General features: G+C 41.3%; 40 protein-coding genes. 19 read left to right on the top strand and 21 right to left on the bottom strand.

Annotated elements, in window-relative coordinates:
* Window positions 1-56 precede the first annotated feature (56 nt).
* Window positions 57-239, bottom strand: coding sequence for a CsbD family protein (locus tag A4S05_RS02440; RefSeq protein ID WP_069068231.1), 183 nt, complete (start codon window positions 237-239; stop codon window positions 57-59).
* 1,083 nt (window positions 240-1,322) lie between these two features.
* Here A4S05_RS02440 and A4S05_RS02435 point away from each other — a divergent pair.
* From A4S05_RS02435 to A4S05_RS02385, 11 genes are all read left to right on the top strand, one after another.
* Window positions 1,323-2,957: a tetratricopeptide repeat protein gene (locus tag A4S05_RS02435; RefSeq protein WP_069068230.1), complete on the top strand. Its 1,635-nt coding sequence runs from the start codon at window positions 1,323-1,325 to the stop codon at window positions 2,955-2,957.
* Between the two features lie 460 nt (window positions 2,958-3,417).
* Window positions 3,418-3,543 carry a hypothetical protein gene (locus A4S05_RS42935; protein ID WP_256090790.1) on the top strand — a complete coding sequence of 42 codons (126 nt, stop codon included), beginning with the start codon at window positions 3,418-3,420 and terminating at the stop codon, window positions 3,541-3,543.
* 176 nt (window positions 3,544-3,719) lie between these two features.
* Window positions 3,720-4,040, top strand: a complete 321-nt coding sequence (locus A4S05_RS02430) for an RNA recognition motif domain-containing protein (RefSeq protein WP_069068229.1) — start codon at window positions 3,720-3,722, stop codon at window positions 4,038-4,040.
* A gap of 210 nt (window positions 4,041-4,250) precedes the next feature.
* Window positions 4,251-4,439, top strand: coding sequence for a 30S ribosomal protein S21 (gene rpsU / locus A4S05_RS02425; RefSeq protein WP_012407716.1), 189 nt, complete (start codon window positions 4,251-4,253; stop codon window positions 4,437-4,439).
* Window positions 4,440-4,676: 237 nt separating this feature from the next.
* Window positions 4,677-6,437: a serine/threonine-protein kinase gene (locus A4S05_RS02420; RefSeq protein ID WP_176726895.1), complete on the top strand. Its 1,761-nt coding sequence runs from the start codon at window positions 4,677-4,679 to the stop codon at window positions 6,435-6,437.
* A 111-nt stretch (window positions 6,438-6,548) separates the two neighbouring features.
* Window positions 6,549-7,618 (top strand): ISKra4 family transposase gene (locus tag A4S05_RS02410; protein WP_141699626.1). Its coding sequence is split into 2 segments (ribosomal slippage): window positions 6,549-6,705 and window positions 6,705-7,618, totalling 1,071 coding nucleotides; the frame shifts between segments, so codons are not numbered across the junction.
* Between the two features lie 179 nt (window positions 7,619-7,797).
* Window positions 7,798-8,187, top strand: a complete 390-nt coding sequence (locus A4S05_RS02405; protein WP_069068226.1) for a hypothetical protein — start codon at window positions 7,798-7,800, stop codon at window positions 8,185-8,187.
* A gap of 13 nt (window positions 8,188-8,200) precedes the next feature.
* A complete protein-coding gene (locus A4S05_RS02400) occupies window positions 8,201-11,878 on the top strand; it encodes a WD40 repeat domain-containing protein (RefSeq protein WP_069068225.1) in 3,678 nt (1,225 codons plus the stop codon).
* A 120-nt stretch (window positions 11,879-11,998) separates the two neighbouring features.
* The gene (locus A4S05_RS02395; RefSeq protein WP_069068224.1) at window positions 11,999-12,247 is read left to right on the top strand and encodes a prevent-host-death family protein; all 249 of its coding nucleotides are present in this window, start codon (window positions 11,999-12,001) and stop codon (window positions 12,245-12,247) included.
* A gap of 364 nt (window positions 12,248-12,611) precedes the next feature.
* Window positions 12,612-13,175 (top strand): pentapeptide repeat-containing protein, encoded by a 564-nt coding sequence (locus A4S05_RS02390; protein ID WP_069068234.1) that lies wholly within the window; start codon window positions 12,612-12,614, stop codon window positions 13,173-13,175.
* Between the two features lie 195 nt (window positions 13,176-13,370).
* Window positions 13,371-14,555 (top strand): M20 family metallopeptidase, encoded by a 1,185-nt coding sequence (locus A4S05_RS02385; protein WP_069068223.1) that lies wholly within the window; start codon window positions 13,371-13,373, stop codon window positions 14,553-14,555.
* Between the two features lie 81 nt (window positions 14,556-14,636).
* On the opposite strand, the gene A4S05_RS02380 is transcribed toward A4S05_RS02385, so the two are convergent.
* The 6 genes from A4S05_RS02380 to A4S05_RS02355 all read right to left on the bottom strand — a co-directional run bounded on the left by A4S05_RS02380 (window position 14,637) and on the right by A4S05_RS02355 (window position 24,660).
* Window positions 14,637-15,689 carry a hemerythrin domain-containing protein gene (locus tag A4S05_RS02380; protein ID WP_069068222.1) on the bottom strand — a complete coding sequence of 351 codons (1,053 nt, stop codon included), beginning with the start codon at window positions 15,687-15,689 and terminating at the stop codon, window positions 14,637-14,639.
* Window positions 15,690-15,949: 260 nt separating this feature from the next.
* Window positions 15,950-17,410, bottom strand: a complete 1,461-nt coding sequence (locus A4S05_RS02375) for an ABC transporter substrate-binding protein (protein WP_069068221.1) — start codon at window positions 17,408-17,410, stop codon at window positions 15,950-15,952.
* Between the two features lie 173 nt (window positions 17,411-17,583).
* Window positions 17,584-18,954 carry a serine/threonine-protein kinase gene (locus A4S05_RS02370; RefSeq protein ID WP_069068220.1) on the bottom strand — a complete coding sequence of 457 codons (1,371 nt, stop codon included), beginning with the start codon at window positions 18,952-18,954 and terminating at the stop codon, window positions 17,584-17,586.
* 1,033 nt (window positions 18,955-19,987) lie between these two features.
* Window positions 19,988-22,618, bottom strand: a complete 2,631-nt coding sequence (acnB, locus tag A4S05_RS02365) for a bifunctional aconitate hydratase 2/2-methylisocitrate dehydratase (protein WP_069068219.1) — start codon at window positions 22,616-22,618, stop codon at window positions 19,988-19,990.
* Between the two features lie 357 nt (window positions 22,619-22,975).
* The gene (locus tag A4S05_RS02360) at window positions 22,976-23,896 is read right to left on the bottom strand and encodes a DUF4351 domain-containing protein (RefSeq protein WP_069068218.1); all 921 of its coding nucleotides are present in this window, start codon (window positions 23,894-23,896) and stop codon (window positions 22,976-22,978) included.
* A 362-nt stretch (window positions 23,897-24,258) separates the two neighbouring features.
* Entirely contained in the window at window positions 24,259-24,660 is a 402-nt protein-coding gene (locus A4S05_RS02355) for a hypothetical protein (protein ID WP_069068217.1), read from the bottom strand.
* 948 nt (window positions 24,661-25,608) lie between these two features.
* Here A4S05_RS02355 and A4S05_RS02350 point away from each other — a divergent pair.
* The 5 genes from A4S05_RS02350 (at window position 25,609) to A4S05_RS02330 (ending at window position 29,117) form a co-directional block, all read left to right on the top strand.
* Window positions 25,609-25,929, top strand: a complete 321-nt coding sequence (locus tag A4S05_RS02350; protein ID WP_069068216.1) for a 2Fe-2S iron-sulfur cluster-binding protein — start codon at window positions 25,609-25,611, stop codon at window positions 25,927-25,929.
* A 284-nt stretch (window positions 25,930-26,213) separates the two neighbouring features.
* A complete protein-coding gene (locus A4S05_RS02345; RefSeq protein ID WP_069068215.1) occupies window positions 26,214-26,393 on the top strand; it encodes a hypothetical protein in 180 nt (59 codons plus the stop codon).
* A gap of 94 nt (window positions 26,394-26,487) precedes the next feature.
* Window positions 26,488-27,552: a DUF3326 domain-containing protein gene (locus tag A4S05_RS02340; protein ID WP_069068214.1), complete on the top strand. Its 1,065-nt coding sequence runs from the start codon at window positions 26,488-26,490 to the stop codon at window positions 27,550-27,552.
* Between the two features lie 101 nt (window positions 27,553-27,653).
* Window positions 27,654-28,250, top strand: coding sequence for a CPBP family intramembrane glutamic endopeptidase (locus A4S05_RS02335; protein WP_069068213.1), 597 nt, complete (start codon window positions 27,654-27,656; stop codon window positions 28,248-28,250).
* Between the two features lie 246 nt (window positions 28,251-28,496).
* The gene (locus A4S05_RS02330; protein ID WP_176726896.1) at window positions 28,497-29,117 is read left to right on the top strand and encodes a CP12 domain-containing protein; all 621 of its coding nucleotides are present in this window, start codon (window positions 28,497-28,499) and stop codon (window positions 29,115-29,117) included.
* A gap of 94 nt (window positions 29,118-29,211) precedes the next feature.
* On the opposite strand, the gene A4S05_RS02325 is transcribed toward A4S05_RS02330, so the two are convergent.
* The 5 genes from A4S05_RS02325 to A4S05_RS02305 all read right to left on the bottom strand — a co-directional run bounded on the left by A4S05_RS02325 (window position 29,212) and on the right by A4S05_RS02305 (window position 32,936).
* Entirely contained in the window at window positions 29,212-30,327 is a 1,116-nt protein-coding gene (locus A4S05_RS02325; RefSeq protein ID WP_069068212.1) for an LptF/LptG family permease, read from the bottom strand.
* Between the two features lie 226 nt (window positions 30,328-30,553).
* A complete protein-coding gene (gene lptB / locus A4S05_RS02320; RefSeq protein ID WP_069068211.1) occupies window positions 30,554-31,282 on the bottom strand; it encodes an LPS export ABC transporter ATP-binding protein in 729 nt (242 codons plus the stop codon).
* A 30-nt stretch (window positions 31,283-31,312) separates the two neighbouring features.
* The gene (locus A4S05_RS02315) at window positions 31,313-31,810 is read right to left on the bottom strand and encodes an LptA/OstA family protein (protein WP_069068210.1); all 498 of its coding nucleotides are present in this window, start codon (window positions 31,808-31,810) and stop codon (window positions 31,313-31,315) included.
* A 371-nt stretch (window positions 31,811-32,181) separates the two neighbouring features.
* Entirely contained in the window at window positions 32,182-32,574 is a 393-nt protein-coding gene (locus A4S05_RS02310; protein WP_069068209.1) for a DUF309 domain-containing protein, read from the bottom strand.
* Entirely contained in the window at window positions 32,571-32,936 is a 366-nt protein-coding gene (locus A4S05_RS02305) for a ferredoxin thioredoxin reductase catalytic beta subunit (protein ID WP_069068208.1), read from the bottom strand. Before A4S05_RS02305 ends, A4S05_RS02310 begins: the two co-directional genes overlap by 4 nt.
* 430 nt (window positions 32,937-33,366) lie before the next feature.
* Between A4S05_RS02305 and A4S05_RS02300 the strand changes: the two genes are divergently transcribed.
* The gene (locus tag A4S05_RS02300) at window positions 33,367-34,023 is read left to right on the top strand and encodes a PEP-CTERM sorting domain-containing protein (RefSeq protein ID WP_141699625.1); all 657 of its coding nucleotides are present in this window, start codon (window positions 33,367-33,369) and stop codon (window positions 34,021-34,023) included.
* Window positions 34,024-34,163: 140 nt separating this feature from the next.
* On the opposite strand, the gene A4S05_RS02295 is transcribed toward A4S05_RS02300, so the two are convergent.
* Window positions 34,164-35,327 (bottom strand): DUF58 domain-containing protein, encoded by a 1,164-nt coding sequence (locus A4S05_RS02295; protein ID WP_069068206.1) that lies wholly within the window; start codon window positions 35,325-35,327, stop codon window positions 34,164-34,166.
* Window positions 35,328-35,885: 558 nt separating this feature from the next.
* Here A4S05_RS02295 and A4S05_RS02290 point away from each other — a divergent pair.
* The gene (locus A4S05_RS02290) at window positions 35,886-36,395 is read left to right on the top strand and encodes a hypothetical protein (RefSeq protein ID WP_069068205.1); all 510 of its coding nucleotides are present in this window, start codon (window positions 35,886-35,888) and stop codon (window positions 36,393-36,395) included.
* A 537-nt stretch (window positions 36,396-36,932) separates the two neighbouring features.
* Entirely contained in the window at window positions 36,933-37,712 is a 780-nt protein-coding gene (locus A4S05_RS02280) for a photosystem II electron transport protein, Sll1252 family (RefSeq protein WP_069068203.1), read from the top strand.
* 53 nt (window positions 37,713-37,765) lie between these two features.
* Here A4S05_RS02280 and A4S05_RS02275 read toward each other — a convergent pair whose 3' ends face one another.
* The 8 genes from A4S05_RS02275 to A4S05_RS02240 form a co-directional block, all read right to left on the bottom strand.
* Complete coding sequence (locus tag A4S05_RS02275) at window positions 37,766-38,542, bottom strand: SDR family NAD(P)-dependent oxidoreductase (protein ID WP_069068202.1); 777 nt, start codon at window positions 38,540-38,542, stop codon at window positions 37,766-37,768.
* Between the two features lie 311 nt (window positions 38,543-38,853).
* Complete coding sequence (locus tag A4S05_RS02270) at window positions 38,854-39,795, bottom strand: class I SAM-dependent methyltransferase (RefSeq protein WP_069068201.1); 942 nt, start codon at window positions 39,793-39,795, stop codon at window positions 38,854-38,856.
* A gap of 378 nt (window positions 39,796-40,173) precedes the next feature.
* The gene (locus tag A4S05_RS02265) at window positions 40,174-40,731 is read right to left on the bottom strand and encodes a hypothetical protein (RefSeq protein WP_069068200.1); all 558 of its coding nucleotides are present in this window, start codon (window positions 40,729-40,731) and stop codon (window positions 40,174-40,176) included.
* Between the two features lie 1,061 nt (window positions 40,732-41,792).
* Entirely contained in the window at window positions 41,793-42,398 is a 606-nt protein-coding gene (locus A4S05_RS02260) for an exopolysaccharide biosynthesis protein (RefSeq protein WP_069068199.1), read from the bottom strand.
* Window positions 42,399-42,495: 97 nt separating this feature from the next.
* Complete coding sequence (locus A4S05_RS02255) at window positions 42,496-43,380, bottom strand: lipid kinase (protein ID WP_069068198.1); 885 nt, start codon at window positions 43,378-43,380, stop codon at window positions 42,496-42,498.
* 579 nt (window positions 43,381-43,959) lie between these two features.
* Window positions 43,960-44,142 carry a hypothetical protein gene (locus tag A4S05_RS02250; RefSeq protein WP_069068232.1) on the bottom strand — a complete coding sequence of 61 codons (183 nt, stop codon included), beginning with the start codon at window positions 44,140-44,142 and terminating at the stop codon, window positions 43,960-43,962.
* Window positions 44,143-44,191: 49 nt separating this feature from the next.
* Window positions 44,192-44,608 (bottom strand): alternative ribosome rescue aminoacyl-tRNA hydrolase ArfB, encoded by a 417-nt coding sequence (gene arfB, locus A4S05_RS02245; RefSeq protein WP_069068197.1) that lies wholly within the window; start codon window positions 44,606-44,608, stop codon window positions 44,192-44,194.
* Window positions 44,609-44,654: 46 nt separating this feature from the next.
* Entirely contained in the window at window positions 44,655-44,903 is a 249-nt protein-coding gene (locus A4S05_RS02240; RefSeq protein ID WP_069068196.1) for an RNA-binding S4 domain-containing protein, read from the bottom strand.
* Window positions 44,904-45,523: the final 620 nt, after the last annotated feature.

The raw sequence follows: 45,523 nt of genomic DNA, 5'->3' as shown, positions 1-45,523 counted from the left end.
TTCTTAACTTGACGCCAATGGCGAGACGCCCATCCTACAATAAATATTGTGATATTTTATTCTAAAGTCTTTTTAACTTCATCTTTGATATTCTCAGCCGTGTGACGGACTTGGGCTTCAGCTTGTTTAGCTTTACCTTCAGCTTTATCTTTAGGATCGCCAGTTACTTCGCCAATGACCTCTTGTACTTTACCTTCGACGTTTTTAGCAAAAGCTTTTGCTCTATCTTCGATACTCATATTCGTTGTTCCTAAAGTATTTTAAGTGTTGATTTTTATTGCTTGCTCGAAAAGCGCTGCAATGTTTATAGATTACTTTTAGACAACTTTTAATTCTTCTATCTGACGATGCTTTTATGAAGAATAGTTGTGTTCTTTGTACATAGTTATTTAACAGTTAAATTCATCTTGGAGAGTTAAAGTAAATTCTATTGTTCTACCTTGAGACAAAATAATTTACAACTTTAGGTAGATAGCGATGATGTTGAAGGAGCCAGAAGGCAGGAATAAGGGACTTCCAAATAACTAAATATTCCATCGCTATGTAGACAGGGGGCAGGGGGAAGTTATTCTCCTGCGGCTCGACTAAGCGATCGCTTCACTTCCTCCTTTTCTCTGCTTTTGTCACAAATATTGCGCGGAAAGAAGCATAATTTTTCAAGCTTTAAATGAAGAGTAGTTTAGCTGGTGCAAGAAAACACAGAAAAGTCTAATCAGTGGCTTTGAAGTGCCTACAGGGTGCTGAGGCTTCCAAGCATCAGAAATTTGGTGGTCTATAGCGCAATACAGTTCAGAATGAGCAACAAAACACTTGTAGAGACGGCGATTCATCGCATCTTCAAAGACAAATTATCTACACCACTCAATACTGCTTGGGTTTAAAAGCAGCAGTAACAAGTATCCACGTTTATCTCTAGCTTCTTACTGATTAATATTTATGAAAGTATTTATGCGATCGCATTCTACTACTCAATCAACTCCCAACTCCCAATATGTAGACTCTATAGGACTCATATTTGATTTGGTGAAAAAACTCAGTACAACTAAGAAGCCTTCTTGACTGTTGCCTGTAGCAAGATTGCCTATTGCCTGTCTACGCAAATTCGTTCAGAAATCAAAGCGGATTCCTATAGGATGCAAACTGATGCATCTGTTAACATTTTCATCGGATGTTCAATCTTGATTCTAATGATTGTGTTTGCAGGGTTTAATATTTATAAGAAACAGCGTGCTGCTGTTCTTTGCCAACAAGTTGCCTCTTTAGAGAAACTGTGGCATTTGAATATTAAGAAAAAAAGAGCTTGAATAAAAAGAATATAGACAATGAAGTACTTATTTATAGTTTGGGTACTTATACTCTCTTTAGTCGCTCCTAGTGCGGCGATCGCTGAAGTAAAACAGCCCTACACCTTAATATCTGGACTTGGCACAATCCACCATCCAGTTTCTACTACTAATCCCCAAGCGCAAGAGTTTTTCGATCAGGGATTAAATTTAATTTACGCTTTCAATCATGATGAGGCAATGCGTTCTTTTCAACACGCTGCCAAACTCGATCCGCATTTGGCGATCGCATATTGGGGTATTGCTTTAGCTCTGGGGCCTAATATTAACTCAGCAATAGACCCAAATCGAGAATTAGCTGCTTACCAAGCAGTACAGCAAGCCTTGGCACTTTCCACCCAAGCATCTACCCAAGAACAAGACTACATTACCGCCTTAGCCAAACGTTACTCCCAAGCCCCTGATGCAGACTTGTATCAACTAGCGGTAGATTACGCAAAAGCAATGGCAACCCTAGTCAAGCGCTATCCTGATGATTTGGATGCGGCAACGCTTTACGCTGAAAGCTTAATGGATCTGCATCCTTGGCAGCACTGGACTAAAGATGGTAAGCCACAGCCAGATACAGAAGAAATTGTAGCTGTTTTAGAATCAGTTCTCCAACGAAACCCGAATCATACGGGAGCTAATCATTACTATATCCATGCCGTAGAAGCCTCGCCTTCCCCAGAACGGGCCCTTATGAGTGCCAAACGACTAGGAACTTTAGCGCCAGCGGCGGGACACTTGGTACACATGCCTTCCCATATTTATTTTCGTGTGGGAGATTATGAAGGGGCAATGCAGGTAAACCAACAGGCGATCGCTCAAGATGATATTTACATCAACAAATATCAAGTCCAGGGCACTTACCCCATGATGTACTATAACCACAACGTACATTTTCTCATGGTAGCCAGCAGCATGGCAGGAAGGTATGAAGATGCTCTTAAATCCGCAGAGAAATTAGTCACCAACGTTACTGCTATTGGCCCACATATACCAATGCTTGAGGGATTCCTGGGCAGCAAAATGCTGATTCAGACACGCTTTCATGACTGGGATGCCATCTTAAAAACTCCTGCTCCCGATGCTAAACTACCTACTACAACAGCACTTTGGCATTTTGCTCGTGGTATGGCAACGGCAGCCACAGGCAAACTTGAAGATGCAGCAAATGAAAGCAGTGCATTACTGGCCGCTAAACAGGTAATTCCCGCCGAAGCAACCATTGGATTTAGTCCTGCCAGTCGCATTTTAGACATTGCCTCAAAAGTTTTAGACGCCAAAATTGCCAGAGAAAAGCATGATTATGAATCTGCCATTCAATTACTAGAACAAGCGGTAGTAGCAGAAGATGCTCTCGATTACGTGGAACCACCAGACTGGTACTTTCCCACGCGAGAGTCTTTGGGCGCTGTGCTTTTGGCTAAGGGTGACTATAGAGAGGCTGAAGAAGTCTTTCGTGCTGATCTCAAAAAGTATCCCCATAACGGACGTTCTCTATTTGGATTGCAGGCAAGTTTGCAGGCACTCGGCAAAGATCAGGCTGCTAAACTTGTCAAAACTGAATTGGAAACCGCTTGGAAAGGTGATGAAAAGCAACTTGACCTAGCAACTGGGGTTACTTATTAAACTTTGTCTCCCCTTTTCCCAAAAGGCTACAGTGTACACACAAGTCTAAATAAAGCTCAATTTCCCATTGTTGTCTCTTTCCTATGCTCTGCATAGGAATACCTGATTAGAGGTTGCTGCCTCCACTCAGATATTGAGTCAGAGACTCAATGAATCCATTCCCAGTCTTAGACTGGGAACGAGGAAAGTCTTATCAAGCTAGGTTTTTAGGACTTCTGTGTATACCGTAATTTTCCAAAAAGGAGAGACCCGCGCCAAGAGAGAAGACTCAGGACTGTCTCCTGCCCCCTGCCTCCTGCCTCCTGCCTCCTGCCTCCTGCCTCCTGCCTCCTGCCCCCTGCCCCCTGCCTCCTTCAAATTTGTTGCCTGACTTTAGCTTTCGTATTAAAATTTTGGAGTAATGCTTCATGGTTAATGCAGTCAAACGTTCAATGCGGATATTCTGAAGATGCGCCCCCGTATGTCTGATTTTTATATCACCCTACAAAATTTATCTTCTTCTATTTCCAACCCTTTTTTGCGGTGGGCAGTATTTAGAGTAGGTGGGGGCGGGCGATCGCTTAGGTGCGATCGCATCACTGGTTAACTATCTGTTAACTATCTACTGGATGCAGAGAGTTGTCTCCTATGTCATCCTATGATTAGGAGAGTTAATTCAGTGATGTCTTTGGTTTTAGTATTGAAAGGCTTTTTCCTTTTAGTATTTACAGACTTCTCAGAGAAATTAAAATCTCTACACAGTGATGATTTTGGAGAGAATCGATGTCAATTTATGTAGGTAACCTCTCTTATGACGTTACACAAGAAGATTTAAGTGGTATTTTTGCAGAATATGGTACTGTAAAACGAGTTCAAGTACCTACTGACCGTGAAACAGGTCGTCCGCGAGGCTTTGCTTTTGTGGAAATGGGAACTGAAGCTGAAGAAACAGCTGCTATTGAAGCTCTCGACGGTGCTGAATGGATGGGTCGTGACCTGAAAGTGAATAAGGCTAAACCCAAGGAAGACAGAGGTGATAGAGGTTCCTTTGGTGGAAACCGGGGAGGATACGGTGGTGGCGGCGGTGGACGCAACCGCTACTAGACCTTGGAAACAAAAAAATTTGCCTAAAGTCTTAAGGTCAGACAAGGAGTCTGTCTTTTTTTTGTAATCTTACCAAAGCAGTGCTGAGTGTCCAAGAACGATTACTCGTCCTTATTTCAATCCTCTAGATTTATCTATGGGATCACTCAGCACTCACCACCCCTGAATGCTTGCCTAGCCATTGATAAAGTCAACTTAGTAGGAGATGTAATGACCCAAGTAATTGTCGGTGACAATGAACATATTGAATCAGCCTTACGACGATTTAAGCGAGAAGTTTCCAAGGCTGGAATTTTTCCAGACATGAGAAAGCATCGTCATTTTGAAACACCCTTAGAAAAACGCAAGCGCAAAGAAGTTGCCAAACACAGACAGAGTAAGAGAAGTTTTCGTAACTAAGAACTGATATACAGCAGAATTCAGGAGTCAGAATTCAGGAGTCAGAATTCAGGAGTAAAACAGGCTTTATACCTTGCTTTGAGATGAATCCTTGTGTACTTCACCTTCCTTGAAATCCGCTGTAAATATAAATGAATTGCCCTCATACAATCTATGAGGGTTTTCCTTTTGCCGATTTTAAAATCAGGAAACCTCAAGAAACGCTAAAATCAAGTCAGCCTTTGTATTGTAGCGGTTGTGTCCCACATCACTCAGAGTGCGGTTCACTGCATAAATCCTGATTGTCAACGTCCTTATCCTCAGCCTTGGGGAAACAAATTTTGTAACAGCTGTGGCGCACCGCTAGAGTTGCTAGACCGCTATGTTCCACTTCAGCCTTTGGGATCGGGAGGATTTGCTCAAATCTACACGGTTTGGGATGAAAAAACTCAAACTGAGAAAGTGTTAAAAGTGTTGGTGGAAGATTCGCCAAAGGCACTGGAATTATTTACCCAAGAGGCGGCAGTTTTATCTAGCTTGCAGCATCCTGGTGTCCCTACAGTCGATGCCGATGGATATTTTCATGTAAATCTGTTTAATCCCAAATCGCACCAACTACCTTGTTTGGTAATGGAAAAAATCAATGGGCGCACTTTAGAGGAGATATTAAGAAAGTTTCCTCAAGGGTGTCCAGAGGATTTGGTTTTAAACTGGTTTGCCCAAGCTCTACAAATTTTACAGGAATTACACAAACGTCAGATTCTTCACCGAGATATTAAACCTTCTAATTTAATGCTGGGTACTTCTTCGCCATCTGTAACCCCGCCTCAAGGGCAAACAGAGGGCGATCGCCTGGTATTAATTGATTTTGGCGGGGCAAAACAATTTAGCGCCTCTAAGCTGCGTTCTCAGTCTAGTTCCACGCGATTATTTTCTTCTGGCTACAGTCCACCAGAACAAGTAAGTGGAGGTGTTGTCGGGACAGGAGCCGATTTTTATGCCCTTGGTAGAACGGTGATTGAACTATTAACAGGCAAATACCCGCTAGAGTTGGAAGATCAGCAAACGGGGAAATTGCGCTGGCGAACTGCTGTAAATGTCAACCCGCAACTAGCCGATTTGTTGGATGAAATGGTGCATGAGGATGTGCGATCGCGTCCAGCAAATGCAGCTATAATTCAAAAACGTTTGGCGAAGATTTGTCAACCATTACCGCCACCAGGATTATTTGCCCGATTGCGAGACAGCGTTAAGCAAGCCTCAATGCAAGTCTCCCAGAAATTGACACAGCTAACACAAGCTATTAAACAAGCGTTAGCTAACTTTGGCCAAGCTGTCAACAAAACCTTTGTTTTCATCACTCAGACAATCATCAAAATTTTACAAGCTTGTTTGGCGACGATTTGGGCGATGATCCTGGCTTATGTTGGCGCTTGTTTTGGTGCGATCGCTGGTTTTATTTTGGCCTATCGCACCAGCTTGGGGGGTGTGGTTGTGGAATTTCTTGGGAGTCAGCTAAACGAATTAGTGCCAAATACTCAACCTGTCTTCGGGGCAGATATTTTGGTATTCGTCGCCGCAGGTTGGGGAACCGCATGGGGATTGACAGTATCCGGGTGTTTTGGTCAACAGCGGCGGTTTTTAGTGGCGTCGCTGATGGGCATGATTAGCTATGGCTTTGGCTGGTTGATTTTGCAATTAATTACACCAAAAGACAGTGGCGAGGGCTTAGTGGCAGTGATTTTAGTAGCAGTTTGCCTACTCACCTTGAGCTTAGGACTTCGCAGCCACCATATAGTTTACGCTGTGTTCTCGGCCTTTGGTAGTGCGATCGCTTATGCAGTTTTGATTATTTTGAGGTTAGCGCCTTCAATCTTCCAATTTACTAGTCAACCAGCCTGGTCGGAATTACAGTTACCTCTGATTTTTTTTGGTTCTGTAGGCTTCTTTATCAGCTTTTGGTTAGGTGTGAGTTACTACCTAATTGTCCCTGGATTGCGCCTTTTGGGATGGCGATGAAAGAGGAAAGAGGGATTCCTATATTTAGGACTTGCCGGGAGCATCCATTTTTGGAAGATTTATCATTTATGGGAAAATATAAAGGGAAATAACCCTGTGCGATCGCTGATAATGAACCAAGAAAAACAAGAACGGATAAAAGCCTGCTTACAAGAATTGTCAACACTGCTGTATGAAGAAGCAGACAAAAGTAAGCTGGCAGACCTCGAAGGCATAGAAAAAACAGTTCGCAGTCAAGTATTAGAATTAGTCAGCCCAGAAATAGCCCTTTTTTTATCAAACAAACAACAAAAACAAACATCGGTAAAACGAGGAAAATCAAAAGCTTAGTTGGGGAACTGAAATTAAAAGCTAAACAGATACAGAGGCTAGGTTTGAAACCAAGGAGTCGATTAAGTCCATTACTTCAAAAGTGCTGTTTAAGGCTATCAGCAAATGAATCATATCAAAAAGCAGAAATCGAGATTGAGGCATTAACAGGAGTGAAAGTTGGCCACACGACACAACAAAAACTAGTTCTCGAACAGGATTTTCAGCTACCCGTAGCAAAACAAGCTGTGTCAGAAGTGAGTGTGGATGGGGGAAAAGTCCGACTTAGGGGACAACCTCAAGCAGGCTGTCACTGGCGAGACTATAAAACTGTTCGTCTACAAGGGATTTACTATGGTGCGTTTTTTGATGACAACCAATCATTAGTTGATTATGTCAATAGCCAGCGTCTTGTTAATCCGTTAGCCTGCTTGGGTGATGGTCATGATGGTGTGTGGAATCAAGTCATTGAGTTTGGTAAAAGTGAGAATTTTGGGCGTTGGGAAATTTTAGATTGGTATCACCTCAAAGAAAATCTCTATAAAGTTGGCGGTTCTTTAAAGCGGCTAAAAGCTGCTGAAACTCTGTTATGGCAAGGTCAGGTAGATAATACTCAAGCTTTATTTCTTCATTGCCGAGGTAAACAGGCGAAGAACTTCATTGCTTATCTAGAAAAACATCGCTCTCGTATTGTCAACTATGCCTATTACCAGGCTGAACAACTTTGTTCTATTGGTTCTGGAGCAGTTGAATCTGCTATTAAACAAATTGGTGCGAGGATTAAAATTTCTGGCGCACAGTGGAATGTTGATAGTGTTAATCACATCCTCTCTATTCGTTGTGCTTATCTCAATGGTTTATTAGCTATTTGAGTCTTTCTGCCAAAAGTGGATGCTCCCGACTTGCCTAAGTGTCATATTTTTTTGTAGAGGTTATCAAGACGTCAAAAAATCGAAATCTTGACCCTTGACCCCGAAACATGAAAATATACGTGCCAGTTGCGTAAATCCTGCTATTTTAGCTGTTAGATACAAATAATTGGGGATTAACTATGGAACCTATTTCTATGATTATTGCTGCTTTAAGTGCTGGTGCGATCGCAGCTACTAAGGATACCGCAGGAACAGCCGTTAAAGATGCCTATCAGGGTTTGAAAACCTTGATTAAGAAGAAGTTTGAGGGCGATGTTCTGGGACAAGCGATGGTAGATGCCAAACCAGAAGAAATCAAGCAAGCGGAAGGTTTGTTAAAAGATAAAATTACCAAAGCTGGTGCTGATCAAGACCAGGAAATTATTAAAGTGGCTCAGGATTTACTCGAAAAAGTGAAAGAACAACCTGGGGGACAGGAAATAATCAATCAAACTCAAACCAACACCATGAGTGGAAATACCGTTGGTGGAAATGTGAACTTTGCACCGACTGTGCAAAATCAAGGTTAAGGATACCAAGATCATGAGCGAGTCAGTCCCAAATCACTCATCTCAAGAACAAGAAAATCTCTTAAAGGATAATAGTGTTGGGCGTGATTTGACTTTCGCTCCTGTACAGATAATCAACTACTACTATCGAGAAGAAGCAAGATTAGTCCCGTCTGATTCTACCGACGCTGCTGATGAATATCTCCCTTGTCCTTATCGCGGGTTGTTTCATTTCGGCCCAAATGATGCGGATGTTTTCTTTGGGCGGGAAATATTTATCGAAGAACTTTATAGTGCAACTAAAACCAATAATTTTATTCCGGTGCTTGGTGCATCAGGAAGCGGTAAATCTTCGGTGGTATTAGCGGGATTAGTCCCTAAGTTACAAACAGCAGGTCATTGGCAGTTTACTCACTTTCGTCCTGGTTCTGACCCTTTCCATGCTCTAGCTTTAGCTCTTGTTCCTCTCTATACACCCAACTTAGATCAAACAGACCAAATTGCCCAAGCCCGAAAGATGGCTGGTTACTTGCAAGATGGTTCTGTTATTCTCTTAGATGTTTTTGCTAAAATTCAGCAAAATCATCCTAGCGATCGGGTGCTACTGATTGCTGACCAATTTGAAGAAATTTACACACTCTGTAACAATCAGGAAATTCGCCGTAAGTTTCTCGACTGCTTATTAGCCAGTCTCGAAACTCCTACTTCTCTGTCTTCATCGGCTACGGTGTTGGTGACAACGATGCGGGCAGATTTTTTGGAAAATGCTCTTTCCTATCGTCCCTTTGCTGATGTCTTGCAAAATGGTGACGTGAAACTGGGGCCGATGAATCGGGAGGAACTAATAGAAGTCATTGAAAAACCTGCCCAAAAATTCGGGGTGACATTTGCAGACGGACTGGTAGAACGCATTTTGAATGATGTGGAAAACCAACCGGGAAATTTACCTTTGCTAGAGTTTGCTTTAACAGAGTTGTGGAATAAGCGAACAGGTAAACAATTAACTCACAAAATCTATGAAGAAATTGGTCGAGTAGAAGGTGCGTTAGCTCGCCATGCTGATGAGAAATATGGCAACTTGACAGATGATGAAAAGGAGAAAGTCCGGCGGATTTTTATTCAATTGGTGCGTCCGGGTGAAGGAGCAGAGGATACCAGACGCATAGCGATGAAAGCGGAATTGGGGGAGCAAAGCTGGTCTTTGGTAAAAAAATTAGCTGATGCTCGGTTGGTGGTGACAAGTCGCAATCTCAGCAGTCAAGAAACGGTGGAGGTAGTCCATGAAGCTCTGATTCGCAATTGGGGAGAACTGCGAGAATGGATGAATACAAACCGCGTTTTTAGAGCTTGGCAAGAGCGACTGCGTTCAGCAAAGAGACAATGGGAAGCGACGAAGCAAGATCCGGGGTCATTGTTGCGTGGTGCAGTATTAGCAGAAGCAGAAGAAAGACTGAAGGAACGCCCAGAAGACTTAATTGATGAAAAAGAATTTATCAAGCAGAGTATCCAAGAAGAAAATCGCCTCAAACAAGTCGAAACAGACCGCAGTAACCGGGAAATCAGAACTGCCTGGGGCATTGCGACTGGTTCATTGGTGGCGGTGGTAATTAGCGGTATATTGGGTTTAATTGCATGGAATCAGACGAAACAATCAGAACTCAATCAAGCTAAATCTCTTGGTAGATATTCCTTGTCTCTATTTAATGAAGGAAAAGAGTTAGATGCTTTCGTTACAGCAATGAAAGCCGGAAAAATCCTGCAAAAGCAACATAAAACTATACCAGAGGTAATGAATGTCTTGCAGAGAGCTATTGCCGAGAGAAGGGAATACAATCGCTTAGAAAGACACAATAAATCTGTTAGAAGCGTGAGTTTTAGCCCTGACGGCAAGACTCTGGCTTCTGGTAGTAATGACAACACAATCAAATTCTGGAATCTAGAAACAGGCCAAGAAATTCGTACCCTCAATGGGCATAAACAATCTGTCAATAGCGCGAGTTTTAGTCCTGACAGCAAGATGTTGGCTTCTGGTAGTGAAGACAAGACAATCAAACTCTGGGATCTAGAGACAGGCAAGGAAATTTACACCCTCACAGGGCATAATAATGATGTCATTAGTGTGAGTTTTAGTCCTGACAGCAAGACTCTGGCTTCTAGTAGTGAAGACAAGACAATCAAACTCTGGAATTTAGAGAGAGGCAAAGAAATTCGCACCCTCTGGCATACTGGCTCTGTCAATAGCGTGAGTTTTAGTCCTGATGGCAAGACTCTGGCTTCTGGCAGCAGTGACAATACAATCAAAATATGGAATCTAGAGACAGGGAAGGAAATTCGCACCTTCTGGCATACTGACTCTGTCAGGAGCGTGAGTTTTAGCCCTGACGGCAAGACTTTGGCTTCTGGCAGCAGTGACAATACAATCAAAATATGGAATTTAGAGACAGGCCAAAAAATCCACACCCTTACCGGGCATACTGACTCTGTCAGAAGCGTGAGTTTTAGTCCTGACGGTAAGACGTTGGCTTCGGGTAGTTATGACAAGACTATCAAACTCTGGAATCTAGAAACAGGTAGGAAAATTAGCAACCTTAGTGGGCATGATAACTCTGTCAGGAGCGTGAGTTTTAGCCCTGACGGTAAGACTTTGGTTTCTGGCAGTTTTGACAAGACTATCAAACTCTGGAATTTAGAGATAGGGAATGTTCGCACCTTGACCGGTCATAATCACTATGTCAGGAGCGTAAGTTTTAGCCCCGATGGCAAAACTTTGGTGTCTGGTAGTGAAGACAAAACTATTAAACTCTGGAATCTAGGGACAGGTAATGTCCGCACCCTCAATAGTCATACTGACTATATTAGAAGCGTAAGTTTTAGCCCCGATGGCAAGACTTTGGCTTCTGGCAGTCGTGACAAGACTATCAAACTCTGGAATCCAGAGACAGGTAAGGAAATTCGCACCCTTACAGGGCATAATCACTATGTCAGAAGCGTAAGTTTTAGCCCCGATGGCAAGACTTTGGCTTCTGGCAGTTATGACAAGACTATCAAACTCTGGAATCTAGAGACAGGTAAGGAAATTCGCACCCTTACTGGACACACTGGCATTGTCTATAGCGTGAGTTTTAGTCCTGACGGCAAGATTTTGGCTTCTGGTAGTGAAGACAACACTATCAAACTCTGGAATCTAGAGACAGACAAGGAAATTCGCACTCTTACTGGGCATGATAGCACTGTCTATAGCGTGAGTTTTAGTCCTGACGGCAAGACTTTGGCTTCTGGTAGTGAAGACAACACTATCAAACTCTGGAATCTAGAAACAGAGAAGAAATTACTTACCCTCAAGGGGCATAATGGCGCTGTCCTGAGCGTGGGTTTGAACCCTGATGGCAAGACTTTGGCTTCTGGCAGTTATGACAATACAATCAAAATCTGGAATCTAGAAACAGGCAAGGAAATCCGTACCCTTACAGGGCATAATCACTATGTTAATAGTGTAAGTTTTAGCCTCAATGGCAAGACTTTGGCTTCTGGCAGTTTTGACAATACAATCAAAATCTGGAATCTTTCAGGCTTAGGTTTAGACTTAGACTTAGACTTAGACACTTTAATGACGCATAGTTGCAAGTGGATATGGGCTTATTTACATAACCCTAGTGCAAAAGTTAGCGATCGCGATCGCCTCTTGTGCGACGGCATTGGCACGCAAAATTAAAGTAGTGGCGGGACTGATGCGCGGAAGTCAAACGTCAAAAGTCAAAAATGCGATCGCGTTGATCGAGGAAAAGTGCGATTGATATACTGAGAACAACTTTTAGAAAGGGCGATCGCCATCATGACGACACGCGAACTCTTATTCCAAGAACTAGCAAACACGTCCGATGAACTCTTGCTACCAGTGCTGCAATTTTTGCAATTTCTCAAAGCGCATCCGATTCAATCTGCTGAACTTGAACTTGACACCCTGGAAATCATCATCAGTCTTCGGCAGGGATTAGCCGAGTTTGATCGCGGTGAAGGACTTCCCGCTACTCAAGCCTTAGAAGAACTGCGTCATCGACTCCAGATTCCCTCTCGCCCATGACTTATCAGGTTTTGATCCAGCCAACCGCGTTTCAAGACATAGAAAACACTTACCGTTGGATGTGTGACAACTTTGATGCTGAAACTAATCAAGTGCCCAAAAACAAGATCCCCCTAGTCGTATTTTTCATCGAGCTAGGGGGATCACATATATGGTAGTCTATAATTGGTTCGGTATAGTTCCTTACGAATCGATTCTATAGCCTACATTTCAATTTGAGTAGTCTTACCACTAGAATTTATAGTATTTTTACAGCTTCTTAATGAATGCTTCATCCCTGCTGTTTTTTAGGGAGGCGGTATATGTAACTATGACAGTACGCAATGTGCGTAACTTGTCATTTTTGTGGATATCTGTAAAAAATATGAAATTTAAGATTGTTGCTACTAGCGTCCTATTAGCTTGTTTCGGGTTTGCAGAGCAGAGCCTTGCATTAAATCAGCTAGATTTAGATCAGTTGAAGGCAACAAGTGCCTGTCCCCGGTGTAATTTAAGTGGTGCTGATCTAACTCAAGTAAATCTAACTGGAGCAAATTTGCGAGGGGCTGACTTGAGCGGCGCTACATTATCTGAAGTTAATCTCACGAATGCCGATCTCACCGGTGCAAATTTAGAAGGTGCGGTTCTAAATTCAGCAAATCTCAGTGGTGCTTCCTTAACAGGAGCAAATTTGAAATCAGCATCCCTGGAAAATGCCAATTTATCTTTTGCCGGTTTTATCAGCGCCAATTTAGAAGCAGCAAACTTAAAAGATGCGAAATTGGATTTTACCAATTTTCGGGGGGCTAACTTCCGACTAACAACTCTAGCTAATGGTGTAGTCACCTCCGATAAACCTTATGGCTGGTCGTTAGAGCGTCAAAATCTTAGAGAATGTAACGAGTTTCAACCCGAAGATACTCCAGGCACAACCTGTTATTCAAAATAAATTGGGCATGGGGCATTAGGCATGGGGCATTGGGCATTGCTTATTTCTCCCTCGTCTCCCTTATCTCCCCCATCCTCCCCTGCTCCCCTGCCCCCCTGCCCCCCTGCCCCTCTGCTTCATCCTTGTATAGCAAAAGCATTTTGTTTGTTAGCAGTTCTTTATCATGGGAAAAAAGCCTATAGATTAATTGAATCAATGCTTACCTCTATTAAAGACTTAGCAGCAAAACTAGCACCCCGGTTAATTGAAATTCGCCGCCACATCCACTCTCACCCAGAACTCAGCGGTCAAGAGTACCAAACAGCAGCCTTCGTAGCTGGTGTTTTGTCTTCTAGCGGTCTGCACGTAGAAGAAGGAGTTGGCAAAACAGGCGTTATTGGAGAACTCCAAGGCACTAAGCAAAATGACCGTTTGTTAGCAATTCGCACCGATATGGATGCCTTACCAATTCAAGAAGGCACTAATTTGGAATATGCCTCTCGTGCAGATGGGATTATGCACGCGTGCGGTCACGATGTCCACACCACAGTGGGGTTAGGAACGGCAATGGTGCTGTCCCAGCTAGCAGAGGAGTTGGGTGGGAAAGTGCGGTTTTTATTTCAGCCAGCGGAGGAAATTGCCCAAGGGGCAAGCTGGATGGTGAAAGATGGAGCGATGGAAAATGTCTCGGCTGTATTAGGGGTTCATGTTTTCCCTTCTATACCCGCAGGATCTATTGGCGTGCGTTACGGGGCATTGACAGCCGCCGCTGATGATTTAGAAATTCTGATTATGGGAGAATCTGGACATGGGGCGCGTCCCCATGAGGCCATTGATGCGATTTGGATTTCTTGCCAAGTCATTACTGCACTGCAACAAGCTATCAGCCGGACGCAGAATCCCTTACGTCCTGTAGTATTGAGTATTGGGAAGATTAATGGTGGCAGAGCGCCGAATATAATTGCGGATAAAGTGCAGTTATTGGGAACCGTGCGATCGCTCCATCCTGAAACTCGTGCCCATCTCCCGAAATGGATTGAAAATATTGTATCTAATGTTTGCCATACTTACGGAGCAAACTATCAAGTCAATTATCGCCAGGGTGTACCCAGCGTTCAAAATGATTATACTCTGACGCAATTGTTACAATCAGCCGCAGAAGAAGCTTGGAGTAGCGATCGCGTTCAAGTCTTACCCGAACCTTCCCTTGGTGCTGAAGATTTTTCTATGTATTTGGAACACGCCCCCGGTTCTATGTTTCGCTTGGGTGTAGGCTACCAAGAAAGAATCATCAACCACCCATTACACCATCCCCAATTTGAAGTTGATGAATCTGCTATTATCACCGGGGTTGTAACTATGGCATACGCTGCTTATAAATACCATCAGCAAAATTTGTAAACAAAAACTCCCAGCAGATCAACGCTGGGAGTTTTGATTTAACTAATCTTTGTTAGCAGTTATAGAAAGCCCGAAAGCATCCTATACATTTGATTCAGTAACAACACCTAGTTTTTGTTGAATTCGAGTCTTAGCAGCTTTGAATTCAGTCGCAAGTTGTTCACTTTGCTCAGTGCTTAAGTTGTTGCGAATAGCAGCAAACATTGTGGTTTCTTCTTGACGAATATGATCGCCAATAGCATCCATCAGCTGTTTGACTTTATCTTTGAATTGGGGTGAAGATGGGCTGAGAGCCTTGATTTCTTCTAATGCTTGCTTGGCATGAGCTTGTTCATCAAACAATTCTTGGGTGTTATCTTGACCGTAGAAAGGACGTACTCTTGGATAGACTGTCTCTTCTTCAGCTTCGGCGTGGGCACTTAGATCCTTGTAAATTTGACCGAAGTACTCTTGGATCTTTTGTGGATTGTTGCTTTGTAGTAGTTCGGTGAACAGGGTATTTACCTTGTTGTGATCCAGGCGAAGGACATCCTGGATATTCATATCCTTTTTGTCACTGGCTTGAGTAACAGCACTACCTACAACACCACTGACTGCGGCCATAGCGTCTTGAACACGTGCCCAGATTCCTTGATCTGCATCTTGTCCTGTGAGTTCGCGGACGCCCAGAATTTCTAGAATACCTTTGAGTTGCTCTTGGTGAGCGCGGTTTTCAAAGTTAATGGTGTTCAAAGGTGCGATCGCTAGCAAAACGTCAGCACCAGCTTTTTGAGCAGCTTTGTGAACTATTAAGCCACTCATTACTAGTTGATGTTTCAGCAATTCATGCTGAGATACTTTTTCATACAGGCTCAACTCAGAACCTTTGAACAATTCACGAGCTTTTGCAATGAATTCTGTAACAGTTTTTTTGGGTTCAGCCTGAATGCCATACTGACCGATTACAGTTTCCAGAACCCCAAGATTTTTTTCGTCATCATTCAGGAAATTACGGATGCGATCGGCAATTTCGGCATCAAGTCCTTGTGTCAAAAGCGATCGCTCATTTTCGATCACCAATTGTTGGAGTGCTTTAAGACTTGCTAATTTTAGAGCAATAGCATTGCGTTTCGTATCATCTAATGTAGCTACCATCCGTGTTCTCCTCGGCAAGTATTCGTAATTCTTACTGATATAACCTTGACATAGAGGTTAGGGATATTCCATCTTTCTTTTGAGTGATCGCGTTCACAACTCTGGGTAGAAAAAGACAAATTTAGGGTTCCGAAATAGAAATAAAAATTGAAGCGATCGTTGCAATTCTAATCAAGTATTTTAGTATGACATTCTAAAGATATAGATTACAAATTTGGCAGTAATCTATATCTTTAGAATGACAAGTAACGTCAAAAAAACTACTTCTTATTCAAGAGGGCAAAATCGTAACCAGTTCCAGTAGAGCAAGACTCGCAACGCTCGATTTTGACTAGGATTGCTTCTCCTTGACGCTCACCAGAGGGCGAAAACTGAATCATTCCTGTTGCTCCTGAAGTTGAGAAATTAGGATTAGACAGTACCTTTTGTAATCCTTCGCGGGTGTTATCTTGTTTCAAGCCAGTAATAATTGCTTGGACTGCATCATAAGCTCCTGCTGTTCTCTGATTTACCTGTGCATTCCAAAGCTGAAAGGCATTTTCTGCAAAGGGGTTATCTTTATTAGCATCACGATGCCAATACACAGGTAATACCATGCCTTCCAAATCCTTGCCATTTTGTAAAGTTGTTGCACTATACATACTTTCAGAAGCAAACAGTGGTTTTCTGCCTCTAACTTCTTGTGCTACTTTGGTGGCAAAATATATATTTCTGATTGAGGGCATTAGTAAAAAGCCACTTGCATTTTCTGTTTCTATGGCTTGATCTACAAAAGCCCTAGGGTCAAAATTCTTATCTGCCAAATTGCAAGGCGTACTAATAACGTTGCTGCCATATTTTTTGATAGCTTGAGTGTACTGTTCTACAAGTATCTGACTTGATGAGGAGCTTGAATTACTTCTTGAACTACGAGAATCACCACAAATAGCAACATTTCTTGCTTGTCGAGCAATGTAGCGAGAATGAGTATCTACTAAATTATCATATAGCGGATTTACATGAAACAAGTAATTATTTGTGGAACTATTAGGTTGATTATTTATTGAATTGCTTTCTAAATTTTCTTGATTTTCGGCTTGATTTGGTCGCTCAACAGGTAAAACTAACACCAAGCGATTCTCACTATAAATTGCGGCGTTACGTCTAACACCTACTGCTGCCACAATACTCTTGTCTTGAACTAATTCATTATCTAACCGTGTAGAATCTTCTCTATTCTCAGCACTTGCAATTACAATTTGCAGTTTCTTACCATTAATTCCTCCTTGATTATTAACTTCATTTTGAGCTTGAGCTACACCACGCAAAATTTCTTCTGATAAACTCGGATCAAAGTTAATTGGAGCGATGACAGCAACTTTCAGAGCGCTCGAATTATCTTGTGCAATTTTGGCATTGTTTAAATAAATTAAAGTTTCTGGATCATTGGGATTATTTTTTAGAGAAGCGGTGAACTTTTTCACAGCAGTTGTAAAATCTTTTTCAGCAAAAGCTTTAACTCCATCTGTTTTCTCAGGATAGGTTTGGACTTTCACCAAAATCCTTGTACCCAAATTCATTAGTGAAGGCTTATTTGTCAATGAAGATGAAGCTGATATGGGGTTTGATGGTGTTATAATGGTCGAAGAAACTTTGCTAATTAACCACAAAATAGCTGCTACCATTACTCCTGCCAGACCTAGAGATATAAGCAGCCTCAAGTTATCTTTTTTATTTGTCATGAATAATTCCCCAAATTCTACAAAAATTATCTGAAATCAAGAGATTTATGAAAATTTAGCCATACCTAGTACCGCAAGGCGGAATTAAAAATTAAAAATTAAACATGAATACAGCATAAGGGTTTCGTTGATTTGGAATGATTGGTTTATTTCTGCCGTGTTGTACTAGTAATTTAAAAATATTTAGAAAGAAGTTTATTTATTATTTCAGACACACTCACGATAATCAGTGTCAATAAACCTGCAAGAATAACGAGTAACCCTACAAGCAGCAGACCATTTACACCAGATTTTAGAAGGTTATTGGTTAGTAGATTTCTGAAAGTAAATACAATGAGTAGATTTGCTATTATAGCAATAATAATTAAATAAGTTTTTTCTAGAAGCGGGCGAGATTGAATCAAGACTAACCCTGCTAAAATTATCAACCACAATCCAGAGCTAATCCAAGTAGTTCCGAGAAAACTGATAAGTGCGATCGCTAAGAACGAACTACCTGATCCAGCAATTATTGCTCCAGACAATAATTTACTGTTAGAAAATTGGGGTAGATATCGAGTTAATTTGTGTTGTTTTTGTGATTGTGAACCTGATGGCAGAGTAGGTGGAATAACTGTAGGAGCTAATGTATATCTTAGCGGTGGAAGATTATTCAAGTCTTGTAAGACAGCCTGTGCAGATTGATAACGTTGTTCATGATTTTCTCGTAGGAACTTATCAAGAATCATCTCTAATTCCTGACTTATGGGTTGCGTTAAATGCTGTCGCCAACTAGAAGTCCAACCATAGCCTTGTTTCATCCACAAACTTGAAGGAGAAATATTAGTTAGCAGATGAAAGCAAGTTATTCCTAAACTATAGATATCACTAGATGGAAAAACTTTACCCACTTGCATTTGCTCAATCGGTGCATAACCTAATGAACCGATTATTGTTCCAATGGCAGTATTTGTCGGTTCTGTTTTTTGCTTTGCTACCCCAAAATCAATTAGTACTAACTTCCCATCATTTTGACGGCGAATAATATTTTCTGGTTTAATATCTCGGTGAATTACCTGCTGTTCATGTATGTCTACTAACACAGATAATAAATCATTTAAAAAATCTCGAATTTTGGCTTCATCAAAAACCCCCTGCTGTTTTAATTCTTGCAACAGATTTTGTCCTTCGATAAACTGCTGCACTAAATAAAGATATTCATCTTCCTTAAAATATGCATACAAATTGGGAATTTGGATATGTTCCCCTAGCTCTTTAAGACGTTTAGCCTCTTGTTCAAACAACTCAGTCGCTTTTTGATGTGCTTGACTACCCTGAATGCCATAAAATTGACTTAGAACTAGCTGCTTGACAACACATCGTTCATTGAGCTTATCTATATCTTCTGCGATATATGTGCGTGCAAACCCTCCTCTCCCTAATGGTGAGATGATCCGGTAACGATTTCTCAGTAGCGATACCAATGCTGTGCCGCAACTAAGGCAGAAATTTGCCCCGTCAGGATTTTGGGGATTCTCGCAATTAGGATTTAGGCAGCAGACCATATAATTATCGCTGTCATTTTATTAATTTTTAGAATATACCTTACATTTACTTTAGTTGTTTTTCGTAACTACTTTTAAAATATCGCTCAATAGCTACAACAGGATGGTCAAGAGATTACACTGCGATTTTAACTTGAATTGGACTGGAGACACAATGTTACGTATTTATTTTTGCATTTACCCTAAAATCTCCATTTATCGAATGAGCTAAATTTAATACTTTTTTATAATTGTATACTGATATTTTTATTTGAGCCGAAGTGGTGGTTGTGCGTAGCCTAACCACCACTTTGAAGTGTCTGTTCGCACTCAACAGTAAATCTATATTTGATAACCCGCAACTTGGGTTACTAGCTATCTGTCCGAGTTTTCACCGTCATAATTTAATTGATGAAAAATACAGTAAAGCAAATTTTAATTTATTTAATTTTTCCATTGTGTATAAAAATGATGAATTTTATTTTCATCCCTCTCACATTCCTAACAAATCAGAAACAAAACTTATAAAAATTAATTATCAATAAGTTAATCTCCAAAATCAAGAAAATGATAATATTCCTGAACCACCAAGAATATTATTAAATTGGTTAGGTTCTTTAAGAAACACATAAATAGAAAACTTCACGAAAATTAGACATCAGATATTAACTTTTGATCGTAGGTTAGAAGAAACAGTTGTGAATAAAGAATAGAAGTATTATATAGGACTCATATTTGATTTCTGAAAAAACTCAGTACAACTAAGAAGCGTTCTTCCCTGTTGCCTGTTGCCTATTGCCTATTGCCTATTGCCATTGCCTATTGCCTATTGCCTGTCTACGCAAATTCGTTCAGAAATCAAAGCGGATTCCTATATATGCAAGTAAATATGGCAAGGATAAGATAAGACCATGTGCAGAGTTATGTTTTGATAGAAAATTGAAAAATATACTCTTGTTTCTATGGCTAATTATTCCCAATCGCCAAAATAAAACGATAATATTCCTCTTGGAAATGCTAAAAATTAGGTGGGTGTTATACCCACCTAATTAAACTATACTAATAAAGCCTGCTCCTCCTGAGAAATCACACGCCCTTCATCCTCAAAACCGGCAATTTGATCAAAGTTCAAATACCGATACAAATCATCTGCAAAAGGCTCAATTCTACTCGCCACAATATCCAAATATTCCTGCACTGTCGGAAGCCGTCCTAACAGCGCACAAACTGCGGCTAATTCTGCTGAACCAAGATACACTCGCGCATCTTTACCCATACGATTATTAAAGTTGCGGGTTGAGGTAGAAAATACTGTTGTGCCATCAGCAACTCGCGCTTGATTACCCATACACAAACTGCATCCTGGCATTTCTGTACGCGCACCCGCAGCGCCAAAAACGCTGTATACACCTTCTTCTTTTAATTGGTGTTCATCCATGCGGGTTGGTGGTGCTATCCACAGGCGAGTTTTCACTTCACCTGCGCCTTCCAAAACTTTTGCTGTTGCCCGATAATGACCAATATTTGTCATACAAGAACCGACGAATACCTCTTGCACTGGATCGTTAGCAACTTCCGATAATAATTTAACATTATCGGGGTCATTGGGAGCAGCAACAATTGGTTCTTTGATTTCGTTCAAATCAATTTCAATTATTTCGGCATACTCGGCATCAGCATCCCCTTCTAATAACACGGGATTTGCTAACCATTCTTCCATTTTTGCCACACGGCGCAGCATGGTACGCGGATCGTGATAGCCCCGTGCTATCATATTTTTCAGCAACGCAACGTTAGAACGCAGATATTCCGAAATTGTCTCTACACTCAGCTTAATTGTGCATCCGGCACAAGAACGTTCGGCGCTAGCATCGGTGAGTTCAAAGGCTTGTTCAACTTTTAAATCTGGCAAACCTTCTATTTCCAAAATTCGCCCAGAAAAGATATTTTTCTTGTTCTGTTTTTCTGCTGTCAGCAAACCTTTTTGAATTGCTACGTAGGGAATAGCATTCACGACATCGCGCAGGGTGATACCTGGTTGCAATTCTCCTTTAAATCTTACCAAAACTGATTCTGGCATATCTAAAGGCATGACACCCAAGGCGGCTGCAAAGGCCACTAATCCAGAACCGGCGGGGAAGGAAATACCCAAGGGGAAGCGGGTGTGAGAGTCGCCGCCAGTTCCCACGGTGTCGGGTAGCAGCATCCGGTTTAACCAAGAGTGGATGATACCATCACCGGGACGGAGGGCGACACCGCCACGAGAAGCAAAGAAGTCGGGGAGTTCGTGATGGGTTTTGATGTCTACTGGTTTGGGATAAGCTGCTGTGTGGCAGAAGCTTTGGATAACTAAGTCTGCACTGAAACCAAGACAGGCGAGTTCTTTCAATTCGTCGCGGGTCATGGGGCCTGTGGTATCTTGAGAACCAACGGTAGTAATGATGGGTTCGCAAGATGTGCCGGGACGTACACCAGGTAATCCGCAAGCTTTACCGACCATTTTTTGTGCTAGGCTGTAGCCTTTGCCTGTATCAAAGGCTTGCTGGGGACGGGTGAAAACTGTGCTGGGTTCTAAACCGAGTGCAAGACGAGTTTTGTCGGTGAGGGTACGGCCGATAAGTAGGGGGATGCGTCCACCTGCGCGAACTTCATCGAGAATGGTATCAGGTTTAAGGTTAAAGGTGGAAATAACTTCGCCTGCTTCGTTGGTGATTTCGCCTTTGTAGGGATGGATGGTAATTACCATGCCGGTTTCGAGTTTAGTGACATCGCACTGAATAGGCAAAGCACCGGCATCTTCTGCTGTGTTGAAGAAGATTGGCGCGATCGCACCACCTAAAACATAACCCCCAGCGCGTTTGTTTGGCACAAAGGGTATATCATTTCCCATGTGCCACAACACTGAGTTGATGGCAGATTTACGCGAGGAACCAGTACCAACTACATCTCCCACGTAAGCTACAGGATGTCCTTTCTTTTTCAACTCGGCAATAGTTTGTAAACTTCCCGGTTGCCGTGACTCTAACATCACTAAGGCGTGTAAGGGAATATCCGGGCGAGTTGTGGCGCTTTGGGCGGGTGATAAATCGTCGGTATTGGTTTCGCCAGGAACTTTAAAAACGGTGACAGTAATCGCTTCTGGAACTGTGGGGCGCATGGTAAACCATTCAGCTTCCGCCCAAGAGTCAATCACCAACTTCGCGAAAGGATTAGTTTTAGATAACTCTAAAACATCGTGGTAAGCGTCATACACTAAGAGGATTTTGCTTAAAGCGTTGGCGGCGTAGGCGGAAATGGGTTCTTTTCCTTGTCCGCCCATGACGAGAGGTGTTTCGGATGAGTCGGAGAGGGATACAGTGGGCAATTGCAGCAAATCGATTAGAGATTGCACATTGTAACCACCGATCATTGTGCCCAGCAATTGCACTGCTTCGATGGGCGCAATCAACGGACTGGTGATTTCTTCCTTAGCAATGGCGGTGAGAAATCCAGCTTTGACATAAGCTGCTGGATCAACACCAGGAGAAACGCGATCGCTCAATAAATGTAATAATATCTCCTCTTGACCCTTGGGCGGATTTTTCAGTAATTCACATAATTCTGATGTTTGCTTCGCATCCAATGGTAAAGGAGGAATACCGAGTGCTGCTCTTTCGGCAACGTGTTTACGATATTGTTCTAGCATTTTGATGTTCTCCATTGGGATGTTCTATCTTTAATTATGAAATTTTTAGGCAATACTTGGCTATAAAAGTTTAGCTTACTTTTATGATGAAAGCCTTACTGGTAATCAGTTATTAGCAGATTTTTTTATACTGAAAGTTTAAAAAGCGAATAGAATTTGTTACTACACAAAACTTAGTCTACCTCCGTGTACTAAGAGGATGTTTGGAAAGTCATGATTGATGTATCAAATATTGTTTTACCCCACCCTAACCCTCCCCTTATAAAAGCGAGGGAACCGGATTTTATTGTTTCCCCCCTTTATAAGGGGGGATTAAGGGGGGTAATAATTCGATTTCTCAAGTGTAGTAATAATAAATTAGATTGATTGTTGGTTTAACCAAGTTTCTAAATCAGAAAAACTAGAAAAATCTAGCAATGCTTCTCCTAAATTCTCTAATTTTTCAAGTGATAAGCCTTGAATTTGCTCGATTAATGACGTATCAATCTCACCAATACGGCGATTGAGTTGACGCAATATTAAGTTTTGTTTTCCTTCTTGCCTTCCTTCTTGTTTTCCTTCTTGCCTTCCTTCTTCTCTGGCTTGTTCTCTATTTTTTTGATAAAGTGGTTCTAGTCGCATAATTAACTCCCTATCATCTGCTTCTAATTCTTGATTTACTCTCAAGTTTTCGCGCAAGTTGTAAACTAATTCAAGAGTTTGTTTCTGGTATGGATGATCTAATGGTAACGCTTGCAACTCGATAATCGCTTGTGACTGCACACTTCCCCTACCTAAAAGCCTCAACCATAATGTCTCTGGTGTTTGCGGTAGTTGGTGTATCGCTACAATTGCTGTCCGCAAGGCATCTGGCAGAAAATGCACTCCTGATAACCAACCTTGTTTTTGAATAGTTCCAAAGCTAGACAATCTAGTTTCAGATATGGTTGGTGTAAAAACCCACAATTTGGGAATTTCTGAGTCTTGAAGTTTGGTTTTATTTGCCTTAGCTTCTCGTCGCAGGAGAGCCTTTATTTCTAATAATTTTAGAATACAGTCGCAGATTTCATCGGTAGAAGCTGGATTGCGGTACGGTTCTATAATTGCAGGATGTTCAGCAAATCTTCCTAGCAAACCCAGTATTTGTATATTAGAGCTTTGCTGTTTAGCAGGAGTGAATAAAACATCTATTTCTTTAATCTCTCCTGATACTTTTTCTGATGCCTTGACTTCTCCGTAATCTTTTAATAATTCTTCTAGATAGTCTTTGGCAAATTGATCATGTATAAACCTGGTCATTAAATCTTAAGATTTCAGAAGTTCTGGGTTAATGCAAAGTCTTATTATATAGCAAGCCTGAATCATTCGTGATGAAATAGATCCACGACTTCTTTGAGAAGTCGTGGATCTGCTGGACACCTTTAATTTTCACCAAAAACTTGGGTCTAAAGCCATGTCTTTTGAGGACGGCTTTTTATCATTGGTGACAGGACTTTAAATGAGTAATGAGTAATGAGTAATGAGTCGATGAGAAATGGATATTTACTTATTGCTTATTACTTATTACTCCAAAATTACCGACTCTTCTTTCTCGGTGAGTATGTCAAAGATACTATTCTAAAAAAGTTAAAAACAGATTTTATAATCCTTTTGACTTCCCGCTAGGGCGTGGCGGTTATTGCATTTTCATTTAATTTTTTATCTGTGTTCGATTTCAAGCGTGTCAATCTGCTTTTACGGATACGTTCGCTGTCTCTAACGCCGCCTGCAAGTTCATATTCATTGCTGTTTTTGCCGTATTTGAAACCAACTCCAGTCAGCATTTTATCTGAAACCTGACTTAAGGTTTTTTCCATCTCATCCAGTTTTTTTCTAGAAGAGTCAATCATAGCTATAGCAGCGTTATAATCATCAAGCATATTGTGAAAATTGTCTATTAATTGAGTCAGGTTTTGCAAGTTGTAAGTATCATCAAAATTTATATTTGGATCGATAGCTTTCAGACCGGCAACTCTAAACTCAGCTTTTTCTAGAATCCGGGAACTACGTTTTCTTCTAGTCATAATTTTACACTTTTCAAAGCTTTACAGAACTATTTTCTCTCAATTAACCTGGATTCTGGTTCAGCAAAAAGCGCATTTTTTTTAGTAAAAGTTTTTATTTGTGTCCGTGGTTTTTCGGATTTTAACAATCAAAGGTTGATTTTCAGCAAAATAATATTATGTTTAAGCAATAGATAATAGGGCATTATCATAGGTGTCAAATTACCCCCCTCAATCCCCCCGATGCATTGGGCTACGGTGTACACACAAGTNNGACTCAATGAATGCATTCCCAGTCTGAGACTGGGAACGAGGAACGAGGAAATGCTTATCAAGCTAGGTTTTTAGGACTTGTGTGTACACCGTAGGATGCATTGGGGGGAAGCCGGAAATCTAGTTCCCTCCCCTTTACAAGGGGAGGGTTAGGGTGGGGTAAAATGCCTGTGGAATAAGGGTTTAACACCAATGAGCATTGCTATGCCCCTACAAATAGTCTGTATTCCATATTGCTTTAACTTTAAGCCTTAATGTTGTAACTTTAAGGCTTTATGTTCTTGCTTTAAGGCTTAATTTTGTAACCTGAAGGCTTAATGTTATAACCTTAAGGCTTTATGTTCTAGCTCTAAGGCTTTATGCTGTAACCTTAAGAGTCAACATTGTAATATTGATGACCAAAGTTGGTTGGTGAGTGCAACCATCGCTACATAGTGTATATTGTTGATTTACAGCGATCGCAAGAAACGCGATGCCTACGGCGGGCTACGTCTACGCGAATATTTTATAGTAAGCAAATTTAACTAATTTATTTGTGTATTATATTGTAAATAATGTTACAAACATACAAAATATTCAGAATTAGCTGCTATTATTATCAATCTTTTACCTAAATTTTTGTGGTAACATCTGGATATTTTTAACTAATTCAGATAAACTGATAAATTTGTCCGTTGCATCACGCTTCTTTTGTATATGCCCAAAACTTACACCGTAGAAATTGATCACCAAGGCAAAATTCATACCTTGCAAGTTCCTGAAAATGAAACGATCTTATCAGTTGCCGAAGCTGCTGGTTTGGAACTGCCGAGTTCTTGTAATGCAGGTGTCTGCACAACTTGCGCCGGTCAAATAAGCGAGGGAACTGTAGATCAAGCTGATGGTATGGGCGTTAGTCCAGATTTGCAAAAGCAAGGTTACGTATTGCTTTGTGTTGCCAAACCCCTTTCTGATTTGAAAATTCAGACCGAAAAGGAAGATGTACTTTATCAGTTACAATTTGGCAAAGGCAAATAATCAGAGAACAGTTATCATGATGATGTTTGTAAAGCCCTGGCGACTAGAAGTCGCGGCTACACAGACAAAACCTGCCTCCGCAGGTTAAAAACCCTTAATTTTTTCTTAGTCCACGGAGGTGGCCTACCCTGCGGGAACGCCAAGGGCGAATGTTTGTGTAGTAGCAAATTATATTCGCCCAATACTTTTAAAACATCCTCTAAGTACTTTATAAATAACACAAGGATTTTATAGCAACTGATATCAGTTATTCTAGAAACTACAAATCAACAGGATTTACCAAAATGACGACTCATTTTATTACCGCAGAAATTGATTTACAAGAAACTCCCGCAGAATTACTAGAAGTCATTGAAACAGAGTTAAAGAAACAAGGCGAACCTCTGCGTTGGGCAGTTACTTCTGTAGATGCTGACGAACAAAAAGCTACAGTTGAAGCTGTGGTGACTACAGTCAATAGTTAGGAGTTAGAAGTTAGGAGTTAGGAGTTAGGAGTTAGTATTTGATGGCTTGTTATTCATAAACTCATAACTCATAACTCAGCACTCATAACTTAAGATGAATCGTCCATACACCGCTATCTTAATCGTACCAACAGGCGTTGGGGCTGCCATTGGGGGTTATGCAGGAGATGCTTTACCTGTTGCCAAACTTATAGCACAGGTTTGCGATCGCCTAATTACTCACCCCAATGTCCTGAATGGCGCAAGTTTGTATTGGAATCTGCCAAATGCTTTCTATGTTGAAGGTTATGGACTTGACAAATTTGCCTCTGGATGCTGGGGTTTGCGTCCAGTCCGCAACAACAAAGTAGGTTTGCTTTTAGACCAAGCCATTGAGCCAGAGTTACGGCTAAGACATATACAAGCAGCGGATGCAGTTAGAGCCACTCTAGGATTGACCTTAACAGATTATGTAATTACTGATGCACCATTAAATGTAGAACTACGGACTACAGCATCGGGAGCGAGTTGGGGAACAATTGGCAACCCAGATAGCTTGTTAAGGGCAGCTGAGATATTAATTAAAAAAGCGGGGGCAGAAGCGATCGCAGTTGTTGCTCGTTTCCCTGATGATATGGATGAGGAAGCAGTACAAAAATACCGCCAGGGTGAAGGTGTTGATTCCTTAGCGGGTGCAGAAGCCGTAATTAGCCATTTGCTAGTGCGAACCTTTCAAATTCCTTGCGCCCATTCTCCCGCCCTTTTGAGCGAACCTCCACAACCTAATTTATCTCCCCGTTCCGCCGCCGAAGAATTGGGCTATACTTTTTTGCCGTGCGTCCTTGTAGGATTAAGTCGTGCCCCACAATTTATAGTAGACAGAGGAACAATAGCATCACAGCAAGGAGATATTTGGGCAGATGAAGTAGATGCTGCGATCGCACCTGCAAATGCTTGTGGTAGCAGTGCCTTACTGAGTTTAAGCCAAAGACAATGCCAAATAATTACAGTAGAAGAAAATAAAACTCTGATAAAAGTTCCTGCCCAACCTTTGGGGATCAAATCTATACAGGTAAACTCATATTTAGAAGCAGTAGGTGTATTGGTAGCACACAAAGCAGGTATCAATCCTTCCGCTCTCCGTCCCAAATTATTACCTTTGCAGCCAATTAGTCATTAGTCATTTGTCATTAGTTATTTGTCATTAGTTATTTGTCATTCTCTCTCTGCTTCTCTACCCCGCATACCCAATGCCCAATGCCCCTTAAAAATTAAAAACCCGTGGTTGAACAACAAAAGCAAGAGCCAGAAATTCCATACCTGACACGCATACAAGTACTTGGAGCGATGGGAGCGACTGCAATCATTTTGTTGATAGTCGCCAAACTTTCGTTATACTTTGGCAACTTTTCCCTATTTTCTTGGGATTTGAACCAAAGAGAGTTGCTTTTAGGCGTAGGATTGGGATTCCTCATCACCGCGTTAAGTGGCTTAACTTATCGCCTTTGGACTGCCTATCGTAAAAGTGCAGATTATTACCTAGAAGTGGTACTAAAACCTTTAGCTTTACCAGACTTAATTTGGCTGGGGTTGCTACCAGGGCTGAGTGAAGAATTATTATTTAGAGGTGTGATGCTGCCAGCTTTAGGCTCTGATTTTACAGCTGTAATTGTATCCAGTCTTTGCTTTGGCATCTTACATCTTAGCGGTTCCCAACAATGGCCCTATGTAATTTGGGCAACGATTGTCGGGATGATATTAGCATATAGCGCTCTACTCACAGGCAACTTATTAGTGCCGATTGTCGCTCACATTATTACTAATTGGACTTCTAGCTATTTCTGGAAAATGTGGCAATTGTCGGCAATCAAAAAATAAATGGCTCTAAATATAGCGCTTTCAAAGACTGCTGTACCCTCTTAAATTAGGAATTAGGAATTACGAATTACGAATTAGTAATTATTTGGTCACATTGGATAACATCAGAAGTTGACAACTGGTCTAACTTATTGTTGTAGCTGGCAACTTTTTTACTTTCTAGTTAGCAAACTGTGCGCTGCAATGCTTCGATACGTCCATGAGGGCGCTGTGCTGCACCGGACTATTAACCAGGAGACTACAGCAATGATGAAAGCTGAAGATATCATGACCAAAGAGGTAGTTACCATTCGCGGTTCGGCAACTGTTGCTGAAGCGGTGGGGCTGATGAAAGATAAAGGATTGCGGGCGCTGGTTGTGGATCGCCGTTATGACAATGATGCTTATGGTATTGTCACAGAAACAGATATTGTCTATAAGATAACAGCCTACGGTAAAGACCCAAAGCAAGTACGGGTTTATGAAATTATGAGCAAGCCCTGCATTGTGGTCAATCCTGATTTGGGTGTGGAATATGTAGCGCGGTTATTTGCTAACACTGGTATTCATCGAGCGCCTGTGATTCAAGGCAAGCTGCTGGGCATCATTTCGATTACCGACATTTTGACTAAAAGCGACTTTGTGGAAGCGCCAAGAGGGTTACTGCTGGAAGAGAGAATTAAAAAAGCAATTGATCAGGCTCGTGCTATTTGCACCGAACAAGGTGCTTATTCTAAACCCTGTGCAGTCGCCTGGGATGAAGTAGAAGAACTCCAAGCAGAAGCAGCTCATCAAAAATCTGAGGGTATGGTATCAGCCAAAGTCTCTTTTGAAGAATACTGCAAGGAAAATCCAGATGCGCCCGAATGCCGAAATTATTACCCGTAATTGAGGTGGGGGGCAGGGGAGCAGGGGGGCAGGGGAGCAGAGGGTAAGTTGCAGTAAGTCTTTCCCCTGTGCCCAATGCCCTATGCCCCTCAATTTACCGTTTCGCAACTCGCATCAATAAGAATAGACCTATTCCCAAAAAAGCAAAGTTGGGCAACCAAGCTCCCATAAAGGGAGAGAGGACACCTGCTTGTGCCATTGCACCACTAATAAAGAAAATTAAGTAGTACGAAAAAATTACTACGACACTAATCCCAAAGCTGGTACCTCTTCCAGTCCGCTGGGGTATGCTTCCCATCGCTGCACCTACCAAGCCAAAAACTACACAGACAAAGGGTAAAGAGATTTTTTGTTGAATCCGCACTTGGAGTTTACGAATTTTTTGGCGATCGCCACCAAGATATTCTACTTCTAGTTGATCTAATGCTTCAGAAATATTCATTTCACCATAGTCTCGGCTTTTTTCTGCCAGACTTAATGGCGTGCGCGGTAGTTGCAGTTGTTGCTGTTCAAATCTAACAATGTTGCGATAAGAGCGATCGGCAGCGACAAAATAGATCGTGCCGTTGTAAAAATCCCAAACACTTTGAGAAGGATTCCACTGGGCGGATTCAGATACCAAAATTTGATTCAGACCTTTTGTTGAGCGATCTATAATCGTCAAACCTGTCATACGCTTACCATCAAACTGGTCGGCGTAAAACAAGCGTGTCAATATCCTACTCCTAGAACCATCTGGCTGAACAACATCCTGATATTCAGGATAGAAAATATTTTGCTGTTTAAAAGTTGGTTTGTCTGATTTCAGGGCTTTCTCTAAAGTCGTTGCTGCTTGATAATTTGCTGCTGGTGCAATTTGTTCGTTAAATACAAATGTCATTCCTGTAACCACAAGACTTAACATCACAGCAGTTAGCACCATGCGATAGACGCTGACTCCACAACCACGCAGGGCAATTAGTTCGCTCTCGCTAGAAAGACGACTGTAGGTCATCAAAGTAGCCAGCAGCGTAGACATGGGAAAAGCTAAAACGATAAAGTTGGGAAACTTTAACAAAAAAACTTGAATAGCAATATCTATGGGTAGCCCAGATTCTACAATTTTTCTGACCAGATCAAATACAGCATCAATAGTGACGCCAATTGATGAAAAAGCTCCGACACCAAAGAAAAACGGCGCTAACAATTCGCTGGCAAGATAGCGATCCATGATCGTAAAAGGCAGCAGCGAATGGAGACTGTAAAAAGACGTGAACTTCTTTGATATCATAAGCCGATTTAACAGTTAAATATTGGCAACCCTGGTGAAGCAAAGCATATCTACTGTATTTAGTATCAGAATTTAATTTTAAATAGCAAAAGATTAACTAATAAATTCATGTTTAAGAATAAAAATCAAAATATCCTTTGAAATTATTAACTAAATAATTATGAATTTAGACTTGAAAATTATCCCCTAAATAATATTGCCGCACGAGGGGGTTGCCGTAGAGTTCGTCAGCACCACCAAAAGCGAGGATTTGTCCCTCACGCATGATGTAGGCGCGATCGGTGATGGCCAGGGTTTCGCGGACATTATGATCTGTAATTAAGATTCCCATACCGCGATCGCGCAGTTGTGCCACGATTTGCTGAATTTCTGAAACTGCGATCGGATCAACTCCTGCAAATGGTTCATCCAAAAGTAAAAATTTTGGCCCTTCTTGCCCAGCCGCTAAAGACCTTGCTAATTCCGTCCGCCGTCGCTCACCACCAGAAAGTTGAATGCCCTTGCTATTGGCTAATTTTTCCAACCGAAACTCCCGCAGTAAAGTTGTCAGTCGTCTTGACCACTCCCATCGTGGCACATTCGTTTGCTCTAGCACCAACAGAATATTATCCTGTACCGAGAGTTGGCGAAAAACACTTGGTTCTTGTGCTAAATAACCAATACCCAATCGTGCCCTTTTATGCATTGGCATTCCCGTAACATCCAGATTACCTAGCCAGACTTTTCCTTGATTAGGTTTTTCTAGACCTGTCGCAATGTAAAAGGTCGTTGTTTTACCAGCCCCATTGGGGCCTAGCAAACCAACGATTTCGCCCTGAGCAACAGAAAGGTTTACACGATTGACAATTACTCGCTTACCGTAAGATTTGTGAATATTCTCTAAAACAATTTTCACGCTGGAGGCACCCTTTCTTGGTGGTAAATGCTAATTAGAAGGCTTGAATGCCGGTGTCTGTGGGGCAGGTGCCGCAGTTTGTCCATTATTCTCTGATTCCTGAATCATGTAGATGGACTCTACCTGACGGTTGGATTGAGGGAGAGCGACAAATCGGCCTTCATCAATTAAATAGGTTACCTTCTCTGCCCGAATACTGTTACCACCCTGTTGCAAAATATAGACGTTGCCAGTGAAATCAATTCGGCGTTCTTTACTAAAGTACTGTGCTTGGGCAGATGTTGCTTGAAGTTGGCGAGAAGGATACAACATTTGCACATTACCGCGAGCGGTGATTACTTGGTTTTTGGCGTCATATTCTTGCACATCAGCACGGATAGTCAAAGGGCGATTTGCTTCAGATGTTTGTGCAGTAGCGGTTTGCAGTTGGGTAGGGAATGTAAAAGCGCCCAAGAGTGCAGCTGGCAGCATTAAAGCTAATCCAAAGCGACGCATTTGTGATATGGGCAATTGATAGCAGGGCATCATAGGAGTTTGGGATTCAGGATTGCAGCTTGTATTCTAATTATCTCAAGTACTTTATCCAGATATGAAATATACAATCTGGAGTGATTTACGATAACTACTGGCTGAAATAGTGACGCTACCCCCAACCTCAAGGTTTCAGGTAATTGGTATCTGATTGAAGGAGGCAGGAGGCAGGAGGCAGGATAGCGCAGCGGTAGCTCATCCTGGAACGTCGGGCAGTTTTCCTCTACTCTTGACTGCCCGACGCTCGCGGACTCGCTAACGCTGCGCTATCTGCCTCCAACATCCTCGGTAAAAATGATGTAGGCAGAATTACATGAATTCTGCCTAGCAAGGATTTGGGGCAACGCATAACTAATTTCACCACAAGTCTAATCAGTAGTCAGCACAATTTTAGGTAAAGATAAGATTTGATCTTTTCCCAAATCGCCAGATGTAATCTTATCTGGCCCTATTTGTTGTAATGTCGTCAACAATGCTGCGCTCTGACTCAATAGTTCATCTACATCAACGCCACCGTAACTAGATGGGTAACGCCGTAGGCGATTGCCGCCTTCTCCCAATAGAATAACTGCACCTCGCCAGTTCCGATTCTCCAAATGATATAGGGCTACAGAAATTTGGAGAATACCTTGATAAAAAGTTTTTTCTGGTTCGCTGGCTTCAATCCACAAAGCTTCTAAAGTGTCATGACAAGCGTAGAACTGACCAGAATTAAATTGTTCTACGCCTTGCCAAAACTCTTGGGGGATGATTTCGCTCATCCCATACTGTCTCGGACTTCTTTAATTGTTTCGAGAGAGATGTCTTGTTTGTCTCCAGCAAACTCGTTGTCTGAGGTGAGGAACAACATACAATGGCACTCTTTGCGTTCTCTCATTGGCACACAAGGACAGTTCCAATACGTGGCATGGACTTCAGCTTCTTTATCTTCATAATGGCGACAGGGACATAAAGGCGCACCTAGTTCGTCTTTATGTTTAGCTAGTCCTTCAATCACAACTGCGGTAACAGAAGGTTCAGAACAGAAGTATGTTCCAGTCCGCTTGGCGTATTGTTCGGAAAAATGCCGCATTGCCTCTAGGCTTTTATCGCTGGATTTTGTGTTATGTTCTGATGTGATCATGTCGCTCATAATTTAAATATTTCTTTGCATTGTACCTCAGCCTCATGTGAGGATTACTGGGTGGATTTCCCCAACCTTGCTGGTTCAAAGGCTGATATGTCCGGTGGGCTGGGATCAGATAAAATCTAGGAAATCACAACTTCTAAGCTAATCAAAATTCAAATTACATCTTGAGGCAGAATTTAAAAGTCAAGAGGTTAATTTATTCTCACCCAAAAACGATGCTGTGACGCATCTAAGGGTAGATACGGGATGCGCCCCTTTCCCAAGTTTTTGTATTATTTACTTGATTTATCCATTGTACTGAGTTTTATTTATCATAACTTTATAATATTTTATCAAAAAAATAATTAAAAGAACTTGTCTATTTTGCTACCTAGTGTAAACTTTGATGTGTTTCATAAAACAAAAGTTACAACTTCTACTATTTATGACCACTTCAATCGTTGCGAAAAAGTTATCGACTGCTGCGATCGGAGCAACAATCATTGTTTTGGGAATAGGAGCAGTAGCACAAGCAGCTGTTTTAACATTTGATGATATAGCGCCTATTTCAGGTTTCACTCTAATTCCTAACGACTACGGTGGATTTAATTGGGATAATTTTTACTACACGAATGGCTCGAATGCTATCTCACGTACAGGCTATGACAATGGCAGAGTGTCAGGAGACTACGTTGCTTTCAACGGGTTTGGAAACCCGGCCTTAGTCAGTGATGATGTTTTTGACTTCAACAGTGCCTATTTAACAGCTGCTTGGAATGATGGTCTTTCGGTTACTGTAGAAGGTTTAAATAGCGGTGCAACCCTGTATTCAAAAACTGTGGTTGTAGATACGACACAGCCAACTTTAGTTAATTTTGATTATTTTGGTGTTGATGAATTAAGGTTTACGTCCTTTGGTGGAGTTGAGCCAGATTATCTTGTAGAGACGGGTGGTAGTGGGACACAGTTTGCGCTAGATAACTTTACCTTTAATGAAAAAGCTACATCTGTTCCCGAACCTAGATTGCTACCAGCACTATTGGCAATCGGGGCTTTAAATGCTGGTTTGGTATTAAGACGTAAACAGTTAAAGCAAAGTTAACTTAAACTTTGCCAGAATGCCTAGAAGTCGTGGCTATACGAACAAAACCCACCTCCGTGGGCTAAAAGCTTTACAGATTGTAAAGGTAGGCTTTGTTCGTATAGCCCTTCTAGAGTGTAGTTTTTTGGTGAAGGTATCGATCAATACGAATGTAATGTTTTTTGTAGCTGGGGTTGCAGAGGGCGATCGCTTTCCAAAACTATACCAGGATGCTCCCAATTGATTACTTCTTGTTCTGGTGGTGAGGAAATATTTGGCCACAAAACCCAGCGGCTACCTTGAGGAAGAGTAGAGAGACTCAGGGGGTTTTGAGTCAGCCAAATCAAGGAGCAGCTTTTAGGAACTACTGAACTAGCATCTTCTAGGGCGGTTGTTGCTGCTAAGGTTTCTAGTACAAAGCGATCGCCTTTTATTAAATTTGTGGATGCTGTCCATAGTTGCACCTGTAATTGCTGTCGCTGTGCATAAAAATACAGTGATGCTGCGGCAATTACTGCTTGTTCAAAGTTTTCTTCTTCCCAATTGCTAGCGCTGTCAAGGGCAATAACTATTTCTTGTCCACCTGTCACCATTTCTAACTCCCGCACCCTTAATTCCCCATAGCGGGCGCTAGTCCGCCAGTGAATCAGACGAGTCGGATCTCCAACGCGGTAAGGACGGAGCGATCGCACCAGCCCCGTTGTTGCTGTCTGCAAGGGTCTGCCACGAGGATCGCCCCTTTTGCTCTCTTCTTGCCCCATTTCATCCACTAAGGGACAGGTAGCTAAGGGTAACACTGTCGGATAGACGATCGCTGTGGCTGCACAATCACGTTGACGGCGACACCAAAATAATCCTAAAGGCGCACCAGAACCCAGCTCGACTGTGTGCCAGCGATAAACGCCCCGGCGCTGGGTAGGATGGTAATATACCCAACGGTAACTGCCTTGACTAGGAATTGTTTCTATCGCCTTTTGTACTGGTTTCCCTAAAACGAAAGGCAGCATATCCTCGACTTGCAACAAAGTTACAGGCTGCTGTGTCTGATTGCGGATTTCTAACTCGACAGTCAGATCATCGCCTGCTGAAACAGGTTGCATAGGACGGCGGGTGATGGATAGACCTGTGAGCGATCGCGGCGGTAAAATGGCTGCTACACCCAAAAGGGCAAAACTGATGCCGCTAATGGCGTACAGCCAACCAGCCATCGTATTTACACCTGCTCCAAAAAAACAAATCGCCGTTGCTGCTAGTACCCAACCGCCGTATGCAGGGGCACTAGCGCGGGTTTCTAACCAATTGGTGATGGGTTTGATGATTTTCATGTTTCTTTTTTAACCCAACGCCACTCGTAATTCACAGTATTTCAGGGGGTTGCTAAAAAATCCATAATAGTCATTTGTCATTTGTCATTTGTCATTGGTCATTAGTTAGGACTAAGAAAAGCTCAAAGGCTTGTGTAGCCTAATTATCACCTCGTTTCCAGCCTTAATACCTACGGTGTACAAGTCCTTCTCACTACCAGTCCTCGAATTACCCCACCCTAACCCTCCCCGATGCATTGGGGAGGGAACTAGATTTTATATTTCCCCCCTTGGCAAGGGGGGATTAAGGGGGGTAATTCGACTCGTGTGTACACCGTAGGTATTAAGACTGGGAATGTCTTCTGAAAGGGCTGCTGCCTATCGTCAACAAAGAGAAGGCAGAGCCGTTTCCCAGGCTCCAGGCTAGGAAGCTTTGAGAGCAAAGGCTGTGTCGTGTCTTAACCTAGTGCCATTTGTCATTTGACAAATGACAAATGACTCCGCACAGCAGTTTGATTCGACCAGGACTGATACGCTGTTAATTAAGGCAAAACTTCTATTAGACAAATTGTAAAATCAATGAATTACCTTGTTGCCGTATTACCAGACCGCATTCAAGCCGAAGCTGCTTACTTAGCTTTAGAAAAAGAAGGCATAAACAGTACCATCCTGGGGAGGGGATATAAAACGGCTGACGAGTTTGGCTTAATTGACCCCAAAGACCAAGCTAAAAAGCAAGCAAAACTGATGGCAACCTGGCTGATACCGTTTGGCTTTTTTGCAGGTTTTACATTCAGCCTCATCACTGGTTTAGAGACTTTTGCCTGGGCGGGTGAAGTTGGCAATCACATCGTTGGCGGACTGCTAGGTGCTGCTAGTGGTGCTATGGGTGGTGTACTTGTGGGTGGTGGAGTCGGTTTACTAATAGGGAGTGGTGATGCTTTACCCTATCGCAACCGCTTAGATGCGGGTAAATACTTAGTTGCCGTTCAAGGTTCTGAAACTCTCACTCGGCAAGCAACCCGAATATTACGACAATTTGATCCAGAAAATATCCAAGGTTATGCTGACACCAATACTGTGTATTGAATGAATCATAGTTCACACATTCCGACACAGCGACTTGAGTTGCTTTCCTGTTCTTTGGAGGTGGTTCAAGTCGCTGTAATCAAAAACAAATTCCAATAGGAAGTGCTATCAGCTGATGCCAGCAGGGATTTGCTTTTGAAGCAGTAGAAACACTGGTAAATTTTGCCTTTACTCACCCAAAACTCAAAAGAACGATCGCACTGCCTCAATTTGCATTCTGGAAAAATTCGGAATGCAACAAATTCGTAGAGATAAAAATCTGCTGAAATGGGAATTAAAGTTAAAATCAAGATATAGGACTCATATTTGATTTCTGAAAAAACTCAGTACAACTAAGAAGCCTTATTCCCTATTCCCTATTCCCTATTTGCCTATTGCCTATTGCCTATTGCCTATTGCCTATTCCCTATTTGCCTATTGCCTATTGCCTATTCCCTATTGCCTATTGCCTGTCTACGCAAATTCGTTCAGAAATCAAAGCGGATTCCTATTGTCATAGCAGATTAATTCTCAATTCATAACTCATAATTTTTAAGAATGTTGCCACGAGAAGAACTTTTAAAAGGTGTTGAAAATCGAGATAGTGTAGCTAGGGTAATCGACCAAGCAGAGCAAGCCATCAAAACTTGGGAAGTGGTTTTGACTGATTTTCTCTCTCCTCCAGAATTGGCGGAAATTCAACGGGTGTTTAACCGATTAACAGAAGTGCAATTGACGGCGTGGGGTGGATATCCGCAAGCTGAACGTCAAAGAATAGTGATCGCTCGTTCGGAACTTCCCTTAGATCAATCTCAAGTCAGCCTTGTCGCTGTGGAAATTGCTGGTAATTTCCTATTTGATACCGCCTCTCACCGCGACTTTTTAGGCGCAATGTTGGGAACGGGAATTGTTCGTGAAAAAACGGGAGATGTTATTGTCTTGGGAGAACGAGGGGCGCAGGCGATTGTCGCACCAGAGTTGGTGGAATTTTTGGAAATGAGCCTCAAACAGGTGCGATCGGTTCCTGTGAAAACTCAGCAGATTGAGGTAACTGAACTAAGGGTTCGGGAACCAAAGAAAAAAGAATTAACTACTGTGGAAGCTTCTTTGCGATTAGATGCGATCGCATCTGCTGGTTTTGGCATGTCCCGCAGCAAAATGGTTGATTTCATTGATGCCGGTGATGTCCGCGTCAATTGGAAGGAAGTTACCCAAGCTAGTTCTCAAGTTAAATCAGGCGACTTAATCGCCATTCGCTCTAAAGGACGTTTAGAAGTTGGCGAAATCGCTGTGACAAAAAAAGACCGTTACCGAGTTCAATTAACAAGGTATGTGTAATCAGTGAAGAGTGAGAAGTTAGGAGTTAAAACTCCTAACTCATAAAAATATACTTAGGCTTTAAAGCGTTTTGCTAACATATTCAGCAGAAGTTTCCGCGGTACGAGTCGAGATAATTTGCTTCTAATTTGAGTGTTAGTATCAGAACTAATAACAGTTGGATAGCCTTTTTCCAAAGCCTCTAAAGATTCCCAAACCACTTTTTGAGAAGAATACATTTTATCTGTAGTGCTTGCTAGCGCTGGAGGAAAATTAGCTTCGGCAAAAAAGTTTGTTTCTATTGGCCCTGGACAAGTTACTAAAATATGTACACCATATTGACGATTTTCTGCCCATAGCGCTTCACTAAAGCTGAGAATAAAAGCTTTACTGGCAGCATAAACAGAAAGGTATGGTATTGGTTGAAAAGCCGTAATTGAGGACACGTTAATAATACTTCCAGAGCGACGTTGCCGCATCAAAGGGAGAAATTTATGGGTTAAATCTACCAACGCTAAAATGTTTAACTGTACAATTTTGACTTGTTTTTCTCCATCACCTTCAGCAAAGTCGCCATAGTAACCAAAACCAGCATTATTGATTAACAAATCAATGGTTAAGCCTTTTACTTTTGTGGCATCAAACACACTAGCAGCTGCATTGGGTTCGGTGAGGTCTTTTACTATAACGTCTACTTGAATTTTGTGTTGTTCTCGTAATTCTGTAGCTAATTGGCTTAGTTTCTTTTCGGAACGAGCAACAAGTACAAGATTTGTATTGCGTGCGGCTAGTTCTTGAGCAAAGGCTTTACCAATACCACTAGAGGCACCAGTAATTAAAGCAGTTGGCATTCTACATATTCAGATAGTTTTTATTTTTAAGCACCATTAAAATTTTAACTATGGTGGCTATAAGTTTTAACTACCCAAAGTGATATACCCAAAAGAGTAAAAGCGCTACCTACTAATAAAGCCTAAGTGGAGAAAGCCCCCACTCAAAACTTCTCTTTTCCTAATACCAATTCTCTGTAAAGCTGTACATTATTTTTCCCCAGACCAAAAGAGAGATTGTTGGATTTTTATCCAAAAACTATTGCCTCCCAACCTCTCCAAGGCATCGGGGAGATGCCTTGGAGAGGTTGGGTTATTTCTATGAGTGTTCATCAAGAATTGGTATAATAATTAACATTCGGAAGCGATGTGAATTCTCCAACTACACCGATATGGGAGATTCTTAAGTCTTCTTCATCTGTATATTGAATAGACGAGTCAATTTTTTCTGGTAATTCTCTGTATTTGCACGACCACTCAAATACAAATCTAGAGTCCAAGTGCTTAAGGTTAGAAAATATCTGCTTCCATTGGCTTCGTCTAATTCGATTTCCCCACCTTGATTGTAACTCTCTTGAGTAAGCTTCTTGTTGATAAACAAAGAAATCAAATGGCCTTTCTTTTAAATTTTTATGATCAAGTAAATGAATGAGATGAAACATAAAGCCATCTTCAGAGAGGCTACTTACAAGATTTTCTAAAAGTGGCACAACATCATCAACTGGTACATGCTCCAACACAGATTTGGAAAAGATGAAATCTATTTTTCCTTTACTAGGTAGTTTTTGAGATAAATCAATTGGAGCAACGTATTCTATACCCAAGTCTTGTAAGACTTCTACGGTTAAATTTTTTAATGAAAGTAGTTTCTTTAAACGCAAGTAGATAATCTCACGATCTTCAAATGTAGATAGACTATCTAAGATACTCCAATCTACAGACTTACACACGGCTTTAAAAATATTTTCTGGTTGTAATAATGGGTAAACATCGGTTGCATAAACCTTTTTGGCTCCAAGAAGGTAAAAGACTAACGAATGAGTCAGCAACCATCCACTTCCAATTTCAAGACAAATTTTATCACGTAATACATATTTATCTTTACCAGACTGAAGTAGATAGATAGCAACTTCATTGGCACAAATATCAAGCCTTTTGCCCTCAACAGCTAGCTTACTTGAATGCATTTTATTATATAAAGCTTGATATAGTTCAGATGATCTAATCACCGATTTGGTTCGTTCATCAAGAAGATTCTTTACTAGATTTTTCATTTTGCACACCTCTATTGCTTAACTTATTGGGAATTGAACACGACACTATGAAGTGTAGCAGTTAGATGTGTTCTTGTATAAGAGAAGCACTTAGTACTTATTACTTTTTATACAAAATAGGCTAAGGTAATTCATAATTATCAATCAGTTTTATACTATTTCTGTTTGAAGATGCGTCTATAAAACTGATACAAAACTACAGACTGTAGCGACAATTTATGTAGACGCATACTCCTATGTCGAAGCAAGCTACGCAAAGCGTCTGTCTACGACACGCTACGCGAACGTAGAGAAGCGGCTACTCTTACGAGAACCCTTTGCTTTGCTTTCAGCGAACAATTTTTATCATAGTGATTCAAATTTATTTGAAATTGCTAATTACCATTTTTCAGACCAATAAATAATTTCTGAAGCAGAACTATTAATAGCAACGCCGTAGCTATCTCCATGATTCCACTTGAAGCCAGGTCTACCTTTGTCCTCTGTATTTAATACCAGTATTTCATAATTAGCTGGAAAAGATTCCGCAGGAGAATCACTGGTGTAGAAGAAAGTTGTCGGAACACCGTTAGGCTGGTTTATGTGGTCGTTTGTGTTTCCACCCTTATATTTGTGTTTTGCACTACTTCTGTATTGTGAAAGTAATTTTTCTATCTTTTGTGGTGGCTCTTTCAGCCTAATTTGAAAAAAACTACTTCCTTGCAAAGATTTGGGAGAATAAGCAATGCGAAAGTCTTTTGTATCAGAGGAAATGTCATGAGGAAAATGTTTTACTTGGTCATTATCAGACCATAGTTGATTCCGAATTTCTTTGTAGCGTGATGTATCAGTTATTATTTTAGGTTCGCTAGTATTGCTAAAACTTGTTCTCAGAAAAAAGCTTCCCCCGACAATACTAAGACTAGCAAGGGCTAATAGAAATTGCGATCGCTTCATCAAGTTGGGTGTGTCTAACTTTTATAGTCATATACCCAACTAATAAACTAAATTCGTACTATTGCGGATATCCGATCAGAGATATTAACAGAAACTTTGTGTATTTAGAGGAAAATCAGGATAATTGTAAAATTACTGTGAAGTCGGTCAATGATTACCTAGTCAAAAACCGTAGGTGATCCTCATTGAGGCTAGTACCGCAAGGCGGAATTAAAAATTAAAAATTAAGAGGATGTTTGAAAAGTACTCTTGTCGGTATCAAAAGTTTTAGATCCCCCTAAATCCCCCGATAAATTGGGGGACTTTGACTCCGGTTCCCCCTTTTTTAAGGGGAGCCAGCGCGGTCTTGGGGTCTCCCCAAGTGGAGCGACTGGCGTGGGTTAGGGGGGATCTAAAGTGCCTAAAATCACAGCGAAACACTTTTCAAACAACCTCTAAGACAGCGTAAGGGTTTTGTTGATTGGGAATGGGTGGTTTATTTCCGCCGTGCTGTACTAGTACTAGCGTTGTAGCTAACGAAATCAATTCCACAGCTATCCATTTTTTTCAATTCTTCCTGATGCAGCAAGAACTAAGGCGGATATATAAATAGTAGATGCACCTTAATTAAATCACAGCCTTCAGCTTTTAGTTGGGGGCTTTTTTTTATTGCTGATATTTTTTATTCGGGAAAAATAAATTTTGTTAAAAGTCTAATTTGCCCGGATATGGCAATAGCTAAAGTGGATTACTAAATAGTAGATGCACCTTAATTAAATCATAGCCCTCAGCTTTTAGTTGAAGGCTTTTTTATTGCTGATATTTTTAATAAGTAAGAAAATATGGGACTCATATTTGATTTGGTGAAAAAACTCAGTACAACTAAGAAGCCCTCTTTCCTGTTGCCTGTTGCCTGTTGCCTATTGCCTGTCTACGCAAATTCGTTCAGAAATAAAAGCGAATTCCTATAAATTTTGTCAAAAGTCTAATTTACCCGGATATGGCAATAAATAAAGTGGATTAATAAATGGTAGATGCACCCTAATAAATTACAGCCCTCAGCTTTTAGTTGGGGGCTTTTATTATTTAAATATAGATGGCAGCAAACTGGGAGCTAACCATACTGCATAACCAAGAAATCCAAATAGCAAGGTAATCAGGGCAGTAATGCCGTAGCTGATGCAAATTAATAAACCGTCCGATTCGATAGTGGCAACAGTCAAAAGTAAAATCCCTATAGTGGGAATGGGATTTGTAAACGGAATTGGTAATATTAGTAATATTGTTAATAAAGAGATACAAAACCCATTGATTCGCCAAATTAAAGGATTATGGGCTATTTTTGGCAATCGGGGACGGGCGATTTTCTGGAAAACTTTGGTAAGACGTCCCAAATTTTGCAAAAGCAACTGGGCAAAGGGACGAGGAAATTGGTAGTTAGCGATTTTTTTGGGTAGCCAAGGCGATCGCCTCCCTAAAAGCATTTGCACTGATAACAGTAAACAAGCAGCACCAAAAGGCCCAGTTAATCCTGGTGGCATAGGAAATAAAAAGGGCAAAACTAATAATGTAATTACCAGGCTGAAGCCTCGTTCTGAGGTTTCTGCCAGAATATCACCTAGAGTCAGTGGTTGTTCTGCTAGGCGTTGCAACAGGGACTTTATATCTTCAGAAAATCTCAGATGCATTTGGCGTGAGTTGATGCGAGTTCCCACATTTGTAGCAGAGGGAGATATTTTAGATTTTGGATTGAAGGAAAATCTAAAATCTAAAATTGAATGACTCCTAGCTCCTGATTTTTGAGGGTACTAAAACAGATATAGCTCTAGGTATAACCCGAAAATGAGCAGGAGTGTAAGTAGTGATTTCACCATCTGTATTAATAGGGCGCGGTTTGCGAGTATACACCTTTATTTCTTGACCTTGAAGAGAACGCACATTCTCCCAATGTATATGTCGCCCTTGTCTCATTGCGGGTAGTAATAATATAATTTGCCACCAGTGTTGAATTTCTAAACTATAAAGGTCTAACCTTTGGTCATCTATAGTGGCATCATCGGCCACTGCCATACCGCCGCCGTAATAGCGGCCGTTACCCACAGCAATTTGCACTGTTTTGACACGAACCGATTCACCGTTGATCACAATCTCAGCAGAAAAAGGTCTAGCTTCCCAAAGTACTTGCAATGCAGTAGCGGCATAAGCAAATATTCCCCAACGGCGTTTGACTTCTTTGGTAAGTCGTTGGGTAATTTTTACACTCAATCCCAGACTGGCAACGTTAAAAAAGTGCTTGCCGTTTACACAACCCAAGTCGATGCGCTGTAAATTTCCATCTGCAATAATTTTGCAAGCTTCGCTAAGGGAATTGGGGATTCCCAAAGTCCTTGCTAGATCGTTGGCAGTTCCCAGAGGCAAGATTCCCAAAGGTAACTGAGTATCAATTAAAGCATCTACTGCGGCATTTAGAGTGCCATCTCCTCCACCAATAATTACGAAGTCAACTTGATGCTGATAGCGAAGTATAACTTCAGCAAGATGTTTGGGATTTTCTGTAGATTCCTCAATTAAATCAAAGTCGAGTGTCTTCAGATATTCAATCGCTTCCGACAGACCCTTTTCCCCTTGGCGGGCATGACGATTTACTAACAGCAGTGCGCGGGAACTCATGGTTAGTACCTTTTGTAGTTGATATGTCCAATTATCCGCATCTATATATTCTGCTTTAAGGTAACTATAAAAAAGTGTTTAGGCTGTTCTGAAGTTTATAAAAAATTATTTTGTTAACACCTATTATATTGTGAATGCTAACTTTTTAATTTTCCTTATTATCTAGTTTAGCTCTATTAGTACTCAGTGTATCAATACCCAGGAAATATAATTATTACTCAATGTTAACTATGATTTAGGTATTTATTTTAATAGATAGAGCATTATTCAAATAATATCATGCCCCAAAAAATGGATATTTTTGATTAGTATAGATACATATTTAGAGATTTGATTTGTATTGATAGTTATACAAATTCTTTGTGAAGCCACACAAAATCAGCCTTGGTGAGATAAATTTCTCAAGCCACTTGTTCTATGCAACCTCACAGGTAATCGGTATTATAATTATTTAATTTTTGTTTGATAAAAAATTATATATGTCAACTTATGATGTGACATATTGGAAACTGTCTACGCTAAAGCGATCGCAGCTTGAAACCAGCTTTGTCCTGGAAATCCCTATTTTCATTGGGAATTTTACTCTTGTGACTCTTTAGGGCCAGTATCACCACCAATAATTGCTTGAAATACGTCTCCTAGTAAAAAGAAAAACGCCCCAACTAACAATACAAACATTAAACTAGCAAGGGCCGCAAAGGGAGAGAGGATAAACAAGATTAAAAGCCCAAACATCAAAATCTTTAGTAATGTCTTATTCATCTTTTTTAACATTGAATAATACGTATATTTTCTACTAATAGTCGATGAATCAACAATCTGTCACCTGCCCTCTGTTAGATTTAACCTGTCCGCGCTTAGTTTTGTAGTCAAGGCGCTTTCTTTGAGAACTGCGAGTTGGTTTGGTGGGTTTGCGTTTTATCGTCACTACAACTGCGCTTTGAATGAGTTCTTGAAGTCGTTTCAAGGCTGACTCCCGATTATTCTCTTGGCTTCGGTGTTCCTGGGCTTTGATTACGACAACTCCTTCTTGGGTAATGCGTCGATCGTTCAGCTTTAAAAGCTGTTGTTTATAATAGTCGGGTAATGACGAAGCCACAATGTCAAAGCGCAAGTGGATCGCGGTGGAAACCTTGTTAACATTTTGGCCTCCGGCTCCTTGGGAGCGAATCGCAGTAATTTCAATATCAGTCTGTGGGATAATAACTTTGTTGGAAATTTGCAGCATTACTCACAAGGAAAAAGAGAAACTTTTAAATTTGGGATAGACTTTCTTACTCGGTTTGTTCGGTGAATATGACTACATCTTCATCTTCATTGTTTAAATTCACCTCTAAAGTCTGTCCTTGTATTGTCACTTTATCACCTGGTACTAGTCGCCGTCCTCGTCGGGTTTCTAACATACCATTTACTTGGACATCCCCACCTTGAATCATCAGCTTGGCTTGGCCTCCAGTTGGCACTATACCCATCAATTTTAAAAATTGATTTAACTTAATTGTGTTGTCTCTGACTTTCTTCATCGTAAATAAAACTACATTACCTTAGAGGATGTTTGAAAAGTAGTATGTTGTGATTTTAATCGAATTATTACCCCCCTTAGTCCCCCCTTATAAAGGCTACGGTGTACACACAAGTCTTGAAATTCCACCTGACACTTGTTTTCGTCCTCTAGCAATAGGATTGTGCGATCGCTCTTGAAGCCTGTCATTGCAAGGAGGAACGACGAAGCAATCGCTTTAACTTACGGGATTATGTGATTACTTCGCTCCGTTATCACTGCGCTCTTCATGACCATTTTTGGGGTCTATAACGCCTGAAACCCTTTCAGATAGTACTTGTGTGTACACCGTAGCTTATAAAGGGGGGAAACAATAAAATCCAGTTCCCTCCCCTTATAAAGCTACGGTGTACACACAAGTTGAAAAAAGATCAATTTCCCATTGTTCTTTCGTTTATCTCGTTCCTATGCTCTGCATAGGAATGCCTGTTTAGAGGCTCTGCCTCTAATCAAATATTGAGTCAGAGACTCAATGAATGCATTCCCAGTCGGAGACTGGGAACGAGGAACGAGGAAATGCTTATCAAGCTAGGTTTTTAGGACTTGTGTGTACACCGTAGCCTTATAAAGGGGAGGGCTAGG

Origin of the sequence: Nostoc sp. KVJ20 (genome assembly GCF_001712795.1) — a bacterium.
GTDB lineage: Bacteria > Cyanobacteriota > Cyanobacteriia > Cyanobacteriales > Nostocaceae > Nostoc.
This window is presented reverse-complemented; position numbering and strand designations above follow the sequence as displayed.

What these genes read in the sequence shown, in the direction of transcription:
- A4S05_RS02440 (WP_069068231.1), bottom strand. Translation starts at nt 239, where the DNA reads ATGAGTATCGAAGATAGAGCAAAAGCTTTTGCTAAAAACGTCGAAGGT.
- A4S05_RS02435 (WP_069068230.1), top strand. Translation starts at nt 1,323, where the DNA reads ATGAAGTACTTATTTATAGTTTGGGTACTTATACTCTCTTTAGTCGCT.
- A4S05_RS42935 (WP_256090790.1), top strand. Translation starts at nt 3,418, where the DNA reads ATGTCTGATTTTTATATCACCCTACAAAATTTATCTTCTTCTATTTCC.
- A4S05_RS02430 (WP_069068229.1), top strand. Translation starts at nt 3,720, where the DNA reads ATGTCAATTTATGTAGGTAACCTCTCTTATGACGTTACACAAGAAGAT.
- rpsU (WP_012407716.1), top strand. Translation starts at nt 4,251, where the DNA reads ATGACCCAAGTAATTGTCGGTGACAATGAACATATTGAATCAGCCTTA.
- A4S05_RS02405 (WP_069068226.1), top strand. Translation starts at nt 7,798, where the DNA reads ATGGAACCTATTTCTATGATTATTGCTGCTTTAAGTGCTGGTGCGATC.
- A4S05_RS02400 (WP_069068225.1), top strand. Translation starts at nt 8,201, where the DNA reads ATGAGCGAGTCAGTCCCAAATCACTCATCTCAAGAACAAGAAAATCTC.
- A4S05_RS02395 (WP_069068224.1), top strand. Translation starts at nt 11,999, where the DNA reads ATGACGACACGCGAACTCTTATTCCAAGAACTAGCAAACACGTCCGAT.
- A4S05_RS02390 (WP_069068234.1), top strand. Translation starts at nt 12,612, where the DNA reads ATGAAATTTAAGATTGTTGCTACTAGCGTCCTATTAGCTTGTTTCGGG.
- A4S05_RS02385 (WP_069068223.1), top strand. Translation starts at nt 13,371, where the DNA reads ATGCTTACCTCTATTAAAGACTTAGCAGCAAAACTAGCACCCCGGTTA.
- A4S05_RS02380 (WP_069068222.1), bottom strand. Translation starts at nt 15,689, where the DNA reads ATGGTAGCTACATTAGATGATACGAAACGCAATGCTATTGCTCTAAAA.
- A4S05_RS02375 (WP_069068221.1), bottom strand. Translation starts at nt 17,410, where the DNA reads ATGACAAATAAAAAAGATAACTTGAGGCTGCTTATATCTCTAGGTCTG.
- A4S05_RS02370 (WP_069068220.1), bottom strand. Translation starts at nt 18,954, where the DNA reads ATGGTCTGCTGCCTAAATCCTAATTGCGAGAATCCCCAAAATCCTGAC.
- acnB (WP_069068219.1), bottom strand. Translation starts at nt 22,618, where the DNA reads ATGCTAGAACAATATCGTAAACACGTTGCCGAAAGAGCAGCACTCGGT.
- A4S05_RS02360 (WP_069068218.1), bottom strand. Translation starts at nt 23,896, where the DNA reads ATGACCAGGTTTATACATGATCAATTTGCCAAAGACTATCTAGAAGAA.
- A4S05_RS02355 (WP_069068217.1), bottom strand. Translation starts at nt 24,660, where the DNA reads ATGACTAGAAGAAAACGTAGTTCCCGGATTCTAGAAAAAGCTGAGTTT.
- A4S05_RS02350 (WP_069068216.1), top strand. Translation starts at nt 25,609, where the DNA reads ATGCCCAAAACTTACACCGTAGAAATTGATCACCAAGGCAAAATTCAT.
- A4S05_RS02345 (WP_069068215.1), top strand. Translation starts at nt 26,214, where the DNA reads ATGACGACTCATTTTATTACCGCAGAAATTGATTTACAAGAAACTCCC.
- A4S05_RS02340 (WP_069068214.1), top strand. Translation starts at nt 26,488, where the DNA reads ATGAATCGTCCATACACCGCTATCTTAATCGTACCAACAGGCGTTGGG.
- A4S05_RS02330 (WP_176726896.1), top strand. Translation starts at nt 28,497, where the DNA reads ATGATGAAAGCTGAAGATATCATGACCAAAGAGGTAGTTACCATTCGC.
- A4S05_RS02325 (WP_069068212.1), bottom strand. Translation starts at nt 30,327, where the DNA reads ATGGATCGCTATCTTGCCAGCGAATTGTTAGCGCCGTTTTTCTTTGGT.
- A4S05_RS02315 (WP_069068210.1), bottom strand. Translation starts at nt 31,810, where the DNA reads ATGATGCCCTGCTATCAATTGCCCATATCACAAATGCGTCGCTTTGGA.
- A4S05_RS02310 (WP_069068209.1), bottom strand. Translation starts at nt 32,574, where the DNA reads ATGAGCGAAATCATCCCCCAAGAGTTTTGGCAAGGCGTAGAACAATTT.
- A4S05_RS02305 (WP_069068208.1), bottom strand. Translation starts at nt 32,936, where the DNA reads ATGATCACATCAGAACATAACACAAAATCCAGCGATAAAAGCCTAGAG.
- A4S05_RS02300 (WP_141699625.1), top strand. Translation starts at nt 33,367, where the DNA reads ATGACCACTTCAATCGTTGCGAAAAAGTTATCGACTGCTGCGATCGGA.
- A4S05_RS02295 (WP_069068206.1), bottom strand. Translation starts at nt 35,327, where the DNA reads ATGAAAATCATCAAACCCATCACCAATTGGTTAGAAACCCGCGCTAGT.
- A4S05_RS02290 (WP_069068205.1), top strand. Translation starts at nt 35,886, where the DNA reads ATGAATTACCTTGTTGCCGTATTACCAGACCGCATTCAAGCCGAAGCT.
- A4S05_RS02280 (WP_069068203.1), top strand. Translation starts at nt 36,933, where the DNA reads ATGTTGCCACGAGAAGAACTTTTAAAAGGTGTTGAAAATCGAGATAGT.
- A4S05_RS02275 (WP_069068202.1), bottom strand. Translation starts at nt 38,542, where the DNA reads ATGCCAACTGCTTTAATTACTGGTGCCTCTAGTGGTATTGGTAAAGCC.
- A4S05_RS02270 (WP_069068201.1), bottom strand. Translation starts at nt 39,795, where the DNA reads ATGAAAAATCTAGTAAAGAATCTTCTTGATGAACGAACCAAATCGGTG.
- A4S05_RS02265 (WP_069068200.1), bottom strand. Translation starts at nt 40,731, where the DNA reads ATGAAGCGATCGCAATTTCTATTAGCCCTTGCTAGTCTTAGTATTGTC.
- A4S05_RS02260 (WP_069068199.1), bottom strand. Translation starts at nt 42,398, where the DNA reads ATGCATCTGAGATTTTCTGAAGATATAAAGTCCCTGTTGCAACGCCTA.
- A4S05_RS02255 (WP_069068198.1), bottom strand. Translation starts at nt 43,380, where the DNA reads ATGAGTTCCCGCGCACTGCTGTTAGTAAATCGTCATGCCCGCCAAGGG.
- A4S05_RS02250 (WP_069068232.1), bottom strand. Translation starts at nt 44,142, where the DNA reads ATGAATAAGACATTACTAAAGATTTTGATGTTTGGGCTTTTAATCTTG.
- arfB (WP_069068197.1), bottom strand. Translation starts at nt 44,608, where the DNA reads ATGCTGCAAATTTCCAACAAAGTTATTATCCCACAGACTGATATTGAA.
- A4S05_RS02240 (WP_069068196.1), bottom strand. Translation starts at nt 44,903, where the DNA reads ATGAAGAAAGTCAGAGACAACACAATTAAGTTAAATCAATTTTTAAAA.